This window comes from Oceanicella sp. (assembly GCF_056449545.1).
Map to the genome: position 1 here is coordinate 1 of NZ_JBWOMN010000117.1, position 57,523 is coordinate 57,523.

General features: G+C 69.1%; 48 protein-coding genes (1 of these 48 cut by a window edge). 14 read left to right on the forward strand and 34 right to left on the reverse strand.

Annotated elements, in window-relative coordinates:
- From AC1HC7_RS15110 to AC1HC7_RS15125, 4 genes are all read right to left on the reverse strand, one after another.
- Positions 1-256: LolA family protein (locus AC1HC7_RS15110; RefSeq protein WP_479499183.1), on the reverse strand; the 256-nt coding region annotated here is incomplete at its 3' end.
- Positions 257-343: 87 nt separating this feature from the next.
- On the reverse strand, positions 344-2,848 hold the full coding sequence (locus AC1HC7_RS15115; protein WP_479495782.1) for an FtsK/SpoIIIE family DNA translocase: 2,505 nt from the start codon (positions 2,846-2,848) through the stop codon (positions 344-346).
- 15 nt (positions 2,849-2,863) lie between these two features.
- Positions 2,864-4,072 carry an aminotransferase class I/II-fold pyridoxal phosphate-dependent enzyme gene (locus tag AC1HC7_RS15120; protein ID WP_479499184.1) on the reverse strand — a complete coding sequence of 403 codons (1,209 nt, stop codon included), beginning with the start codon at positions 4,070-4,072 and terminating at the stop codon, positions 2,864-2,866.
- Positions 4,073-4,167: 95 nt separating this feature from the next.
- Positions 4,168-5,505, reverse strand: a complete 1,338-nt coding sequence (locus AC1HC7_RS15125) for an amidase (protein ID WP_479495780.1) — start codon at positions 5,503-5,505, stop codon at positions 4,168-4,170.
- 93 nt (positions 5,506-5,598) lie between these two features.
- On the opposite strand from AC1HC7_RS15125, the gene AC1HC7_RS15130 reads away from it, so the two are divergent.
- On the forward strand, positions 5,599-6,837 hold the full coding sequence (locus AC1HC7_RS15130; protein WP_479495779.1) for an FAD-dependent monooxygenase: 1,239 nt from the start codon (positions 5,599-5,601) through the stop codon (positions 6,835-6,837).
- Positions 6,838-6,865: 28 nt separating this feature from the next.
- On the opposite strand, the gene AC1HC7_RS15135 is transcribed toward AC1HC7_RS15130, so the two are convergent.
- From AC1HC7_RS15135 to AC1HC7_RS15155, 5 genes are all read right to left on the reverse strand, one after another.
- Positions 6,866-8,452 (reverse strand): class I adenylate-forming enzyme family protein, encoded by a 1,587-nt coding sequence (locus AC1HC7_RS15135; RefSeq protein ID WP_479495778.1) that lies wholly within the window; start codon positions 8,450-8,452, stop codon positions 6,866-6,868.
- A gap of 82 nt (positions 8,453-8,534) precedes the next feature.
- Positions 8,535-8,690, reverse strand: coding sequence for a Trm112 family protein (locus AC1HC7_RS15140; protein WP_479495846.1), 156 nt, complete (start codon positions 8,688-8,690; stop codon positions 8,535-8,537).
- Between the two features lie 164 nt (positions 8,691-8,854).
- The gene (locus AC1HC7_RS15145) at positions 8,855-9,508 is read right to left on the reverse strand and encodes an LON peptidase substrate-binding domain-containing protein (protein WP_479495777.1); all 654 of its coding nucleotides are present in this window, start codon (positions 9,506-9,508) and stop codon (positions 8,855-8,857) included.
- 4 nt (positions 9,509-9,512) lie between these two features.
- Positions 9,513-10,436: a tetratricopeptide repeat protein gene (locus tag AC1HC7_RS15150; RefSeq protein ID WP_479495776.1), complete on the reverse strand. Its 924-nt coding sequence runs from the start codon at positions 10,434-10,436 to the stop codon at positions 9,513-9,515.
- A 168-nt stretch (positions 10,437-10,604) separates the two neighbouring features.
- Positions 10,605-11,138, reverse strand: coding sequence for a prolyl-tRNA synthetase associated domain-containing protein (locus AC1HC7_RS15155; protein WP_479495775.1), 534 nt, complete (start codon positions 11,136-11,138; stop codon positions 10,605-10,607).
- A 147-nt stretch (positions 11,139-11,285) separates the two neighbouring features.
- Here AC1HC7_RS15155 and thrC point away from each other — a divergent pair, with 147 nt between their 5' ends.
- Genes thrC through AC1HC7_RS15170 form a run of 3 tightly spaced genes read left to right on the forward strand, consistent with a single transcriptional unit; the run spans position 11,286 to position 14,551 of the window.
- A complete protein-coding gene (thrC, locus tag AC1HC7_RS15160; RefSeq protein ID WP_479495774.1) occupies positions 11,286-12,692 on the forward strand; it encodes a threonine synthase in 1,407 nt (468 codons plus the stop codon).
- Entirely contained in the window at positions 12,689-13,951 is a 1,263-nt protein-coding gene (locus tag AC1HC7_RS15165) for a M16 family metallopeptidase (RefSeq protein ID WP_479495773.1), read from the forward strand. Before thrC ends, AC1HC7_RS15165 begins: the two co-directional genes overlap by 4 nt.
- 9 nt (positions 13,952-13,960) lie before the next feature.
- Entirely contained in the window at positions 13,961-14,551 is a 591-nt protein-coding gene (locus tag AC1HC7_RS15170; protein ID WP_479499185.1) for a GNAT family N-acetyltransferase, read from the forward strand.
- 74 nt (positions 14,552-14,625) lie between these two features.
- Here AC1HC7_RS15170 and AC1HC7_RS15175 read toward each other — a convergent pair whose 3' ends face one another.
- Positions 14,626-16,185 (reverse strand): polysaccharide biosynthesis/export family protein, encoded by a 1,560-nt coding sequence (locus AC1HC7_RS15175; protein ID WP_479495771.1) that lies wholly within the window; start codon positions 16,183-16,185, stop codon positions 14,626-14,628.
- A 302-nt stretch (positions 16,186-16,487) separates the two neighbouring features.
- Between AC1HC7_RS15175 and AC1HC7_RS15180 the strand changes: the two genes are divergently transcribed.
- Both AC1HC7_RS15180 and AC1HC7_RS15185 read left to right on the forward strand, forming a co-directional pair.
- Positions 16,488-17,171 (forward strand): sugar transferase, encoded by a 684-nt coding sequence (locus AC1HC7_RS15180; RefSeq protein ID WP_479495770.1) that lies wholly within the window; start codon positions 16,488-16,490, stop codon positions 17,169-17,171.
- Between the two features lie 54 nt (positions 17,172-17,225).
- The gene (locus AC1HC7_RS15185) at positions 17,226-18,359 is read left to right on the forward strand and encodes a glycosyltransferase (protein WP_479499186.1); all 1,134 of its coding nucleotides are present in this window, start codon (positions 17,226-17,228) and stop codon (positions 18,357-18,359) included.
- Between the two features lie 15 nt (positions 18,360-18,374).
- On the opposite strand, the gene AC1HC7_RS15190 is transcribed toward AC1HC7_RS15185, so the two are convergent.
- From AC1HC7_RS15190 to AC1HC7_RS15205, 4 genes are all read right to left on the reverse strand, one after another.
- Entirely contained in the window at positions 18,375-19,199 is an 825-nt protein-coding gene (locus tag AC1HC7_RS15190) for a CpsD/CapB family tyrosine-protein kinase (RefSeq protein ID WP_479495768.1), read from the reverse strand.
- Positions 19,200-19,271: 72 nt separating this feature from the next.
- Positions 19,272-20,888, reverse strand: a complete 1,617-nt coding sequence (locus AC1HC7_RS15195) for a GumC family protein (RefSeq protein ID WP_479495767.1) — start codon at positions 20,886-20,888, stop codon at positions 19,272-19,274.
- 31 nt (positions 20,889-20,919) lie between these two features.
- Positions 20,920-21,957: an ExeA family protein gene (locus tag AC1HC7_RS15200; protein ID WP_479499187.1), complete on the reverse strand. Its 1,038-nt coding sequence runs from the start codon at positions 21,955-21,957 to the stop codon at positions 20,920-20,922.
- A 315-nt stretch (positions 21,958-22,272) separates the two neighbouring features.
- On the reverse strand, positions 22,273-24,732 hold the full coding sequence (locus tag AC1HC7_RS15205; RefSeq protein WP_479495765.1) for a tetratricopeptide repeat protein: 2,460 nt from the start codon (positions 24,730-24,732) through the stop codon (positions 22,273-22,275).
- 489 nt (positions 24,733-25,221) lie between these two features.
- Between AC1HC7_RS15205 and AC1HC7_RS15210 the strand changes: the two genes are divergently transcribed.
- Entirely contained in the window at positions 25,222-26,415 is a 1,194-nt protein-coding gene (locus AC1HC7_RS15210; RefSeq protein ID WP_479495764.1) for a glycosyltransferase family 4 protein, read from the forward strand.
- Positions 26,416-26,433: 18 nt separating this feature from the next.
- On the forward strand, positions 26,434-27,375 hold the full coding sequence (locus AC1HC7_RS15215) for a glycosyltransferase family 2 protein (RefSeq protein ID WP_479495763.1): 942 nt from the start codon (positions 26,434-26,436) through the stop codon (positions 27,373-27,375).
- 12 nt (positions 27,376-27,387) lie between these two features.
- On the opposite strand, the gene AC1HC7_RS15220 is transcribed toward AC1HC7_RS15215, so the two are convergent.
- From AC1HC7_RS15220 to AC1HC7_RS15235, 4 genes are read right to left on the reverse strand one after another with little or no spacing between them, the layout of a single operon-like run.
- A complete protein-coding gene (locus AC1HC7_RS15220; RefSeq protein ID WP_479495762.1) occupies positions 27,388-28,125 on the reverse strand; it encodes an SDR family oxidoreductase in 738 nt (245 codons plus the stop codon).
- Complete coding sequence (locus tag AC1HC7_RS15225; RefSeq protein WP_479495761.1) at positions 28,122-29,444, reverse strand: FAD-binding oxidoreductase; 1,323 nt, start codon at positions 29,442-29,444, stop codon at positions 28,122-28,124. Before AC1HC7_RS15225 ends, AC1HC7_RS15220 begins: the two co-directional genes overlap by 4 nt.
- Entirely contained in the window at positions 29,441-29,893 is a 453-nt protein-coding gene (locus AC1HC7_RS15230; protein ID WP_479495760.1) for a GtrA family protein, read from the reverse strand. Before AC1HC7_RS15230 ends, AC1HC7_RS15225 begins: the two co-directional genes overlap by 4 nt.
- Positions 29,890-31,311: a UbiA family prenyltransferase gene (locus AC1HC7_RS15235; RefSeq protein WP_479495759.1), complete on the reverse strand. Its 1,422-nt coding sequence runs from the start codon at positions 31,309-31,311 to the stop codon at positions 29,890-29,892. The genes AC1HC7_RS15230 and AC1HC7_RS15235 overlap by 4 nt, the downstream gene beginning before the upstream one ends.
- 216 nt (positions 31,312-31,527) lie before the next feature.
- On the opposite strand from AC1HC7_RS15235, the gene AC1HC7_RS15240 reads away from it, so the two are divergent.
- Positions 31,528-32,745: a glycosyltransferase family 4 protein gene (locus AC1HC7_RS15240; RefSeq protein ID WP_479495758.1), complete on the forward strand. Its 1,218-nt coding sequence runs from the start codon at positions 31,528-31,530 to the stop codon at positions 32,743-32,745.
- Between the two features lie 26 nt (positions 32,746-32,771).
- Here the strand turns inward: AC1HC7_RS15240 and AC1HC7_RS15245 are convergent, their stop codons facing one another.
- The 7 genes from AC1HC7_RS15245 to AC1HC7_RS15275 all read right to left on the reverse strand — a co-directional run bounded on the left by AC1HC7_RS15245 (position 32,772) and on the right by AC1HC7_RS15275 (position 39,167).
- Positions 32,772-33,731: a glycosyltransferase family 2 protein gene (locus AC1HC7_RS15245; protein ID WP_479495757.1), complete on the reverse strand. Its 960-nt coding sequence runs from the start codon at positions 33,729-33,731 to the stop codon at positions 32,772-32,774.
- Positions 33,728-34,600, reverse strand: coding sequence for a glucose-1-phosphate thymidylyltransferase RfbA (gene rfbA, locus AC1HC7_RS15250; RefSeq protein WP_479495756.1), 873 nt, complete (start codon positions 34,598-34,600; stop codon positions 33,728-33,730). Before rfbA ends, AC1HC7_RS15245 begins: the two co-directional genes overlap by 4 nt.
- Entirely contained in the window at positions 34,597-35,502 is a 906-nt protein-coding gene (rfbD, locus tag AC1HC7_RS15255; RefSeq protein WP_479495755.1) for a dTDP-4-dehydrorhamnose reductase, read from the reverse strand. The genes rfbA and rfbD overlap by 4 nt, the downstream gene beginning before the upstream one ends.
- Positions 35,502-36,551 (reverse strand): dTDP-glucose 4,6-dehydratase, encoded by a 1,050-nt coding sequence (rfbB, locus tag AC1HC7_RS15260; protein ID WP_479495845.1) that lies wholly within the window; start codon positions 36,549-36,551, stop codon positions 35,502-35,504. The genes rfbD and rfbB overlap by 1 nt, the downstream gene beginning before the upstream one ends.
- Positions 36,552-36,574: 23 nt before the next feature.
- Positions 36,575-37,144 carry a dTDP-4-dehydrorhamnose 3,5-epimerase gene (rfbC, locus tag AC1HC7_RS15265; protein WP_479495754.1) on the reverse strand — a complete coding sequence of 190 codons (570 nt, stop codon included), beginning with the start codon at positions 37,142-37,144 and terminating at the stop codon, positions 36,575-36,577.
- Between the two features lie 132 nt (positions 37,145-37,276).
- Entirely contained in the window at positions 37,277-38,509 is a 1,233-nt protein-coding gene (locus AC1HC7_RS15270) for a hypothetical protein (RefSeq protein ID WP_479495753.1), read from the reverse strand.
- Positions 38,510-38,519: 10 nt separating this feature from the next.
- The gene (locus tag AC1HC7_RS15275; RefSeq protein WP_479495752.1) at positions 38,520-39,167 is read right to left on the reverse strand and encodes a polysaccharide biosynthesis/export family protein; all 648 of its coding nucleotides are present in this window, start codon (positions 39,165-39,167) and stop codon (positions 38,520-38,522) included.
- A 430-nt stretch (positions 39,168-39,597) separates the two neighbouring features.
- Between AC1HC7_RS15275 and AC1HC7_RS15280 the strand changes: the two genes are divergently transcribed.
- Positions 39,598-40,284 carry a sugar transferase gene (locus tag AC1HC7_RS15280; RefSeq protein WP_479495751.1) on the forward strand — a complete coding sequence of 229 codons (687 nt, stop codon included), beginning with the start codon at positions 39,598-39,600 and terminating at the stop codon, positions 40,282-40,284.
- Between the two features lie 81 nt (positions 40,285-40,365).
- Here the strand turns inward: AC1HC7_RS15280 and AC1HC7_RS15285 are convergent, their stop codons facing one another.
- The 7 genes from AC1HC7_RS15285 to AC1HC7_RS15315 all read right to left on the reverse strand — a co-directional run bounded on the left by AC1HC7_RS15285 (position 40,366) and on the right by AC1HC7_RS15315 (position 50,031).
- Positions 40,366-41,571, reverse strand: a complete 1,206-nt coding sequence (locus tag AC1HC7_RS15285; RefSeq protein WP_479495750.1) for a Coenzyme F420 hydrogenase/dehydrogenase, beta subunit C-terminal domain — start codon at positions 41,569-41,571, stop codon at positions 40,366-40,368.
- Entirely contained in the window at positions 41,568-42,761 is a 1,194-nt protein-coding gene (locus AC1HC7_RS15290) for a polysaccharide pyruvyl transferase family protein (RefSeq protein ID WP_479495749.1), read from the reverse strand. Before AC1HC7_RS15290 ends, AC1HC7_RS15285 begins: the two co-directional genes overlap by 4 nt.
- 172 nt (positions 42,762-42,933) lie before the next feature.
- Positions 42,934-43,332, reverse strand: a complete 399-nt coding sequence (gene cueR / locus AC1HC7_RS15295) for a Cu(I)-responsive transcriptional regulator (protein ID WP_479495748.1) — start codon at positions 43,330-43,332, stop codon at positions 42,934-42,936.
- On the reverse strand, positions 43,329-45,821 hold the full coding sequence (locus AC1HC7_RS15300) for a heavy metal translocating P-type ATPase (RefSeq protein WP_479495747.1): 2,493 nt from the start codon (positions 45,819-45,821) through the stop codon (positions 43,329-43,331). Before AC1HC7_RS15300 ends, cueR begins: the two co-directional genes overlap by 4 nt.
- A 165-nt stretch (positions 45,822-45,986) precedes the next feature.
- Complete coding sequence (locus tag AC1HC7_RS15305) at positions 45,987-47,249, reverse strand: NAD(P)/FAD-dependent oxidoreductase (protein WP_479495746.1); 1,263 nt, start codon at positions 47,247-47,249, stop codon at positions 45,987-45,989.
- Positions 47,250-47,486: 237 nt separating this feature from the next.
- Complete coding sequence (locus tag AC1HC7_RS15310) at positions 47,487-48,476, reverse strand: DMT family transporter (protein WP_479499188.1); 990 nt, start codon at positions 48,474-48,476, stop codon at positions 47,487-47,489.
- Between the two features lie 166 nt (positions 48,477-48,642).
- Complete coding sequence (locus AC1HC7_RS15315; RefSeq protein WP_479495744.1) at positions 48,643-50,031, reverse strand: MATE family efflux transporter; 1,389 nt, start codon at positions 50,029-50,031, stop codon at positions 48,643-48,645.
- Positions 50,032-50,536: 505 nt separating this feature from the next.
- On the opposite strand from AC1HC7_RS15315, the gene AC1HC7_RS15320 reads away from it, so the two are divergent.
- Positions 50,537-52,327: an ATP-binding protein gene (locus tag AC1HC7_RS15320; protein ID WP_479495743.1), complete on the forward strand. Its 1,791-nt coding sequence runs from the start codon at positions 50,537-50,539 to the stop codon at positions 52,325-52,327.
- 296 nt (positions 52,328-52,623) lie between these two features.
- Positions 52,624-53,259: a GntR family transcriptional regulator gene (locus AC1HC7_RS15325; RefSeq protein ID WP_479495742.1), complete on the forward strand. Its 636-nt coding sequence runs from the start codon at positions 52,624-52,626 to the stop codon at positions 53,257-53,259.
- Between the two features lie 22 nt (positions 53,260-53,281).
- Here the strand turns inward: AC1HC7_RS15325 and AC1HC7_RS15330 are convergent, their stop codons facing one another.
- A complete protein-coding gene (locus AC1HC7_RS15330) occupies positions 53,282-54,970 on the reverse strand; it encodes an NAD(P)H-dependent oxidoreductase subunit E (RefSeq protein WP_479495741.1) in 1,689 nt (562 codons plus the stop codon).
- A gap of 224 nt (positions 54,971-55,194) precedes the next feature.
- Between AC1HC7_RS15330 and AC1HC7_RS15335 the strand changes: the two genes are divergently transcribed.
- Entirely contained in the window at positions 55,195-55,656 is a 462-nt protein-coding gene (locus AC1HC7_RS15335; RefSeq protein WP_479495740.1) for a hypothetical protein, read from the forward strand.
- 37 nt (positions 55,657-55,693) lie between these two features.
- On the opposite strand, the gene purD is transcribed toward AC1HC7_RS15335, so the two are convergent.
- Positions 55,694-56,974: a phosphoribosylamine--glycine ligase gene (purD, locus tag AC1HC7_RS15340; RefSeq protein ID WP_479495739.1), complete on the reverse strand. Its 1,281-nt coding sequence runs from the start codon at positions 56,972-56,974 to the stop codon at positions 55,694-55,696.
- A 135-nt stretch (positions 56,975-57,109) separates the two neighbouring features.
- On the opposite strand from purD, the gene AC1HC7_RS15345 reads away from it, so the two are divergent.
- On the forward strand, positions 57,110-57,523 hold the 5' portion of the coding sequence (locus tag AC1HC7_RS15345; RefSeq protein WP_479495738.1) for a DUF1203 domain-containing protein. The gene runs 63 nt beyond the window's last position; 414 of the gene's 477 nt are visible here — the first part of the coding sequence; its start codon is at positions 57,110-57,112; its stop codon lies beyond the right edge, outside the window.

The following is a 57,523-nucleotide window of genomic DNA, read 5'->3' on the forward strand; positions in this document are numbered from 1 at the left end:
CCACCCAGGTGCCGTCCGACACCACCAGCGCCGGGTTGGGCGGGGTGTATTCGAAGCGGATCTTGCCGGGGCGCGAGATGTAGAACCGCCCGTCCGAGGTCTCGCCGTTGGGGGCGATCTGCACGAAAGCCCCCTCGGCGGTGCGCATGGCGTTCAGATAGGCGCTGATGCGCGCCAGATCGCGGCCTTCCTGCGCCTGCGCCGGGGCGAACCCGGCCAGCGCCAGCAGGAGGATCGAATGAAGGATGCGTTTCATAGATGCTCACCTAGGCGTCCAAGCGGGCGAATCCATGGCCCCGAAAAGGATAATTCATGCGTCGCAGCGTCGCGCAGCCTATCCGTCCTAGACCTCGCCCACCAGCACTTCCCGCTTGCCGACCTTGTTGGCCGAACTGACCACGCCCTGGTCCTCCATCTGCTCCACCAGCCGCGCCGCCTTGTTGTAGCCGATCGCCAGCTTGCGCTGGATATAGGAGGTCGAGCATTTGCGGTCCCGCGCCACGATCGCCACCGCCTGATCGTAAAGCGCGTCGGCCCCGCCGCTGTCCCCCGCCAGCCCCAGCACCAGGTCGATGTCCGCCGCCGCCTCGTCATCCACGCCCTCGGTGACGTTGGAGACGTATTCCGGCTCGCCCAGGGTCTTGAGATGGCGCACGATCTCCTCGACCTCTTCATCCGAAACGAACGGCCCGTGCACGCGGGTGATGCGCCCGCCGCCGGCCATGTAGAGCATGTCGCCCATGCCCAGCAGCTGTTCGGCGCCCTGTTCGCCCAGAATGGTGCGGCTGTCGATCTTCGAGGTGACCTGAAAGCTGATCCGGGTTGGAAAATTCGCCTTGATGGTGCCGGTGATCACGTCCACCGAGGGCCGTTGCGTGGCCATGATCAGGTGGATCCCCGAGGCCCGCGCCATCTGCGCCAGCCGCTGGATGCAGGCCTCGATCTCCTTGCCCGCGACCATCATCAGGTCGGCCATCTCGTCGACGATGACGACGATGAAGGGCAGCTCCTCCGGTTCGTATTCCTGGGTCTCGAAGATCGGCTCGCCGGTCTCGTCGTCGAACCCGGTCTGGATGGTGCGGGTGAAGGGCTCCTGCGCGGCGATGGCGTCGCGCACGCGGCTGTTGTAGCCCTCGATGCTGCGCACGCCCATGCGCGACATCTTGCGGTAGCGCTCCTCCATCTCCGCCACCACCCATTTCAGGGCGACGACCGCCTTCTTGGGATCGGTGACCACCGGGGACAGCAGATGCGGAATGCCGTCATAGACCGACAATTCCAGCATCTTCGGGTCGATCATGATCATCCGGCACTGCTTGGGCGACAACCTGTACAGCAGCGACAGGATCATGGTGTTGATCGCCACCGACTTGCCCGACCCGGTGGTGCCGGCGATCAGCAGATGCGGCATGCGCGCCAGATTGGGGATCACCGGGTCGCCGGCGATGTTCTTGCCAAGCGCCAGCAGCAGCCCGTCCTTGGGGTCGCCGAAGGCGCGCGACGCGATGATCTCGCGCAGCAGCACCTTCTCGCGGTTGACGTTGGGCAGCTCGATGCCGATGACGTTGCGCCCGGGGATGGTGGACACCCGCGCCGCCAGCGCCGACATGGACCGCGCGATGTCATCCGCCAGCCCGATCACCCGGCTCGCCTTCAGCCCCGGCGCCGGTTCCAGCTCATACATGGTCACCACCGGACCCGGGCGAACCGAGGCGATTTCGCCGCGAATCCCGTAATCGTCCAGCACCGCCTCCAGCATCCGGGCGTTTTCCTCCAGCGCGTCGTCGCTCATCACATGGCGTATCAGGTTGCGGGGATTTTCAAGCAGGCTCAGCGCCGGGGCGTCATAGGCCTCGGCGCCGCCGAACCCATCCAGGGCCAGCGTCGGCTGCGCCTCGGCCTTGGCCTTGCGGCTGATCGGCGCAGGTTTGCGGGCATGCGCCACCGGGGGGCGCGCCGGGGGGGGCGGCGGGTCGGCGGGCGGGTCCGCCGGCGGCGCGGCGCGGCGCGCGGCGCCGGTGATGCGCGCGATCAGGCTGTCCTCGTCGAGGTTCTCGGGCGCCGCCTCGGGGTCCAGCACCGGCTCGCGCCGTCGCGCCGCGCCCACCGGCTCGGGCCGCGCCACCCGTGCGGAGCGCGGCGTGCCCACCTGCCTGCGCAGCAGCCGCCAGACCCGGCCCAAACCCCGCCCGCCGAGCCGCGCCAGCCCGACGGCCAGATCCCGCAGCCCGCGCCACAGCCAGCGCAGCAGCGCCGCCGTTTCGCCCCGGTCGAGCCCCAGCCCCAGCCCCGCCAGCCCCAGCGTCAGCGCCCCGAGCCCCAGCGACAGGCCCAGCATCGACACCTCGATGGGCGCCGGGATCAGCCCCAGCAGGAAACTGTCGGCGGCGTCGCCGCCCAGCCCGCCCAACCCGTAGGCGTAGTTCCAGCTCGCGGGCGGCGCGTGCGAGGATGCGAACATCGCCCCCACCCCCACCGCCAGCGGCGCCGCCAGCAGCAGCCGCGACCAGACCCGGAATTCGCCGCGATGCAGGATCAGCCGCAGCCCCCAGACCGCCAGCATCGCCGGAATCCCCCAGGCCGCCCAGCCCAGCATCCGCACCAGCGGTTCGGCCGCATAGGCCCCCGGGAGCCCCAGCAGATTGCGCGGCGCCGCCGAGCTTGAATTGAAGAAACTCGGGTCGTTGGCGTCAAAGCTCCCCAGCAGCAGCGTCACCGCGACGGCCAGCGCCAGCAGCGCCAACCCGGCCAGTTCGGCGCCGCGCCGCCGCAGCGCGGTGGCGATCGCCGGCGGCATCAGGCTTTCGCCGATGCCCTCGTCGTCGCGGGATCTGCTGAAGAAGGCCATGCTATGCTCCTCTCCTCACGCCATCTCGCCCAGACAGTCGCGGACCGCGCGCAGCCCCCGCGCCACATCCGTCGCCGGCGCCACCAGCGCCGCGCGCAAATAGGCCGCGCCCGGGTTGCCGCCGCCCAGCCAGTCCGGCGTGTCGCGCGACAGATACTCGCCGGGCAGCGCCTTCACCCCGGTTTCGCGCCACAGTTTTTTCACCGCCGCCTCGCCGTCGCCGACCCGCAGCCACAGGAAAAACCCGGCCTCGGGCGAATTGTATCCCGGCATGTTGCCCAGAATGTCATCGGCGAGTGCGAATTTCTCGCGATACAGCGCCCGGTTCGATTCAACATGCGTCTCGTCGCGCCAGACCGCCTCGGCCGCGTGCTGCGCCGGCAGCGGCAGCGGCGATCCGGCATAGGCGCGCAGCTGCCGCATGCGCGCGACGCTGTCCGCGCCCCCGGCGCAAAATCCCGATCGCAGCCCCGGCAGGTTCGACCGCTTGGACAGCGAATGAAACACCAGCACCCGTTCGGGATCGCCGCCCATCTCGGCGCTGGCCTGCAACGCCCCGGGCGGCGGCGCGTCGCGATAGATCTCCGCATAGCATTCATCGGCAAAAATGCGGAAATCATGCTTTTCCGCCAGCGTCGCCAGCGTCTTGAGGTAATCCAGCGAGGCCACCGCCCCCTGCGGATTGGACGGCGAGCACAGATAGACCACCGCGGTGCGATCCAGCAATTTTTCCGGAAGCGCGGCGAAATCGGGCAGGAATCCGGTCTCGGGCCGGGCGGGCACGTAGATCGGCTCCGCCCCAGCGCTCAGCGCCGCCACCGCGTAGCATTGATAGAACGGATTCGGCAGCAGCACCGCCGGGCGCTGGCCGTTCTTGCGTTCGGGGCACAGCGCGATGCAGGCGTTGAACAGTCCTTCGCGCGTGCCGTTGAGCGGAAACACATGCTTGTCGGGGTCGGCCCGGTCCGCGCCCAGCCCGTAGCGCCGCGCCAGCCAGGCGGCGATCGCCTCGCGCAGCCCCGGCGCGCCCTCGTTGGGCGGGTATTTGGCGTAACCGGCGAGCCCCTCGGCCAGCGCCGCGGCCAGGAAGTCCGGCATCGGGTGCATGGGTTCGCCGATCGACATGGGAATCGGCGCAGCCCCGGGGGCGATCGGCTCAAGAAGCCGCCGCAGGCGCGGGAAGGCGTATTCGGGCAGGTTCGAAAACCGCTCGGGCATCTGCATGGCCGTGCCTCGCTGTTCGACCCGTCTTGGCGCGGGGCGTTGCTCGGTCGAAAAGATACCGGCCCCGCGCCGTCAGGTCCAGAATGCGCGGTCCCTCAGGCCAAAGCGCGTTCGCCAGCGACGCCGATACGGCACAGTTTCGCCTCGGCGAAGGGCGCGCCCACCAGCATCAGCCCGCAGGCGGGGGCCCCGGTGGGCAGGGTCAGCCCCGACAGCCCCAGCATGTTGCCGATGCGGGTGTTGCGCAGCGCCAGCAGGTTCTCGCTCTGGTAATAGTCATCATCCGACAGCAGGCGCGACACGCTCGGCGGCAGGATCGGCGCCGTGGGCGCCAGCACCGCGTCATACCCGGCCATGCGCGCGTTGACGCTGTCGCGCAGCCGCGCCATTTCCTTGCGCGCGCGCAGGTAATCGGCGCAGCTCACGTCGCGCCCGGCGCTGAACCGGGTGCGGATCTGGTGGAACATCTTCTGGGGATGCGCCTCGATCATCTCGCCCCACTCGGCCCAGGCCTCGCCCACCAGCAGCGGCAGCGTCAGCCCCAGCGCGGCGCGGAATTCCGGCACGGTCCCGCGCTCGATCACCGCCCCGGCGGCCTCGAATCGCGCCACGGCGGCCTCGAACGCCGCCAGCGGTTCGGGCCGCGCCTGGTCCAGCATGGTCGCCTCGTCGATCAGGAACCGCCGGCCCGCCAGCGCCGCGCCCGCCAGATCCGGGGCCCTGACGCGGGCCATCACCGCCACCAGCCGCGCCGCGTCCTCGACCGACCGGCACAGCGGCCCCACCGTGTCAAACAGCGCCGCCAGCGGCACGGATCCGTCCACCGGCAGCAGCCCCGCGGTGGTCTTGAGCCCCACAAGATCGTTCCACGCCGACGGAATCCGCACCGATCCGCCGGTGTCCGACCCGATCCCCGCCGCCGCGAGCCCCAGCGCCACCGACGCCGCCGCCCCGGAGGACGACCCCCCCGGCGCCCAATCCGGATCATGCGCATTCGGCGAGGTCGCGGTCACCGGATTGACCCCCAGCCCCGAAAACGCCAGTTCCGTCATATGGGTCTTGCCAAGGCAGACCAGCCCGGCGCGGGTGGCGCGCCCCAGGACCTCGGCGTCGCGATCGGGCACGCGGCCCGCCAGCAGCGCCGTGCCCGCCTCGCTCGCCACCCCGGCGGTGTCGTAAAGGTCCTTCCAGCTGATCGGAACCCCGTCCAGCAGCCCCCGCCGCAGCCCGGCCTTCGCGCGCTTGCCGGCCTCGGCGGCCTCGGCCCGGGCGCGCTCCGGCGTCAGCCGCGCATAGATCCGGTCGCGCTCGGGATGCGCATCGGCGGCCGCGAGATGGCGCTCCGTCAGCGCCACGGGGTCGATTTCGCCCGCCTCGATCCCGCGCCCGAGATCGGAGGCGCTCATGCCCAGCCAGTCGGTTTCGCCGCTCATCTGAAAATTCTCCCGCCCGCTGCCGATTTGGTCGCACGGTAGCCCTGTCGGGCCGCATGGACAATCGCCGTCTCGCGGCGGTAATTTGGCGCCATGACCCATGATGCGGATGTCCTGATCGTCGGCGGCGGCCTGAACGGCCCGTCGCTCGCCCTCGCATTGGCGCAGGGGGGGCTGCGGGTGATCCTCTGCGACGCGCTGGCAAAGGAAACCCGCGCCGACCCGGATTTCGACGGCCGCGCCTATGCGCTGTCGCTGGCCTCGCAGCGGCTGCTGCAGGCGCTGGACGTCTGGCCGCTGGTCGGCGAACATGCGCAGGTCGTCAGCGACGTGATCGTCACCGACGCCCGCCTTGACGACCCCCCCAGCCCGCTGTTCCTGCATTTCGACCATCGCGAGATGGACGAAGGCCCCGCCAGCGCGCTGCTCGAAGACCGCCGCCTTCGCCCCGCCTTGCTGCGCCTGCTCGAGGACAACCCGCTGATTGACCACCGCGCCCCGGCCACGGTCACCGACACCCGCATGGACCCGGCGGGCGCCGAGGCCGATCTCGACGCCGGCGAGACCCTGCGCGCCCGCCTGATCGTCGCCTGCGACGGGCGCGACAGCCCGGTGGCGGCGCGCGCCGGGATCAGGCGCAGCGGCTGGGATTACCGCCAGACCGGGCTGGTCTGCGCCGTTGCCCACGAAAAACCCCATCACGGGGTGGCCTATCAGCAATTCCTGCCCTCGGGCCCCTTCGCCATCCTGCCGTTGCCGGGCAATCGGTCGTCATTGGTCTGGAGCGAAACCACGCCCGAGGCCATGCGCATCATGGCCCTGCCCGACGACGCCTATCTCGGCGAGATCCGCCGCCGCTTCGGCGATTTTCTCGGACTTGTGACGCTGGCGGGCAAGCGGTTCGCCTATCCGCTGAAACTGACCCTGGCGCATGACTACGCCCGCCCCCGCCTGGCGCTGGCCGGCGACGCGGCCCATGGCGTGCATCCGATCGCCGGGCAGGGGCTCAATCTGGGCCTCAAGGACGTGGCGGCGCTGGCCGAGGTGCTGGTCGAGGCGCAGCGGCGCGGCGAGGATATCGGCGCGATCGACGTGCTGGAACGCTACCAGCGCTGGCGGCGCTTTGACGGCGTCGCCTCGGCGCTTGGCTATGACGCGGTCAACAAGCTGTTTTCCAACGACAACCCGCTGCTGCGCGGGGCGCGCGACGCGGGGATGGCGCTGGTGGGGCGCCTCGCCCCGGCGCGCCGCTTCTTCATGCGCCAGGCGGCTGGCGCGGCGGGGACGCTCGGGGGCGCGACGCCCAGATTGCTGCAGGGGCGCCGGTTGTGAGGCCGCCAATGGCGGATCGGGATCCGCCCTACGCAGAGTCGCCGGGCCCGGCGCGCGAAGGCCAATAGGGGGCGCGCAGGTCGCGCTTCAGGATCTTGCCGATCTCGCTGCGCGGAAAACTTTCGCGCAGTTCCACGGCGCTCAGCCGCTGGGTCTTGCCAAGGCGGTCATTGGCCCAGTCGCGGATCGACTCGGCGTCGGCGCGCGCGCCGGGCTTCAGCACCACCAGCCCCAGCGGCGTCTCGCCCCAGGCCTCCGACGGCACGGCGAGCACCGCCGCCTCGGCCACCGCCTCATGGCGCGCCAGCACCTGTTCCAGATCGGTGGCGTAGATGTTGAAGCCGCCCGACAGGATCATGTCCTTGCGCCGGTCCAGCAATTCCAGAAACCCGTCCGCATCCAGCCGCCCCATGTCGCCGGTGCGGATCCATTCCCGTCCCTGCGCGTCGCGCCACAGGGTTTGCGCGGTCTTGTCCGGGGCGTTGTGATAGCAGGCCATCATGCTCGGGGATCGCCCGACGATCTCGCCGATCTCGCCGTCCGGCAGCGGCGCGCCGGCCTCGTCGATGAAACGGATCAGGTTGCCCGCCGCCACCTGCCCGACGGTGTGCAGCTTGTCGGGACAAGCCCCGCAATCCAGCACCGTGGACACTCCGCCCTCGGTCATGCCGTAGATCTCGATCATCTTGCCCGGCCAACGGTCCAGCGCCGCGCGCTTGATGCGCGGCGACAGCGGCGCGCTGGTCGACAGCTTGGCGCGGAACGCCGACAGGTCGTAGGAGTCGAATTCCGGCGCGTCCAGCAGCCGCTGATACTGCACCGGCACCAGCATGGCGTGGGTGACGCGGTGGGTTTCGGCCAGGCGCAGGAAATCCGCCACGGCGAATCGGCGCATCACCACCAGCGTCCCGCCATGGATCAGGATCGGCAGCGAGGCCACCAGCGTGGTGTTGGAATACATCGGCGTCGCCATGATCCCCACGGCGTCGGCGTCGAACCCGAAGGCGCGCACCCGTTCAAGCTGGCGCAGGCGAAAGCGGTGTTCGTGCAGGATGCCCTTGGGCGTGCCGGTGGTGCCCGACGAAAAGATCATGTCGAACCCGTCGGTCAGGTCCGAATCGATCGCCGGCGGCGCGCCCGGCGCCGCGCCCAGCCAGGCGTCGAGCCCGTCGATGCGCAGGGGCGGCGCGATCCCCGCGCGCGCCGCCGCGGCGCGCGCCTCCGCCAGCGCCCGGTCGCTGGCGAAGATCAGCTTCGCGTCGCTGTTGGCCAGCATCCGCGCCAGCGTTTCGGGCCGCGTCCCCGAGGGCAGCGGCGCGATGCAGGCCCCTGCGGCGATCGCCGCCATGTAGACGATCAGGTGATCGGCGGAGTTTTCCCCGAGGCTCGCCACCACGTCGCCGCGCCCGACCCCCAGCGCCGCCAGCCGCGCGGCGACGTGATCCATGCGCGCCGCTGTCTGCGCCCATGTCAGGCGCGCCGCGCCGTCGATCAGCGCGATCGCCGCGCCCCGGTCCCGGGCATGGCCGCGAATCGAGGGGATGAATCGCGCCAGCGCGCTGTCGTCATAGTCCTGGGGCCGCAGCCGGGGCTGCGCCGTTGTCTTGCTGTTCACCGGTGGTCTCGCTTGTGAAATGCCGTTTCGCGGCGCAGCTTAAAGCCGGGGCGGCGTCGCGCGCAAGCGCCGGTCGCGCGGCTCAGGGATCGAGCCGCCGGGCCTCGGACACCAGCAGGATCGGAATGCCCTCGCGAATCGGAAACGCCAGCCGCGCAGGGCGCGAGATCAGCTCCTGCGCCTCGCGGTCGTAATCCAGCCGCCCCTGAGTCACCGGGCAGACCAGCGATTCCAGCATCCGCCGCTCCGGCGTCACCCGGCGATTGGCGCGCGGCGCCGGCCCGGCGGGGGCTTCCGGCGCGGTCACGCCGGGGTCCGCGGCGCCGGATTTCAGGCCGGATTTCAGGCCGGGATTCACGCCGTCGGGGCCGGCATTGTTCTCGGGGTTCGCGTCCTCCGGCGTCACTGCAACGCCCCCTCGTCGCCGCCCGAGGCGATGGCGAACTGCATCAGCGCCGTCAGGGTCTCGCGCCGCGTGGTCAGGCTCGGCGCCTCCAGCAGCGCCTGCTTCTCCTCCGATTCGAACGGGCACAGCATGGACAGCGAATTGATCAGCATCTCGGGTTCGGCGTTCTTCAGCGCGTCCCAGTCGGTGCGCAGCTGGGTGACGTGGAAATACTGCTTCAGCGTGTCCAGGAACACCGCCCGGTCCAGCCCCGGGTCGTCTTCCTCGCGCCCCAGATCGCGGCTGAAATCCGACCAGCCGGGGCGCACGCGCCGATACGGCGTGAATCCCTCGATCTCGTCGAGCACCCGGAAGCGCGACACCCCGGCCAGGGTGATCAGATAGCGCCCGTCCTCGGCCTCGGAAAACGCGATCAGCCGTCCGGCGCAGCCGATCCGGTGCAGGCGCGGCTGCGCCGCCTTCGCGTCGCCGAAAGGCTGGATCATGCCGATCAGCCGGTGTTCGGTCTTCAGCACGTCGTCGACCAGCGCCAGATAGCGCGGCTCGAACACGTTCAGCGGCAGCCGCCCGCGCGGCAGCAGCAGCGCGCCGGGCAAGGGAAACACCGCGAGCGCCTCGGGCAGTTCCGCCTCGGAGAACCGGCGCGCCATCGGATCAGGCGAAGATCATCGAGGTCAGCCGCCGCCGCCCCTTGCCGGTCAGCGGGTCCTTGGGCCCCAGGCTCTCGAACAGCTTGATCAGCTGCGCCTTCGCCGCGCCGTCATTCCATTCGCGATCGCGGCGGAACAATTCCAGCAATTCGTCGATCGCCGCCTCGTTGTCCCCGGCGCCGATCAGCGCGTTGGCCAGTTCAAGGCGCGCCGCGTGATCGTCGGGGTCGGCCTCCAGCCTGGCGCGCAATTCCCCGGTCTCGCCGGCGTCGGCGCTGGCCTCGATCAGCTCGATCTGCGCGCGCACCGCGGCCAGCGCCGGGTCGTCGCGCCTGTCCCCGGGGGCCGCGTCCAGCGCCGCCTTCGCGTTGTCGAGCTCCTCTGCGGCCACATAGGCGCGCGCCAGCCCGGCGATGGCGGGGACATGATCGGGGCTTTCCTCGAGGATCGCCTTGAACACCTGCGCCGCGTCCGCGAACTGCCCGGCGTCGAGCATCTCGTCGGCCGCCGCCACCGCGTCCTCCAGCCCGCCGTCGCCGGCGGGGCTCTGGGCGATCACCCGGTCGATGAATTCCTTCAGCTCCGCCGGGCCCACCGCGCCCATGAACCCGTCGACCGGCTGGCCGTTGACAAAGGCGAACACCGCCGGAATCGACTGCACCCGCATCTGCGAGGCGATCATCTGGTTTTCGTCCACATTCACCTTGGCCATGCGCAGCTTGCCGCCGGCGGCGTTCACCGCCGCCTCCAGCGCCGGGCCCAGCGTCTTGCACGGGCCGCACCACGGGGCCCAGAAATCGACGATCACCGGCGTCTCTTTCGAGGCGTCGACCACTTCGGCCATGAAATCCGCTTCCGTGACGTCCTTGACCAGATCGCCCGGAGCGCCGTTGGGGCCGGTCGCGGCCCCGCCGCCGAGTTCAAGCATGGGGTGTCCTTTGTCCTGTCATTCGTTCAGCCGCGGCCGGCGGCGCGACCCGGCAGGGGGCGCCGCGCGGCTGCGCGTTCAGGTTCTGATGTAGTCCCGCAAGCCTGAAGCGGCAATGACCTTGATGCGGCGCATGGGCGCGATTCGCCCGCCAATCCGCCCCCGGGGTCAGGTTTTCGCCGCCTGCGCCTCCAGTGCGTCGAAATCCGCCATCACCGGCGCGTGCCCGGTGGCCCGAAAGAACCGCGCCAGATCGGCGCTGGCGATCGTCAGCGTCGCCTCGTTGTGCAGCGGATGGAAATTCAGCAGCTCCAGCTCCATCATCTGCGCGTCCAGCACCAGTCGCACCTCATGGTCGGGATCGTTGATCAGCGCGAAGGGCGTCACCGCGCCGGGCCGGACCCCGAGCCGCGCCCACAGGTCATCGGCATTGGCGAAGCTCAGCCGCTTCGTCCCGATCATCCGCGACAGGGCGTTGACGCTGATGGCTCGGTCCTCAAGACAGACCGCCAGGCAGAACCCGCCCTTGCGCGCCTTCAGGAACAGGTTCTTGGTGTGCCCGCCGGGCATCTCGCCGCGCAGCGCCCGGCTTTCCTCCACCGTGTGCAGCGGCGGATGCGCGTGGCGGCGCACGTTGATGCCCAGCCGCGCCAGCATGGCGTTCAGCGCGGCTTCATCCGCCGGGGTCTCGCAATCGCTCATCGTCAGGCTCCGTTGCGTTTGCGCCAGATTTCCGCCGCATGGCGCCAAAGGTCAAGCGCGGACGCGAAAGGCGCGTTGTGAGCGCCTTTCGAATGCGCTAGGCCAGACCCAAAGTCCCGATCCAAGCTTCGACCCAGGATTTCGGCCATGAAATACATCAGCACGCGCGGCGTCGCCCCGGCCCTTGATTTCGAATCCGCGATGCTCACCGGGCTGGCGCGCGACGGCGGGCTCTACATCCCCGCGACCTGGCCGAAGATGGACCCGGACGACATCGCCGCCCTCGCCGGGCTCAGCTACGAACAAACCGCCTTTCGCGTCATGCGCCCCTTCATCGGCGACGCCTTCGACGACGCCGAATTCCGCGGCGTCATCGACCGCGCCTATGCCGGGTTTCGCCACGCCGCCCGCTGCCCGCTGACCCAATACGCGCCCAATGACTGGCTGCTGGAACTCCACCACGGGCCGACGCTGGCCTTCAAGGACGTGGCCATGCAGCTGATCGGCCAGATGTTCGAAACCGCGCTGAAGCGGCGCGGCGACCGCGTGACCATCGTCGGGGCCACCTCGGGGGACACCGGATCGGCGGCGATCGAGGCTTTCAAGGGGCTCGATTCCGTCGATGTCTTCATCCTTTTCCCCCATGGCCGGGTGTCGGAGGTGCAGCGCCGCCAGATGACCACCCCGGATTTCGCCAATGTCCACGCCATCGCCGTCGAGGGCGATTTCGACGATTGCCAGGCGCTGCTGAAATCCATGTTCAACGACCATGGTTTCCGCGACCGGGTCCGGCTCGCCGGGGTGAACTCGATCAACTGGGCGCGGGTCATGGCCCAGATCGTCTACTATTTCACCGCCGCCGCGGCGCTGGGCGCGCCGCATCGAAAAATCAGCTTTTCCGTGCCCACCGGCAATTTCGGCGACATCTTCGCCGGCTACGCCGCCAAGCGCATGGGCCTGCCCGTCGACCGGCTGCTGATCGCCACCAACCGCAACGACATCCTGCACCGAACCCTTCAAACCGGCAGGCATGAAAAGCTCGGGGTGGCGCCGACCATCTCGCCGTCCATGGACATCCAGGTCAGCTCGAATTTCGAACGCCTGCTGTTCGATCTCCATGATCGCGAGGGCGCATCCGTCACGGCCCTGATGGACGAGCTGCGCGACGCCGGCGGCTTCGCGCTGTCGCAAGGCGCGCTGCAACGCCTGCGCGACGAATTCGATTCGGCCCGCTGCGACGAATCCGAAACCGCCGCGACCATCGCCGCCATGCGCGAAAGCGCCGGGCTGGTGATCGATCCCCACACCGCCGCCGGGGTGAAGGCGGCGCAGGACCGGCGCGGCGATCCGGCGACGCCCATGGTGGTGCTGTCCACCGCGCATCCGGCGAAATTCCCCGACGCGGTCGAAGCCGCCTGCGGCGCGGCCCCGCCGCTGCCCCCGCACATGGCCGACCTGTTCAAGCGCCCCGAAAAATTCCAGGTGCTGCCCAACAACCTTTCGATAATTCAAAAAATCATCGAAAACAAAGTGTTACAGGAGTCTCACGCGTGAGCATCCAATTCCACACCCTTGCCAATGGCCTGCGCGTCATCACCGAACACATGCCCGGGCTCGAATCCGTGGCGCTGGGGCTGTGGATCAGCGCCGGCGGGCGCCACGAAACCGAACCGCAAAACGGCATCGCCCATTTCCTCGAACACATGGCCTTCAAGGGCACCGCCAGCCGCACGGCGCGCCAGATCGCCGAACAGATCGAAGATGTGGGCGGCTATCTCAACGCCTATACCGGGCGCGAAACCACCGCCTATTACGCCCGGGTGCTGAAAAGCGACGCGCCGCTGGCGCTGGCGCTGATCGGCGACATCCTGCTGAACCCGCTGTTCGCCGAGGATGAAATCACCGTCGAGCGCGGCGTCATCCTGCAGGAAATCGGCCAGGCGCTCGACACCCCCGACGACGTGATCTTCGACTGGCTTCAGGAAGCCGCCTATCCCGGCCAGCCCATGGGGCGCACCATCCTCGGCCCGGCGGAGCGCGTGAAAAGCTTCGGCCAGCGGGACCTGCGCGGTTTCGTCGCCGATCACTACGCCCCCAACCGCATGATCCTCGCCGCCGCCGGGGCCGTTGATCACGACGCGCTGGTGCGCCAGGCCGAGGCCCTGTTCGGCCATCTTCCGCGCGGCGCCGACCCCGCCGCCGCCCCGGCCCGGTTCCTCGGCGGCGAACACCGGGCCGACAAGTCGCTGGAACAGGCGCATCTGGCGCTGGCCCTGCCCGCCCCCGCCTATGGCGAACCCGACCTCTATGCCGGGCAGGTGTTCTCCACCCTGTTCGGCGGCGGCATGTCCTCGCGGCTGTTTCAGGAGGCCCGCGAAAAGCGCGGCCTCTGCTACACCATCTTCGCCCAGGCCTCGGCCTATTCGGACAGCGGCATCTTCACCATCTACGCCGGCACCGGGGCCGACGAACTCGCCGGGCTCACGGAACTGATCGCCGACGAACTGAAGCGCGCCGCCGGCGATATCGGCGATGCCGAGACCGCCCGCGCCCGCGCCCAGCTCAAGGCCGGGATGCTCATGGGTCTCGAAAGCCCCTTCGGGCGCTGCGAACGCCTTGCCCGGGCGCTGGCGATCTGGGGCAAGCCGCCGGTGCTGAGCGAGGTGGTGGACAAAATCGACGCCGTCGACGTCGCCGCCGCCCGCGCCTTCGCCGAAAAGCTCGCCGCGTCGGATGCGCTGGCGCTGGCGCTTTACGGCCCGGTGTCAGGCGCGCCGGAAACCGGGGCGCTGAAAGCCCGCATGGCGGCCTGAGCCGGCGCGATGCGGTTTCCCTGGGCACGCCGGATCCGCCGGATCGACACCGAACGCCTGCTGCTGCGCCCGCCCCTGCGCGTCGATCACGTGGCCTGGGCCAACCTGCGCCGCGAAAGCGCCGATTTCCTGAAACCGTGGGAACCGGTCTGGGCGCGCGAACACCTGAGCCGCCCGGCGTTTCGCAACCGCGTCGCCTGGGCGCGCCGCGTCGTCGCCGAGGGCCGCGGCGCGCCGTATTTCATCTTCCTGCGCGGCGAAGACCGGCTGGTCGGGGCCATCACGCTCGACAATCTGCGCCGCGGCCCGGCGCAGGCGGCCAGCGTCGGCTACTGGCTCGGCGAACGCTACGGCGGACAGGGCCTGATGACCGAGGCGCTGGGCGCGCTGCGCGACAATGCCTTCGAATGCATGGATCTCAGCCGCCTCGAAGCCGCCTGCCTGCCCGAAAACGCCCGCTCCCGCGCGCTGCTGGAACGCTGCGGCTTCAAATACGAAGGCGTGGCCCAGAGCTACCTGCAGATCAACGGCCGCTGGCGCACCCATGTGCTTTACGCGGCGCTGCGCGCGGACCGGCGGGGCCGCATCGACAGCGGCTGACGCCGCCTGCAAATCCGAAAAAAAGGCCCGCGCCGGGACGTCCCGGCGCGGGCCTTTTTTCGGATCGACCGCAATCAGCGCACGGCGATGGACGCCGCCTGCGTGAAGATGTTCGGCGTGATCTGGGTGATGACCCGCGCCCATGTCGTGATCGGCTGCTCCGAGACCCAGACGATGTCGCCCGGGCGCATCTCGAACTGCGAAGCGGTGACCAGGTTGACCGCGTTCTTGGCTTGCAGGTGAAAGGCGGTGACGCCGCCGTATTCCTCGGGCCTCGTGGCGCTGCGCAGCACGTAGATCTCGTCGTAATCCGCGGTCTGGATATTCAGCCCTTCCTCGTCGAACAGCAGGTCCGCCAGATAGGCGCGGTTCTCGAAGGGCAGCGCCAGGCGCAGCGGGCGGCGGCTTTCGCCGGCGAGATAGGCGTAGTCGCGCTTCACCGCGCCAAGCTCGACGCGGTCCATGAAGGCCTGCCGCTCGACGCTCTGATTGGCGCGCAGATCGGCGTTGCGGGTGGCCGCGTATTCGGCCACGTCGATGCGCATCTGGTTGATCTGCTGGCGCAGCTGCGCCTTTTGCACCTCGAACTGCGCGATGGTCAGCGCGAACCGGGCCTCGTCGATATCCGCCTGGCGCTGGCGGAAGGTGAATTCACGCTCGCGCAGATCGGCGTCGCGCAGGCGCAGCTGCTCCTCGAAATAGCTGCGCGCCTGATCGAGCTGGTATTCGGTGTCCACATAGACGCTGTCGCCGTCGCGCAGCAACACGTCGGTCAGTCCGTTGTCGTCAAACAGCTTGCGCAGCGGCAGCTGATAGACCTCGCCGTTGCGAAAGATCCGGATGGTGGCGTAATCCGTGTCCAGGTCGGCGACGCCGCCGGCAAATTGCAGCGCCTCGGACAGATACAGCGGCTTCAGCGTGATCGGGGCCACGGAGGGATTGCGCACCAGCCCGCCGATGGTGACGCGCTGGGATTTGAAATCCGAGATTTCGAGGCTGAAGGACGGGTCGAGCCGCTTGGAGACCAGCGCCTGGAAGATCTCCGCCTCGGCCTCCTCCAGCGTCAGCCCGCCGATGCGCACGCGGCCCACGTCGGGGATGGCGATGGCGCCGTCATCCTGCACGATGTAGCCCTGCCGCTTGGACTGGGCGCTGATCAGGCCGGGCACGTCGTTGAGCGTCGCCCCGGCGGTGTTGGCCGACAGCAGCACCACATCGGCGGTGCCGATGCGATAGGGCTGCGGCGCGGCGGTGGGGGGCAGGCGGGTGACGGTGCTGCGCGGGGGATCGGCGGGCTCGGTGGCCGCGCGGGGCAGCGCGCGCCCGCCGCCCGCTTCGCCGGCGCCGATTTCGCCGACCTTCGGGCTCGGCAGGTTGGGCATCCGCGCCCCGCCCGCGCCGATGCGCGGCAATGTCGAGGCCGCCCGCGGGCGGAACGCCCCCGGCAGCCGCGCGGGAATGTAGGGCGACATGTTCGCCTCCGCCGCCGTGGCGAAGGTCAGCGGCACCACGTTCACGTCGAAATCCGTGGCTGCGCCATATGCGGAATTCTGCGCGGTGTATACGGCCGGCGAGGTGTAGACCGCACCGCAGCCCGCAACGCCCAGCACCGCCAGCAGGACGGCCATTTTCATTTCACTAAGCCCCTTACCCGTATTTCCGCCGATCTTTTGCGTCAGCGAGTTGGGCAAGCGATAGCACCAGATCGCCAGCTCGTTAAGAATAAATGCCCCGACCGGCGCGCGCCGGCCCGCGCCTGTTGCCGCAGACCCGCAGTCCCGCGACCGCGCGTTAACGCTGCAATCCGGGAATCGCCTTGAATTTTGGTCAAATTTCTAGATAGTTGTCCCGGCTGTCGGGGTGCGGGGCTTTCTCTCAGCGAAGTCAAAGGGAAACGGTGATTGTTGGCGGTGTGTCGACGATGGCGGGTGAGCACATGAATCAGGCGCATGCAAGGAGCGACTTCGACCCGATCCCATCCATCCAGGGCGCGATCGGATCACGCGACGGCTTCTACGCCAGACACGCCAAGCGCTGGATCGACGTCGCCATGGCGATCGCGCTGCTGCCCATGCTGGCTTTCCTCATTCTCGGCCTGGCGCTGCTGGTCGCGCTCACCGGCGGCAAGCCGTTCTTCGGCCATGTGCGCATCGGGCGCGACGGGCGCGCCTTCAAGTGCTGGAAGATCCGCACCATGGCGCCGGACGCCGAGGCGCGGCTGCAGGCGCTGCTCGACGCCAATGCCGAAGCCGCCGAGCAATGGCAGCTGTATCAGAAGCTCGATCGCGATCCCCGGATCACCAGGATCGGGCATTTCCTGCGCCGCACCAGCCTCGACGAATTGCCCCAGATCTGGAACGTGCTGATCGGGGACATGAGTTTCGTCGGCCCGCGCCCGGTCACCGCGCCGGAACTGGAACGCTACGGCGCCGACCGCGCCGCCTATTGCGCCCTGCGCCCCGGCATCACCGGGCCGTGGCAGGTGAGCGGGCGCAGCGAACTGAATTTCGAGCAGCGCGTGCAGATCGACGTCAGCTACGGGCGCCGGATGAACCTGCCGCTTGATCTGATGCTGATCGCGCGCACCACGCTGGTGGTCTTCAACCCGACGGGGCAATAGCGCCGCGCGCCGCAATCGGGCGCGGACAGGCGGGCGGATTGCGGGGCGGGATCCATGAAAGTCGCGATCATTCACTACTGGCTCGTCGGCATGCGCGGCGGCGAGCGCGTGCTCGAACAGCTTTGCGCCATGTTTCCCGGGGCCGACATCTACACCCATGTCTGCATCCCCGAAAACATCAGCCCGGCCCTGCGTCGCCATCGCATCGTCGAGACATCGCTTGCCCGCCTGCCCGGCGCCCGCAGGCATTACCAGAAATATCTCGGCTTCATGCCCCGCGCGCTCGAAGACCTGGACCTGAGCGGCTACGACCTGATCCTGTCCAGCGAATCCGGGCCGGCCAAGGGGGTGATCGCCCCGCCCGACGCCACGCATGTCTGCTATTGCCACTCGCCCATGCGCTACATCTGGGACCAGTATCACGGCTATCGCGACAGTCTCGGGTGGCTGGGGCGGCAGGTGTTCGCGCGGGTGGCGGCGCGGATGCGGATCTGGGACAGCGTCAGCGCCAACCGCGTCGATCTGTTCGTGGCCAATTCGCAATTCGTCAGGCGCCGGATATGGCGCTGCTACCGGCGCGAAGCCCTGGTGGTGCATCCGCCGGTGGATCTGGGCGCCTACGCGCCCGCCACCGATGCCGGGCCCGGCGCCTATTACCTGATGCTGGGCGAACTGGCGCCCTACAAGCGCGCCGACATCGCCGTCGAGGCCTTCGCCGGGCTGGATCGACCGCTGCTGATCGTCGGACAGGGTTCGGAGTCTGCGCGCTTGCGCCGCGCGGCGCCCGCCAATGTCACCTTTCACGGGCGCGGGGCGGATGGCGAGATGGCGGAACTGTATCGCAACTGCCGCGCGCTGGTGTTTCCGGGGGTCGAGGATTTCGGCATCGTGCCGCTGGAGGCCATGGCCTGCGGGCGCCCGGTGATCGCGCTCGGGCGCGGCGGCGCCTGCGACACCGTGAAGGACGGCGAAACCGGCGTGCTGTTCGCCGAGCAGACCGCCGCGGCGCTGGCCGAGGCGGTGCGCCGTTTTGAATCCGATTTCGAGCCGGGCGCCGATCCGGCGTTGATCGCCGCCCATGCCGGGCGCTTCAGCGCCGCGGCGTTTCGCGCCGGCATGATCGCCGCGATCCGCAAGGCCGGGCCGCATCTCGACCTGTCCGGCGCCGAGGCCGCGACGCCGGCTTGACCTGACGCGCGCGGGTCAGGAGGCGTAGTCGTATTCGTAGTAGGATTCGCTCTTGAGGTCGTATTTGTTGAGGACCACCCCGGCGACATGGGTCAGTTCGGAAAGCTGCCGCTCGCATTCGTCGATCTCGCGGATGGTGCTGATCCCGGAGGCCGCGATCAGCAGCGCGCAATCCACATGCGCCATGAAGGAAATGGCGTCGTCGCTGGCCAGCATCGGCGGCAGGTCGTAGATCACGACGTCCGGCTCCAGCACGCGATGCATCTCGCGGAGCGCCTCCTTGGCCGTGCGGCTCTGGATCAGTTCCGCCGAGTGGCGAAATGACTGGTAGGTGGTGCCGAGCGCCAGCGTCGAATCAAAGCAGGTGAAGTATTTCTCGGGCGTCAGCCGACCGGACAGAAAATCGCCCATGGACGTCTTGCTGGACGAGCCGATCACCTTGCGGATCTGCGGGCGTTTCATGTCCACGTCGGCAAGCACCGTCCGGCTGGATTTCTGGCGCGCGAAGCTGAAGCCCAGATTGGTGGAGATCAGCGTCTTGCCGCAGGCCATGGTCGGTGAAGTGATGGCCACCGATTTCCAGTTGTTGCGCTCCAGCAGCTTGAGGATCTTGGTGCGCAGGATGTCGAAAGGCACATGCGCAGAATCCTCTTTCGAATAGGTGACGATTCGATTCTTTTCCAGAAACGCTGGGTCGATGTCGATATTTTCCATCGCCGCCCAACCCGGGGGCGTGGCCTGCTTGGCGGGGTCCGGAGCGACGGGGCCGCGGGGCCGGGGCGCCGCCTCGCCGGTCCGGGACTGCTTGGCCTTGCTGATCGCCGCCTTGATGCGTTCCACGTTTCACCTCTTCATTGGCTCGCAGCGGCGTCCTGTCCGGACCCTGCGATTGTTCGTCGGGCGGTCGTCGCCTCAGAAATTCAGACGGACCCTGATCCTGTCGATCAGCGTGTCGATCCGGGCCGCGTCCATCGCCTTTTCGGCAAGCAGGCCGAGCGGCAGGTAGTAGCGGTCGACCAGGAACAGGCCGATCGCGACGCTGCCGGCGAACAAGGTCAGCAGCACATAGCCGCGCCGCCGGCGCGATCGCGATTCGCCGACGGTGTAGACATAGGGGATCACCGCCAGCGGCTGGATGTCGAGATGCTTGATCAGCTCCGAGGGTCGACGGATCGCCTTGTTCATGAATTCGAGCAGCAGCATCACCGCGAATCCGGCGCCCAGCCCGCCGCCGACGCCCATCAGCATGATCAGCGCCCGGTTCGGCTTGAACGGCCGGTCCGGGGCGGTCGCCTGCTCGATCACCGAGAAGCGTTCCGCCTGCTGCTTCAGTTCCAGCTGTTCGCCGGTTGCGGCGTTGGCCAGCTTGACGCGGGCGGATTGGTATTGCTGCTGCATGTTGGCGTAGTCGCGGGTGAGGCTGGTCAGCGCCATCTCCACATTCGGCGTCTCGACGATGGAGCGCTCCAGCTCGCGCCCTTCGCGTTCCAGCTCCTTCAGTTCGTCGCGGGTCTGGTTCAGCTTGCTGTCGATGAGTTCGATTTCCTGGTCGATGCGGCCGGCGGCGGCGGTTTGCGGCTCGCCGGCGTCATCGACTTCGGCGCCCTGACGCGCGGCCGCTTCCTCGGCGATCGCCGTCTCCAGCGCCTTGATGCGGGAATTCAGCGCGATGATCTGCGGGTGGTTTTCCGACAGGATGGCGCGGCGCTGGGTCTTGTCGCGCTTGAGCTGCGCCAGATCCCGTTCGTTCTGGCTGAGATCCCGGGGATTGCGCTGTTCGAACGCTGCGGGGTTCTTCTGCGCCTTGACCAGAATCCGACGCTGTTCCAGCAGACCGGCGACCTCGCGCTCCAGCAGCGACTGACGCTGCTGCGCCAGGTTGAGCCGGTTGCGCCGGTAGTCGAGGCTTTCAGGCAGCGTGTCGCGATTGGCGCGCTTGAATTCGACGATCCCGCGCTCGATCGCCGCCAGTTCGCTGGATAGGCGTTCGGATTCCTGCTTGAAGAATTCGTAGGTTTCCGAGGCGCGCGCGGTGCGCAGGCGCACGTTCTGTTCGAGGATCAGCGTCACCAGTTCATTGGCGATCGAGGTGGCGATCTTCGCCGAAGCCGCGGTCACGGTGATGGTGAACACGGTGGCGTTGCTGCCCTTGCGGCGGCTGCCGAAGCTGACCACCTCGAACTTGATGCTATCGCGCATGGCCTGGTAGATGTCGGACGGCGTCATGTCCTTGCGTTTGGTGAAGGCCTTGTTGTTGCGGGCCACCTCCAGCAGGGTCTGGCGGGTCATCACGCGCTGTTCGATGGTGCGGATGCGCTCCACCGCCGTGGCGGTGATGGTCGAGCGCGCCAGTTCGCCGGGGATCTGCTGGGATTCCACCAGGATCGTCGCCGAGGAGCGATAGCTTGGCGGCAGCAGCATCGCCGTCGCCGCGAAGCCGGCGAAGACCAGCAGCGCCGCCGTCAGAAACGCGGGAAGCCGTCGCCAGAAAATCGCCAGCAGATAGCGGATGTCCAGATCTTGTTGCATGATTGACTTGCGACCTCAGATGTCCGGGAGCCTAGCCCTGGCGTTCCCAGATGCCGTGAAACACGTTTTCCTCCTCCGGCGACAGGCCGGCGGGGTTGTCCTGCGCGAGGCGCAGCCGTGGCGGGGCCTCCGCCGCGCCGGTCCTGACGGGCGGCGCGGCGCAATCGGTCTTGAGCGGCTGCGCGGGTTTGACCGGCTGGGCGGGCTTGGGCGGCTGCGCGGGGGCGTCGGGATCCGCGAACACGCCGTAGCCGCTGCGATCCTTCAGCACCGCGCGCACGACGGCCTCATCGACCTCCTCGGTCTCGTCGGCGAAGGCGTAGACCAGCGCGTAGTCGCAGAGCTGGTTGACCAGACGCGGCGTGCCGTGCGACGCGGCGTGGATCATCTTGCAGGCGTCGGTGGTGAACAGCTTGCGCTGGGCGCCGGCGACGGTCAGGCGGTGATCCACATAGGCCTCGGTCTCCTCCGCCGTGAGCGCGCGCAGGTGGAATTCCGAGGCGACGCGCTGGGCGAACTGCACCAGCTCCGGGCGGGAGATCAGGTCGCGCAGCTCCGGCTGGCCCACCAGGATCAGCTGCAGCAGCGCGTCCTTGTCGGCGTTGATGTTGGAAAACATGCGCAGTTCCTCGAGCGCCTCGATCGAGAGATTCTGCGCTTCGTCGAAGATCAGCGCGGTGCGCCGGCCGGCGGCGTATTCGGCGATGAGGAAATCCTGGAACTGCTGGAACAGCTGCACGTAAGACTTTGACGACCCCGCCTCCTGCCCAAGCGCCATCAGCACCCAGTGCAGCAATTCGCCCCGGTCGCCCTGCGCGTTGGAGACCAGGCCGACGCTGTAGTCCTGGGGGATGTCGTCGAGCAGCTTGCGCACCAGCGTGGTCTTGCCCGACCCGATCTCGCCGGTGATCACGGTGATCGGCGCGTGGGTGGCGATGCCGTATTCCAGCATGGTGTAGGCGCGCGAATGCGGTTTCGCCCAATACAGGAATTCAGGATCCGGCAGCAGCGAGAACGGCCGCTCCTTCAGCCCGAAGAACGTGTTGTACATTTTCGCCAGGTCACGCATGTCGCGCCGCCGCCCCCAAATCGAAATGCGAATGGCCGATGCCGCGGTCGATCCGCAAGGATCGCCGCGCCCGCAGGATCGCGTCGCGCCCGCCGCCCGCGCCGCCCGTCGGTCGCCCCTTCGGACGCAGGCAGATCAATGCGTTGCCGTTCATCTTCGCCGTTCCCATCCGGGCTTCGCCCCCAAACTCGCGACCGCCCGGCGGGCGATCCCTTTGCCTTTCAAGTCGACATCCTTGGAGACAACGGTGAACATCGCGTCTCCAAATCGTCGATTTTCACACACAGTCGCCCATCGCCGCCCAACCCGGGCGGGTCATTCCCCCGCCGATTTGGCCTCGGCCTTGCGCGCGGCTTCCTCCGCGTCAAGCTTGGCGAGCGCCGCCTCGACCTCCTCGCGCTTGGCGAAGCCGCCGACCTCCGACAGTTCCAGCGAGCGCTGCAGATGCGCGCGCGCCTGTCTGGTCTGGCCGAGCTCCGCATAGACGATCCCGGCGTGATACTGAACCAGCATGTTGGTGTTCAGCGCGTCCGCCGCCGCCTTCAGCGGGATCACCGCGCGTTCGTCTTCGCCGCGCAGATGCAGGATCCAGCCATAGGTGTCCTGCAGATACGGCTGGTCGCTGTCGCGGAACCGCTTGGCGATGTTGTAGGCGCGTTTCAGCATCTTGGAATCGCCGGCGCCGTAATCGCTCAGCAGGCTCGCCAGGTTGTTGGCGATGACCACCGAGCCGGGCTGTTCGGCGTAGAGCTTCTCGTATTCGGCGATGGCCTCGTCATAGCGCCGCTCCTGCTCAAGCCGCATGGCCAGCGACAGGCGCAGCTCCATGTTGTCGTCCGCCGACAGCTCCAGCCCCTTGCGAATGGCCGCGTCGGCCTCCTCCATGCGCCCGGCGCCGCTGTAGAGCCGCGCCAGGTTGGAATAGGCGGCGGCGTTGGCGGGGTCCATCTCCAGCACCGACTGGAAGGCGGCCTCGGCCGCGTCGTCGCTGCCCTGAGAGGCCAGCACCGAGCCCAGCAGGATGATCGCCGTGGCGTTGGTGGGCTCTTTCTCGATCAGATCCTCGAGATAGGCCTTGGCCTCCTTCACCTCGCCGGCGGCGAGATAGGCGCGCACCAGCGAGATCATGGTTTCGGAATTCTGGTTGTCGCCGCGCGCGGCGGCGTCCGACAGCACCTTGATGGAATCGTCGAACCGGCTCTGCCCCACATAGGCCGCGGCGCGGATCCGGGCCGCGACCTCGTCCTCGGGGTTGATCTTCTGCAATTGCTCGGCGATCTGCAGGGCCGAGACGTATTGCTTCTTCTCCAGCCGGATGCCCGACAGGCCGATCAGCAGCTGCCGGTTGTTGGGATTGCGGCTGATCGCCTCCATGAGCAGGTTCTCGGCAATGTCGGTCTTGCCCGAGCCCATCAGAGACTGGGCGTAGCGCAGGGTGATCGCCGGATCATAGCGCGAGGCGCGGGTCGCCTGCGCCAGCCGCTCCGCCGCGAGTTCCTTGGAGCCGTTGCGCTCATGCGCCTGCGCCAGCTTCATCAGGATCGCCGTGTTGTTGGGCGCCGCGTCCAGGGCCGTGCGCAGGGTGCGGATCGCCTCCTCGGGCTTGTCCTCGTCGATCAGCTTGCCGCCGCGCAGGGTCAGCGCCGCCACGTTCTTGGGGTCGTTCTCGAGCACCCGATCCACCAGCGCGTAGGCCGATTCGGCGCGGTCGTCGCGCAGCTGCAGCCGCGAGAGCTCGATGCGCGCCTTGTCGGCGTCCGGGCTGTCGCCGTCGCGCGCGATCATCGCCTTGAGCCGCTTCTCGGCCTTGTCCTTGGCGCCCTGATTGTAGTCGAGCGAGGCCAGCGCCAGTTCATATTCAACCCGGTTGCCCGGACCGTTGACCAGCGCCATCAGTTCGGCGCGCGCCGCTTCGGGGCCGTGGACGCGGCCCAGATAACGGGCCACCTGAATGGGGCCCTTGTAGTCGTCGGGATTGAGCGCCGCGAGCGCGCGCAGCTCCCGCTCCGCGCCCTCCTTGTCGCCGTTGGCGTCGTACCATTTGGCGAGGATCTGGCGGAATTTCCCGGTCGTCGGGTAGAATTCGACCATGCGCTTGAGCTGCGCGCCCACGCCGTCGAGATCGCCGAGATTTTCCAGAAGACCCAGCTTGATGACGTTCAGGCTGAGATTCTCGGGCGCGAAGCCGAGGCCCGTGTCGACCTGCGCCAGCGCCTTTTCGCGTTCGCCCGAATCCAGATTCCGCGCCGCGAGCACCAGCCGGGCGGTGACGTTTTCGGGTTCCCGCTCCAGAACGCCGCGGGCCAGCTCCAGCGCCAGCTCCACATTGCCGAGCTTGTATTCCACCGTGGCGTTGAGCGCGATCACCCGGGTGTTCTCGGGTTCGATCTTCAGCGCCGCCTTGATGTGCTTGTCGGCCTCGCGCAGCGTCTGCTCCTTGCCGGCGATCAGGAAGATCTCGGTCAGGGCAAGGCGCGACAGCAGGTGGTCGGGATCGATCTCGATGATGCTCTGATACTGGCGCACGGCCCCGCGCAGGTCCTTCTCGTCCTGAAGGATGCGGGCGTATTCGTAGCGCGCTGGCACATTGTTTTCCTGCAGGCGCAAGGTGTTGCGGAATTCGAGCTTGGCCTTGCCGGGCTCGCCCTCGGCAAGCAGCTCCATGCCGCGATCGTAGAACGCCTGGGCCCGGTCCTCGGCCGATTCGCAGGCGGCAAGCGCAAGCAGGCTCGCCGCCATGACGGCGGCGGTCCAGAACCTGGAGCGAGTTTTCATCTGGCTGTTTCTCACTATGTCTCGCGGCCCCTACGCTGCCACTGCCAAAATCCGCCGCACAGAGCCATGCCCCCTGCATCGCGACCGCGAGAATTCGGGGCGGCGCCGAGCGAACCGGCCATCCGACCGGCGGAAGCGCCTCGGTGAACGCTTATACGTATGAATTAGACAATATAGAGGAGAATTCGTGAACGCGCCACGATTTGAGAATTTTCTCATGCGCATGACGCCCGGCCTTGCGACGCCGTGGCAACGGATTCGGTCAGCCCGCGACGGGCGCGCAACAAACTCACGCCCGTCGATGACTGGAAATACGCGAAAGTCAGTCGATTTTAATTATTTCCTTTGATACCACTCCGGTGCGGCGCGTCGGGATCGGGGCCGCGATGCGCCTGCGCGGATTCGCCGCGGCATGCGCCATGTTGGGGGCGTTTTTGTGTTGAGGTTGGCGAGATGACCGCGGGCGCCGCGTTGCAGATGGATGAATCGATGGCTCAGGGCATTGGGCGAAGCGTGCTCATCATCGTCGAGAACCTGCCGGTTCCCTTCGATCGACGGGTCTGGCAGGAGGCCACCGCGCTCAAGAACGCCGGCTATGGGGTCTCGGTGATCTGCCCCACCGGCAAGGGGCATGATTCCCGCCACGAGGTCATCGACGGCATCAACGTCTATCGCCACCACCTGCCGCTGGAGGCCAACGGCGCCAAGGATTACCTGATCGAATACGCCTCGGCGCTGTTCGCGGAATTCCGCCTGTCGATCAAGGTGGCGCGCCGGCACGGGTTTGACGTGATCCATGCCTGCAACCCGCCCGACCTGATCTTTCTGGTGGCGATGTTCCACAAGATCTTCCGCGGCAAGAAATTCGTCTTCGATCATCACGATCTCAGCCCGGAACTGTATGAAAGCAAGTTCGGCAAGCGCGGGTTCCTGCATTCCATGCTGCAGCGGTTCGAACGCTGGACCTTCGGGCTCGCCGACGCCTCCATCGCCACAAACGAAACCTTCAAGCGCATCGCCGTGGATCGCGGCGGCATGGACCCGGACAAGGTCTGGGTGGTGAAAAGCTACCCGCTGATCGAACGGTTTCGCCATGTGACGCCCAAGCCCGAACTGGTGCAGGAAAACCGCTTTCTGGTGGGCTATGTGGGGATCATGGCCAAGCAGGACGGCGTCGATTACCTGATTCGCGCCATGGCCCATATCATCCATGATCTGGGGCGCGCCGATGTCGGCTGCCTGATCGTCGGCGACGGGCCGGAGCTTGCCAATCTGAAGGCGCTGGCGCGGGAACTCAATGTCGATGACCGGGTGAATTTCGCCGGCTACATCACCGGCGACGACCTGCTGGCGCATCTGAGCGCGCTGGACGTGGGGGTGATTCCGGACCCGGAAAGCGGCTTCAACGACAAGCTGTCGATGAACAAGGTGTTCGAATACATGATGCTCGGCCTGCCATTCGTGCAGTTCAACCTGAAGCAGGCGAAAAGCGAATCGCGCGACGCGGCGCTGGTGGTCGAGGATTGCACGCCCGAGGCCATGGCGCGCGGCATTGTCGAACTGCTCGACGACAAGGACCGGCGCAAGCGCATGGGCGACTACGGCCGCGCGACCGCCGAAAAGGAATTCCTGTGGTCCAACGAGACCCGAAACCTGCTCGAAGCCTATGCCACGCTGGCCTGACGCGAGAGGGGCGGCGCGATGACGCTTTCCGGCGATGATTCGGATCCCGAAACCGGCGTCCCTGCGATCGGGGTGGTGATCCCGCATCTCAATCAGGAGGATTTTCTTCGCCGCTGCCTCGCCTCGCTGCGCGCGCAGACCGGCGCGGTTCCGGATTTCGAAATCATCGTGGTGGACAACGGATCGCGGCGCATGCCCGCCGAGGTCTGCGCCGAATTCGACGCGCGGCTGATCGCCGAGCCCACCCCTGGCCCCGGCCCGGCGCGCAACAAGGGCGCGGCGCTGACGCGGGCGCCGCTGCTGGCCTTCATCGACGCCGACTGCACCGCCGATCCGGGCTGGCTCGCCGCCGTCGCCCGACGGTTCGGCGATCCCGAGGCGCAGATTCTGGGCGGCGACGTGCGCATCGCCCGGGTCGATCCCGACAACCTCACGGCGCTGGAGGCCTATGAGAGCGTCTTTGCCTTCCGCATGAAGGAATACATTGAAAAGCAGGGGTTTACCGGCACCGGGAATCTCGCCATGCGGCGCGAGACCCTGACGGCGGTCGGCCCGTTCGGCGGGCTGCACATCGCCGAGGACAAGGATTGGGGCGAACGCTCCGGCAAGCTTGGCTACCGCATCATCTACGCGGCGGAAATGGTGGTGTTCCACCCGGCGCGCACCTCCATGGCCGAACTCTACAAGAAATGGGACCGCCATATCGGCCATCTGTTCGAACCCTACGCCGCAAGCCTGTGGGGCCGCCTGCGCTGGGCGGCGCTGGCGCTGGCGGTGGCGCTGTCGCCGCTGGGCGAGATCCCGCGCATCCTGCGCTCGGACCGAATCAAGGGGATTCGCGAACGCTGGCTGGCGTTTCGCGCGCTGGTGACCATACGGCTCTACCGCGCCCGCAAGATGCTGCCGCTGAGCTTCGGCGCCGATCCGCGCAAGCTGAGCGGCGTCTGGAACCGGGAATGACCCCGGGCCGGCTCAGAATTTCATCTTGCGGAACACGCCTTCGGGCAGGGCGCGGATGATCCCCATGACGATGCGCCATTTCCAGTCATAGACCACGTGGCGGCGGCGCTTCAGCGCCCCGAACACCAGATCCGCCAGCGCTTCGGGGGTCGAGGTCAGCGCCGGGGGCAGGTCCATGCCCTCGGTCATGCGGGTGGCGACGAAGCCGGGCTTCACCGTCATCACGTGCACCCGGTCATCGGCATGGGTCTGGCGCAGGCCCGAAAGCGCCGCGGTGAACCCGGCCTTGGCGGCGCCGTACCAGTAGTTGCGCGCCCGCCCGCGATCCCCGGCCACCGAACTCACGCCGATGATCGCGGTGTCCTCGTCAAGCGCGGCGAGGCGGCGCGCGGCCTCTTCAAGCGCCAGCGTGGGGCCGGTGAAATTGGTCTCCACCACCTGGCGCGCCTGCGCCGGATCGCGCGCGGTCCGGGCCTGATCGCCCAGCAGCCCCACCACAGAAATCACCACCCCGGGCATCCGCGGCAGGCTTTCGTAGAACGCGCCCATCCCGGCGGCGTCGCGCACGTCAAACGCGTGGGCGGTGGCCTCGACGCCATGGCGCAGCGCGATGTCGGCGCAGTTTTCGGCCAGCGTTCCGGGTTTTCGCGCGGCAAGCTGCACCGGCCGCCCCGCGCGCGCGAAACGGTGCGCCAGCGCCAGCCCGATATCCGAGCCGCCGCCGAGGATCAGCACGGGTCGCGGGGTCATAGGTCAAGCCTTTCCGATTGCGCCGAGCGAAACGCCTGCGCCGCGCCGCGTCGCGCGCGCATCCTGCGGAACGCCGCGACGCGCGGGTCCGACGCCTCCAGCTCCGCTCGGCTCAGCAGCGCGTCCTTGGCCAGGTAGAACCGCCCGCCATGGTCGATGGCGATGGCGTGCAGTCGTCCGACCAGCGCCAGCGCCCGGCGCGAGGCCGGGAAATCCAGCGCCAGCGTATAGCCTTCGCGGGGGAAGGAGAACGCGCTTTCCTGCCGTCCGAACAGCTTCAGCACCGCCAGGAACGCGCCCTGGCCTTCGTCGGAGACTTCGCCGAGCAGGGCGCGCAGTCCGGCGCGCGATCTGTCCGGCGGCAATGCGCACTGGAACTGCACGAAGCCGCGTCGCCCGTAGATCCGGTTCCAGCCCTCGACGGCGTCGAGCGGATAGAAGAAGCTTTCCCAGCCCACCAGGGTCTCGGCCCCGGCGCCGCGCGCGCCAAGCCGGTAATAGGCGGCGTTGAAGGCGCGCAGCGTCAGCCGGTTCAGCGCCCAGGACGGCGCGTCCATCGGCACGGCGATGCGCCGCCGCGGCGCCGGCATCCGCGGCCGGGCGCCGATCTCGTCCGCTGCGGCATGCTCGCCCTGATGCAGCAGCGCCCGCCCCAGCGCCGCGCCGCGCGCCAGGCAGTCGATCCAGGCCACCGAATAGGTCGCGTCGCGCGCCGCCTCGAACCCGGCCATCACCGCGTCGAGATCCGGCGCCGCGACGCTGCGCCGGCGGATCCAGCCGGTGGGGGCCGGGATCATGCGAAAACAGGCGCGCAGGATCGCGCCGGTCAGCCCCATGCCGCCGATGGCGGCGGCGAACTGATCGGCGTTCTCTTCGCGCGAACAGCGCAGCGCGCCCTCGGCGGTCATCAGGTCCAGCCAGCGCACATGCGCCCCGAAAGACCCCGCCACATGGTGATTCTTGCCATGCACATCCGCTGCGATCATGCCGCCGATGGTGACGAATCGGGTGCCCGGCGTCACCGGGGCGAACCAGCCGCGCGGCAGGAAGGCGGCGACCACGTCGCCCAGCGTCACCCCGGCCTCGACGGTCAGATCGCCGGTCGCGGGGTCGAAATCCAGCATCCGGTTGAACCGGGTCATCAACGCCGTGCACGTCGGGTTCAGCGCACTGTCGCCATAGGCCCGCCCGGCGCCGCGCGGGATCAGCGGGCCCTGCGCCATCAGCGCCGCCAGCTCGGTCTCCGAACGGGGCGCCGACACCCGGCAGTCGAGCACCGGGCGCCGCCCCCAGCCCGACAACGGCCGCGCGCCGGTCATTCCCGGCTCCGGCTTTCGAGCGGCCCCCCGCCCGGGGCGGCCGCCTCGGCGCGATCGAAAACAAACCGCCGGTCCAGCCGGTACTTGACCGCATAGCCGATGCAAAGCCCCAGCGCCGCGCCGATCTCGCGCATGAGATCAGTGCCCCATATGGCGTAAAACGCGATCTCGGTCCCCCAGAAGATCATCGTCGTGCCCGCGCCCATCAGGGTGTAGCCGCTGAAGCGCACCGCATGGGCGCGCGCGCCGCTGGACCGATCCGCGAAGATCCAGCGCTTGTCGAGCAGGTATTTGACCACCAGCCCGGCGCCGGTGCCGCAGGCCAGCGCGAAGATCAGCCCGATGGGCGGGTCGATGACGCCCAGCACCAGCCGCTGCACCGCCAGATTGCAGGCGGCGGCGGCGGCCGCGAAGCTTGCGTAGCGCAGGATCAGCTCGGCGGCGCTCACAGGTAGTTCCCCGCGGCGCCGATCAGCAGCACCAGCCCGGCGCAGGTCAGGCTGACCGGATCGCGCATGGCGAAGACCAGCGGGTCGTCATCCATGCGCCCGCGATGCGCCAGCATCACCTGCCGGCTGATCCAGTAGGCCAGAATCGGGCAGGCCGCCCACAGCACCAGCGGCGAGGTGTAGAGCGCCGCCACCGTCTCGGTCGAACTGTAAAGCGCCAGCACCAGCACCGACACGTAGCCCGAGGCGATGGCCATCATGGCGACGATGGGCAGGTCCTCGACCTCGTAGGCGCGCCCGGCGGCCCGGTCCTTGCCGGTGCGCAGCCCGTCCACCAGCTCCGTCTGGCGCTTCATCGCCGCCAGCGACAGGAACAGAAACCCGAAAAACGCCAGCGTCCATGGCGATATGGCCAGGTCGTTGGCGATGGCGCCGGCGATCACCCGCATGATGTAAAGCCCCGCCAGGGTGCAGATGTCGATCACCAGGCGCCGCTTCAGAAACAGCGAATAGGCCAGGGTCGACACGAAATAGATCCCCAGCACCACGAGGAACAGCGGCGCCAGCGTCGCCGCCGCCAGCCCGATCCCGCCCAGCAGCAGCAGCGGGGCCATGATCATCGCATGGCGGATCGGCAGCGCGCCGCTGGCCAGCGGTCGGCCGCGCTTGCGCGGGTGGTCGCGATCCGCCGACAGGTCCAGAAGATCGTTGATGATATAGACGCTGGACGAGGTCAGGCTGAAGCTGACAAAGGCCAGCGAGGCGGCGGTCATGGCCGGGGGCGAGGTGACATGGGCCGCCACCGTCGGCACGAAGACCAGTCCGTTCTTCATCCATTGATGGGGCCGCAGGGTTTTCAGATACGGCGCCCAGCGCTGCGGCGCCGGCTTGGGCGGCGAGACATGCGCGGCGTCGCCGGCCGCCGCCTCGGCGCGGGCGCGCAGCCCGGGCCCGGCGCCGACGGTGATCGCCTTTCGCGCACGCCGCCAGACCTCCACATCCGCCTCGGCGTCGCCCACATAGTCAAACCCGCGCTCGCCGTAGCGCTCCGCCAGAAACGCCGCCTTGGCCTCGCCTTTCAGGTTGCGCCCGGGGCGCGATCCGTGGGCCTCGTCGAACAGGCCCAGATGGTCGGCGACGGCGCGGGTCAGCCGCTCGTCGGTGGCCGATACCAGCGCCACGCGCGCGCCCCGCGCGCGGGCGGCCTTGATCAGCGCGATGACCTCCTCGTTGTAGGGCAGGTCGGCGATCGCCACGTCGGAAAAATCGGCCAGCCCGGCTTTCAGCGACGCCCGCCCGTCGCGCAGCCGAAGCAGGGTCAGCAGCGCGCGGATCGGCTGTTTCGCCAGCCCGTCGAACAGCGTCTCGTAGAGCATGTCCGTGCGGATCAGACAGCGATCAAGATCAACGACGAGCAATTTTCAACTCCCAAACGCAACGACGCGGCGGACACCGAGATGAACAATACCCGAAGGCCGCCGCCATGCACAGTGGCGCCGGCGATCGGGCGATGTTTACGCGGTTTTCACGCCCCGCCCCGGATGATTGACTTTCGCGCGCGGGGAAGGCTTTTTCGGGGCGGATCACCGCGCAGCCGCGCATCGTTCCGGGGTTGCGCAATCGGGGAGATTCACGTGCCGGATCCGCGTCTGAAGCTGCTGCTGGTCGGCGCCAATGTGGATGGCGGCGACGTGGGCGGGGTGTTCTCGGCCTTCAAATGGGCCGAGGCCCTGTCGCGCAAGGCCGATGTGACATTGCTTTCCTTCCATCGCCAGGGCCGCGAGCCGCTGGCCGATCAGCTGCCCGAGGCCGAGGTCGTGACCTGGCTGGAGCCGCCCTTCCTGGTGAAGCGCGAACGCTTCAACGCCATGGTGAAGCCCGGCTGGCCGCTGTTCTGCCGCCATGTGCGCCGCTGGATCGCCGCGGCGAGGCGGGACGGGCGGCGCTTTGACGTCGCCCATCAGATCGCGCCGCAAGCCATGCGCTACGCCACCCCGCTGCGCGGTCAGGGCATTCCCTACGTGATCGGGCCGCTTGATGGCGGGCTGTCGACGCCGCCGGGGTTCCGCGAGGAGGCCGGGCGCGATGGCGGGTTTTCGGCGCTGCGCGGGCTTGACGATCTTCGCCTTGCGCATGATCCGTGGCTGCGCCGGGGCTATGCGGAGGCGGCGCTGGTGCTGGGCGTCGCGCCCTATGTGCGCACGGCGCTGGCCTCGATCCCGCTGCGCCGCTTCGAGCTGGCGCTGGAACGCGCCAATGACGGGCTGGCGGCGAAGGTGGCGCGCCAGACGGCGCCGGGGCGGCTCAGCCTGCTGCATGTGGGCCGCTCGGTGCGCACCAAGGCGCTGCGCGACGTGATCCGGGCGCTGGCGCGGCTTGGCGATCTGCCCGGCGTGACCCTGACCAGCGCCGGCGACGGGCCCGAGCTCGCCGCTTGCCGCGCCGAGGCCGAGGCGCTGGGCGTCGCCGATCGGGTGACGTTTCTGGGCGCCGTGCCGCGCGACGAGGTCGAGCGGCTCTACGAAGCCGCCGACGTGTTCTGCTTTCCGTCGTTTCGCGAACCCATGGGCGGGGTGCTGTTCGAGGCCATGCGCTGGGGCCTGCCGGTGATCGCCGCCGGTCGCGGCGGCCCGGACGCGATCATCGACGAGACCTGCGGGATCAAGGTGACGGCCGAACAGCCCGAGCCCTTCGCGCGCGACATCGCGCAGGCGATCCGCGCGTTGGCGGAGGACCCCGATCTGCGCGCCCGCCTGGGCCAGGGCGCGCGCGACCGGCTGGCGGGTTTCGGCGACTGGCCGACCAAGGCCGACCGCATGATCGCGCTGTATCGCGAAATCCTGCCGGCCTGACGCCGGGTTGCGGCATCGCCCCCGGATCAGGGTTTGGCCGCGGGCCAGGCGGCGCCGGCCATGCGGGTCACCATGCGAAAATGCCGCGCGCGCTCCTGCGCGTGGGCCGAGGACGAGGCCAGCGCCCGCAGTGACCAGAACGCCGCGCGGCTGGCGTTGAAGCCGGTGAGTATGCACCAGCACGCCGCCGCCGGGATCAGCCCGCCATGCTTGCGATGCAGGCGGATGGTGGCCTCGGTCAGCATCACGTCGCGCTTGTGGTTGAGCTTCTTCACCGAGCCGCCGCCGTGATGGGTGATCTCGCCCACCGGCGCGAAGACCAGTTGCCAGCCGGCGTCGCGGAACCGGCGGCACCAGTCGGTTTCCTCGCCGTAAAAGAAGAACGCCTCGTCCAGCGGGCCGATTTCGGCCATGGCCTCGGCGCGCGCCAGCAGGTAGCAGCCGGAGATCGATTCGACCTCGCGCTCGCTGTCGCGCCGCCAGTGGCGCATGTGATAGCGCCCGAAAAACCGCGGCCGGTTCAGTTTCGCCAGCCCCGTGGTCTGGAGAATCAGGTTCAGCAGGCTGGGGAATTGCGAGCAGGTGAGCTGCACGCCGCCATCGGTGTTGAGCACCCGGCAGCCCATGGCCCCGGCGGCGGGATGCGCGTCCATCCACGCGACCGATCGCGCCAGCACGTCGCCATGGATCAGCGTGTCGGAGTTCAGCAGCAGCACGTGGCGGCCCCCGGCGATGGCGAAGCCCTGGTTGTTGGCCGCCGCGAAGCCGCGATTGTCGGCGTTGCGAATCAGCGCCGCGTCGGGGAATTCCGCCGCGACCATGTCATCGGATCCGTCGGACGAGGCGTTGTCCACAAGGATCACCTCGGCGTCCAGATCGCCCAGATTGGCGAAGACCGAGGCAAGGCAGTCGCGGGTCATCGCCAGCGTGTTCCAGCTGATGACGACAATGGATATGTCGGGGCGCGGGTCGGGCGCCTCGCTCACCGTCCCTGCTCCACCAGCTCCGCCAGATAGCGGCCATAGCCGGATTTCAGCAGCGGCGCGGCCAGCGCCAGCGCCGCCGCGTCGTCTATCCAGCCGTTGCGCCAGGCGATTTCCTCGGGGCAGGCGATCTTCAAGCCCTGCCGGTCCTCGATGGTCTGCACATAGGCGCCCGCCTGCAGCAGGCTTTCATGGGTGCCGGTGTCGAGCCAGGCGTAGCCGCGCCCCATCATCTCGACATACAGGTCGCCGCGCGCCAGATAGGCCTTGTTGACGTCGGTGATCTCCAGTTCGCCCCGCGGCGACGGGGCGACGTTCGCGGCGATGTCGATCACGTCGTTGTCGTAGAAATACAGCCCGGTCACCGCGTAGCTGGATTTCGGGTTCGCGGGCTTTTCCTCGATGTCCTCGGCCCGGCCATCGGCGTTGAAGCTGACCACGCCGTAGCGTTCCGGGTCGCGCACGTGATAGCCGAACACCGTGGCGCCGGTCTTGCGCGCCTTGGCGGCGTCGAGCAGATCCACCAGCCCATGGCCGTAGAAGATGTTGTCGCCGAGCACCAGCGCCACCGGGTCGGCGCCGATGAAATCGCGCCCGATGAGGAACGCCTGCGCCAGCCCGTCGGGGCTGGGCTGCACCGCGTAGGTCAGGCGGATCCCCCAGTCGCCGCCGTCGCCGAGCAGGCGGTGAAACTGATCGGCGTCATGGGGCGTGGTGATGATCAGCACGTCGCGAATTCCGGCCAGCATCAGCACGGACAGCGGATAGTAGATCATCGGCTTGTCATAGACCGGCAGCAATTGCTTGGAAACGCCGCGCGTCACCGGATGCAGCCGCGTGCCCGACCCCCCGGCGAGGATGATGCCCTTCATGTCCCGCTCCCGTCGCGATTGCCGGCCAGTTGGCGCACCACCCGCGCCAGCGCCTTGCGCCACGGGACCATGGATACGCCGAAGGTGTTTTCAAACCCCGAACAGTCGAGCGACGAATTCAGCGGCCGCTCCGCCGGGGTGGGGTAATCGGCGGTGGCGATGGGCGCGATCTCCGGGCGCGCCGGGGTCAGGCGGCCCTCGGCCAGCGCGAAGATCTCGCCGGCGAATTCGGCCCAGTTGGTTTCGCCGGCGCCGGCGTAGTGGTGCAGGCCCCAGACCGGGGCGCCCGCCGGCGCGCGCAGCTGCGGGGCGATGGCGAGGATCGCCTCGCCCAGATCCAGCGCCGAGGTCGGCTTGCCGCGCTGATCGGCGACGATGGTCAGGCGGTCGCGATCGGCCAGCCCGATCATGGTCTTCACGAAATTGCGCCCGAAAGGCGAATACACCCAGCTGGTGCGCAGGACGGCGCTGCGCGGATTGGCGTCGAGCACCGCCGATTCCCCGGCCAGCTTGGTGGCGCCGTAGACCCCGAGCGGCCCGGTGGGGTCGTCGGGCAGCCATTCGCCGGTTCTGGCGCCGTCGAACACGTAGTCGGTGGAGACATGCACCATCCCGGCGCCGACCCGCGCCGCGCCGCGCGCCAGCGCGCCGGGGCCCTCGGCGTTGATCAGATGCGCCAGATCCGGTTCGGTCTCGGCCTTGTCGACCCCGGTGTAGGCGGCGGCGTTGACCAGCAGATCCGGGCGGGCCGCGACCACCGCGGCCTCGGCGGCGGCGGGATCGGCGAGGTCAAGCGCCTCGCGCCCCAGGAACGTCAGGACATGATCGCCGCCCGAGGTCGTTTGCGATTGCGCCAGCGACCGGGCGAGCTGCCCGGTGCGACCGATCACCAGGATGCGCATCAGGCGGCGCCCAGTCGCGCGCCGTCATAGCGGCGCGCACGCACGCCGCGCCACCAGTCCTCGTGGGCCATGAACCAGTCGAGCGTGCCCGCGAGCCCGGATTCGAAGGTTTCGCGCGGCGACCAGCCCAGTTCGGCGGTCGCCTTGGCGGCGTCGATGGCGTAGCGCAGGTCGTGGCCGGGGCGGTCGGTGACGAATTCCACCAGCCTGTCATGGGGCGCCGCCTCGGGAAAGCGCCGGTCCATCCAGCCGCACAGCGCCTGCACCACCTGCATGTTGGTGCGCTCGGCGTTGCCGCCGATATTGTAGGTCTCGCCCAGCCGCCCCTTCGTCAGCACCAGCCACAGCGCGCGGGCGTGGTCTTCGACATGCAGCCAGTCGCGCACGTTCTCGCCCTTGCCGTAGACCGGCAGGGGGCGGCCCTCGCGCGCGGCGATGGCCATCACCGGGATCAGCTTCTCGGGAAACTGCCAGGGGCCGTAATTGTTCGAGCAGTTGGAGGTGACGACCGGCAGTCCGTAGGTCTCGCCCCAGGCGCGCACCAGATGGTCCGAGGCGGCCTTGCTGGCGGAATAGGGGCTGTTGGGGGCGTAGGGCGTGGTCTCGCTGAAGCCGGGATCGCTGGGCGCGAGGGAGCCGAACACCTCATCGGTGGAGACGTGATGAAAGCGGAACTCCGACTTGCGCGCCCCGGGCAGCGCGGTCCAGTAGTCGCGCGCCGCCTCCAGCAGCGTGAAGGCGCCGACGATGTTGGTCTCGATGAAGGCGGCGGGCCCGTCGATGGAACGGTCCACATGGCTTTCGGCCGCCAGATGCATCACCGCGTCGGGTTGATGCGCGGCGAAGGCGGCGCGCATGGCGTCGGCGTCGGCGATGTCGGCCTTGACCAGCGTGTAATCGGGGCTGTCGGCGCAGTCCTCCAGCGCCTCGGGCGTCGCGGCGTAGGTCAGCTTGTCGACATTGACGATGGCGGCGCCATGATCGCGCATGGCGTGGCGGATCACCGCCGAGCCGATGAAGCCGGCGCCGCCGGTGACCATAAGTTTCATGCTCATCTCATGCGCTCCGGGTTCTACGCGTAGTCGAACGGCGATCGGAACATCGCCAGCACCGGCGCCGCCGCATCCTTGGCCGACAGGATCGGCGCGCTCACGCCGGCCTCGGCCAGCGGCCAGTCGACGGCGATGTCCGGGTCGTCCCAGGCCACGGCGCCGTCGCAGGCCGCCTCGTAATAGGCGTCCACCTTGTAGTGCACTTCGGTATCGGGCCTGAGGGTGAGGAAACCGTGAAGGAAGCCGCGCGGCACGACCAATTGCGCGCCGGTCTCGGGGTCGAGCCGCACGCCGCGCCAGGCGCCGTAGGTGGGCGAGCCCTTGCGCACGTCCACCGCCACGTCGAAGATCGCCCCGGCGGTGCAGCGCACCAGCTTGGTCTGCGCGGCGGGCGGGGCCTGGAAATGCAGCCCGCGCAGGGTGCCCGCGTCGCGCGACAGCGAATGGTTGTCCTGCACGAAATCATAGCCGTATCCGGCCTCCATCATGCGGCGCGCGTTCCAGACCTCGGAGAACCAGCCGCGGTCGTCGCCGTAGCGGGGCGGGGTCAGCAGCGCGAGGCCGGGAAGGTCGAGCGGTTCGATCAGCATGTCTTCGTCACCATTGCGCGGCGGCGCCGCATTGTTCCGGGACCCGATGATTCGCCAGGCGCCCCGCCGGCGCCGGGGATTCGATGGCGCGCGTCCCCGGCGCCCCGATCCCCGCATGACGATGGCGCAGGATCAGGGCAGAAGCGTGAAGCCCTTGGTCAGGGTCATGAACACGTTGTGGGTCATGGCCTTGTTGCCGTCGGTGTCGCGCCAGCGGAACGCATAGCCGACATTGGCGTTGACGGTTTCCGAGATCTGGTAGCGGTAGGTGACGCTGGTGTTGAGGAACAGCCGGTCGTCGATGCTTTCCGTCGAGCCCTCCGCCCCGAACAGCGCGGTCCTGAAGGACAGGCGGGCGCCGAGATTGAGGCTCGAATAGGAATTGATCTGATGCGCCATGCCCAGACGAATCGCCGCCACGTTGACCGCCGCGCCGCGCGAGCTCGGCGCCACGCCGTTGCTGATCCCGCCCGAATACGACGTGTTGACGCTGCTGTCATAGTCGAACGAGAAGTTGAGATTGGCCGAGATGCGTTCGTCGCTCGACCGCTTGTCGGTCACCGTGTCGGTTTCCCTGGTGATCGAGAATGACGGGCCGAGCTGGCCGTTGATCGTCAGTCGCGGCGAGACCTGCTTGTTGAACCCGCCAGACAGGCTGAGCGTGTAGGTCTCGCGATCGGCGTCGTTCTCCGCCTGGAAATAGCCCAGGCTGGCGCTGGCGTTGGCGCTGGTGCGCTCGGATATGCTGCGCGAATAGTTGCTGCCGAGGCTGACCGAGGTGTTGGGGGTCAGGTTCGCGGAACTGTCGATGAAATCCTTGCGCCTCGCGCTCAGGTTGACCCCGAACGAACTGCGTTCGTTGATGGTCTGGGTGAAGCCCACCGAGCCGCCGAAGCGCAGTTCGATCGAATCGTCCGAAAACGTCAGGTCGTCGGGGTCTTCGATCGGTTCGCCGCTGTCGTCCAGCACCACGCCGCGGCTGGCCAGGAACGACACCGGGGTGACCGCGGCGTTGAAGCGCAGGTTCAGCGCCGCGTCGGTGAAGCCATAGGTGTATTTGCCGTTCACGTCCGGAAACAGCCCGCTCAGGTCGTCGTTGCTCTTGCCGGTCGCGGCGCTGAAATTGACCCCGGTGCCCAGAAAGAAGGACGAGCGCGGGGTTTCATTGGCGTAGGAAAGATTCAGCCGCGTGACCGAACCCACGGTTTCCTCGACATTGCTGGACCTGAGCTTGGGGTTGCTTGACGCGTAGAATCGCTGCGAGACCTTGCCGGTGACGCTTTCATCGGCAAGGCCCGCCGGCGCGCCGGCGAACGCGCCCAGCGCGATCGCCGTCGCCGCGGTCGTCATGCGGAGCAGGGTCATGTCGCTGGCCTCAGTTGAACAGCCCGCGCTCGGGCACCACGACCACGTCGCCGTCCTGCAGCATGATGTTGGCCTGCGCCGGATCGCCGTCCTCGATCAGATCGTAGTTGAAGATCATGATCTCCTCGGGGCCGACCGCGCCGCCGGGCTCCTCGGGGTCGGCGCTGCGGCGGATCTGGATGTCGTTGAGATCGGCGAACCGCCCGGGGCCGCCGACCAGCGCCAGCGCCTTGAGGATGCTGATGGGTTCTTCCAGCACCAGCGGGCCCGGCTTCCCGACCTGGCCGAGGAAATAGATGGTGACGAGATCCGCCGCCTCGACCGCGGCGTCCTTGGCCGAGGCGATGAAGCGCAGCGCCACGGTCACCGTCGGGGTGATCTCGAAGCCGCGGGCGAATCGCTGCTGAAGCACCTGCTCCAGCCGTTCGGGCGACAGGCCCTCGGCGCGGACCGACCCGGCGATGGGCAGGGTGATGCGGCCGTCGGGTCGAACCAGCACGGTCCTGTTCATGTTCGGATCTTCAAGCACGGTGACGCTCAGCTGATCTCCGGCCTGAATCCGGTAGTAGCCGGTCTGCGCCTGCGCCGCACCGACGAGCTGCAGATGCGCGGCAACCGCAAGCAGCAGGCATGACGCAAAAAAAGCAAGTTTTCTCAAGGCTCCACTCCCCTACATTTCAGTGGCACATTAACGCGGATTCTTGCCCGAATCCGCCAGCGCTTTCCACTTCTATCATCGACAATGCTGCATGTTTCATAATTTCGTCCTAATTGCGTGGCCTTCTTGTCTCAGGTGTTAGGGGTTTGGTGAGGTTTTCGTGGGCGTGGAGCGGCGGGCGCCGATTCCCTTTGCGTTGAGGCCGTTAAGCCAGATTCGAGTTGAGTTTTATATGTTTTTGTGTGATGTTTTCACCGTGTGAGGACGAAGGGATCGCAACGGGCCGTGGGGGCCCTGCAAAATCGGCATTTGGTCTGCTGAAGGTTCCGCGCCGCGACGGCTCGTCTTTGGGGTGAATGCTCGGCCGATTTGTTTTTCCGGCCATCCAGAGCAAGACCGGTGTGTTTCGCCGGTAAACGGGAGTAAGAAATTGTATAACAACGTCACTGACAAGAACGTGCGCATGACCGCCGATTTCATGGCGATCGATGCGAACTCCTCCGATGCGCAGGGCGTCTATTCGACCTTTGGCAAGCGCGCGCTGGACGTGTTTCTCATTCTTCTGGCCTCGCCGGTGGTTTTGCCGCTGGTGGCGCTGATGGCGTTCATGGCCCGGCGCGACGGCGGCCCGGCCTTCTTCGGTCATGAACGGGTCGGCCGCGGCGGCCAGGTCTTCAAGTGCTGGAAGATTCGCACCATGGTCGAGGGCGCGGACGAGAAGCTCGCCGCCCATCTGGCCGCCGATCCCGCCGCCGCCGCCGAATGGGCCCGCGACCAGAAACTGCGCAACGACCCGCGCATCACCCGCTTCGGCGCCCTGCTGCGCCGCACCTCGCTCGACGAACTGCCCCAGCTGTGGAACATCTTTGTCGGCGAGATGAGCATCGTCGGCCCCCGCCCCTTCACTCCCGAGCAGAAGGATCTCTATGTCGGCGCCGCCTATTACGCGCTGCGTCCGGGGCTCACCGGGTTCTGGCAGGTGGGCGACCGCAACGACAGCTCCTTCGCCGCCCGCGCCATCCACGACGCCCGCTATGCGCGCGAAGTCGGCTTCGGGACCGATGTGGCGACCATCGCCAAGACCGTGGGCGTGGTGCTGCGCCAGACCGGCTGCTGACCTCGTCCCGACAAAGCCGCCAGTGACGCAAAAGCCGCCCATCAGGGCGGCTTTTTCGGTGTTTGCGGGGCAGCGAGCGGGTCAGCGGCGGAACAGCCGCCGCAATGTGCCGACAAAACTGCGAAAATTTTCCGAAACCCGCGCCTGGCGCGCGGCCTTGGTCAGGTTGAAGCCGGTGAAATCCGGGCGCGGCCGTCCCGCGACGGTCATCGCCGCCAGCCGCGACAGCAACTGGCGCTTGCGGTTGAGCTGCCCCGGCTGCATGGCCCCGATGCGCGCCGCGTCGAAGGGCTCGGCCCGCAGCCGCCCGGCGGCGATGGCGGCCTGTGCGATGGCCTCGCCGCGCGCGGTGCGGCTGACGATCAGGCTGGCGCCGTCCTGTTCCTCGAACAGCGGATAGCCCGCCGCGTCGCATTCCCAGCTGTCGGCGCAGACCAGATCGGCGAAGCCGCCGACGCCGTCGGGGCAGATCTTGCAGCGAAACTGCACATGCTTGCTGAGAATGTCGCCCCAGCTGTCCGCGTAGGACATTTTTTCAACGCGCCCATCGCGCGCGGTGGCCGCGGCGTGGCCGGGCCAGCCGTCGCCGCGAAACCGGAACGCCGCAAGGTCATCTTCGGCGACGCCAAGCTTTTTCACCACCCGCCGCACCCCGGTCAGCGAAGGAACCCCGGCGCAGAAGAAGGACAGCATGGCGACGACCTTTTCATCGACGCGCGGATCAACCCGCCCGAGCGCGCGCAGGGCCGCCACGTCGCAGGGTTTGCCGACGAAGGCTATTCGACCGTCGCGCGCCAGTTCCGCGTCGATCGCCGCCAGCGGCGCCGAGGGCGCGTAGCGCGATCCGGCGGCGGCGAACACGTCATCCGCCGAAACGCTGGTCACCACGCGGTTGGCGTAGGGCATGGCCGCGTCGGCGGCGATCTGCACCACGCGATCCGCCGCGCCGGTGTCCAGCAGATGCGCCAGCACCGCCGAAAGCGCCCCGCCGGACGAAGCGTTGCGCCGCAGCGCCGAATCCGTCGCATGGCCCGAACGCACCGCGACCAGCGGCCCCCACAGCACGTGATCCTCGCGACCTTCGGCGCGCTGCTCCATGCCAAGACCCGGGCACAGCCCGGCGAGGCGCGCGTCCAGCCCCGGATCAAGCGGCGCGCGCGCGACCGGGCGCAGCCAACCCTTGGCGTCGTAATCCATGGCGATGGCGCCGTTCGAAAGCGATTCGCACAATCCGCAGCCGGCGCAGAGATCGCCTTTGTCCACGCGCGCGAGGAACGGCGAGGTCACGCGCGCCCTCCGGCCACCCCGACCAGCAGTTCGCCCAGCATGGTCTCGTAGCGATCCAGCCGAGCCTCGGCGCGCGCCAGCGATTCGGCGATCTTGTCCTTCAGCGCCGCGCGGCTGGCGAACGCGGCGTCGATGCGGGCGATGATCTCGTCATTGGTCAGGGTCTTGCAGTCGGCAAGTTCGTCATAGCCCAGCGTCCCGAACAGCCCGCCGAACTTGCGCGAATAGGCCAGCGGCAGCACCGGCACGCCGCTGGAAAACGCCGCGATGCAGGCGTGCATCCGCGATCCGGTGAAGAAATCCAGCCCCGCGATGTAGCTTTTCGCCTCTGACGGGTGGTTGAACCGCGGCGCCACCACCGCGCCGGGGAATTCGCCGGCCAGCGCCTGCGCGGCGCGATAATCATCCTCGAACGCCATGGAATCCGAGATCACATGAGCGACCAGATGCAGTTCGCAATTGTCGCGCGCCAGAAAATTTTCGATCAGCGCCCGGGCCAGCGCCGGGTAATCGCCCTTCAGCCCCAGCTGGTTGTCGCCGGAATAGCCGCCGTTCAACAGCAGGCCGGACAGGTTCAGCCCGACCCGCACCTTGCCGTCCGCGCGCGGCGCCGGGGCGTCGTAGGGCAGGCGGAAGGCGACGTCGGTGGCCTCCAGCACCTCGCCCCCGAAGCCGATGTCCTTGACGAAGGCCGTGGACAGCGAATCGCGGGTGCAGACCCGATGCGCGCGATTGATGACGAACAGCGCCGCGCGGCGCGCCCATCCCGCCTCGAACGGGCCCAGTGTCTGGGGGCTCAGCACCAGCGGGCGGCGCGCGGCCAGCACCGCCAGCTTGGCGGCGAGGTTCTTGGCGAAGCGCTTGGCGCCGTAGATGTCGGCGAAGCTGTCCCCGGCCCCGATATCGAGCACCAGATCGCAGGACCGCGCCACCGCGAACATGCCGTTCGGCTTCACCAGATCGCGGCTGCGCAGTTCCGCCATGTCCAGGTCCGGGCGGGTGATGTAATGCGCGCGGCGATCCTTCCAGCCGATCGCCTTGTAGCGCACCGGAACCCCGACCGCGCCCGCCACCTTGTCCAGAATCGCCAGATGCGCCGCCGTCAGCGCCCCGATTCCCAGATTGTCGGAATTGCACGAATGCCAGAGCAATCCGATGGTTACGGGCTTCGCGGGAGAGCCAATCGACATGTCAAGGCGGCCTTCAATGAATACGCGGCGAAACCGCCGCCACGCCGCCCCGACGGGCCGGTTGAGGGCCTGTCATCGGGGCGGCGCGCGCGGGCGTCCGGTTTCATGCGGCGATTCTAGCGCGCATTCAAGAAACAAATCCTTGCCGGGGCGGCGAAAATCCGCCCCTGCGTCATTTCAGGTCGTCCTCGCCCGCCAGTTCCGCGAGGATCGGGCAATCGGGGCGGTGGTCGCCATGGCAATGATCGATGAGATCGGCCAGCGTCGCGCGCAGCGATCCCAATTCGGCGATCTTGCGGTCGATCTCGGCCAGATGCGCCGAGGCGATCTTCTTCACATCCGCCGAGGCGCGCCCGGTGTCGCCATACAGGTCCAGCAGCGCGCGGCATTCCTCGATGCTGAAGCCGAGCCCGCGGGCGCGGGCCAGAAACGCCAGCCGGTGGCTGTCGCCCTGGCTGAAATCCCGGTATCCGTTGTCGCGGCGCGCCGGGTTGACCAGGCCGATCTCCTCGTAATAGCGGATGGTCTTGGGGGGCAGGCCGCTCTGCCCGGCAACGTCGGAAATGTTCATGCCGCTTCCTTTGATTCGAGCGCGGGGGAAAGCGCGGCGCGCGGCGCGGCGTCGTCACCCGCCGCCGCGTCGATGTCGCGCATGATGTCCGGGGTCCAGCGTTTCAGCAGCAGCGCGTTGGCCACCACCGACACCGAGGACAGCGCCATCGCCGCGCCGGCCACCGCCGGGTTGAGCAGCCCCGCCGCGGCGATCGGCAGGCAGACCACGTTGTAGGCGAAGGCCCAGAACAGGTTCTGGCGGATTTTCCGCGCCGTGGCGCCGGCGATGTCCAGCGCCGCCGGGATCAGAAGCAGGCGCGAGCGCATCAGCGTCACCCCCGCCGCCTCGCGCGCCGCGTCGGCGCCGCCGCCCATGGCGATGCCCACATCCGCCGCCGCCAGCGCCGGCGCGTCGTTGACGCCGTCGCCGACCATGCCGACCACGCGACCCTCGGCCACCAGCCCGGCCACGAATTCGGCCTTCTGGTCCGGCTTCACCTCGGCGGCCACGTCCTTGATGCCCACGGTGGCGGCGATGCGCGCCGCCGTGGCGCGGTTGTCGCCGGTGAGCAGCATGGTGCGCACCCCCCGCGCATTCAGCCGCCGGATCGCCTCGGGCGCGTCGTCGCGCGGCGCGTCGGCCAGCGCCGCCGCGGCGCGCACCGCGCCGTCGATGGAGATCCAGACCACGGTGCGGCCCTCTCGCTCCAGCGCCTCGGCCCGGGCGATCAGGGTCGCGGAGGGCGTGCCGGCGACGAAATCGCGCGTGCCCACCTGCACCCGGGCCCCGCCCACGATCGCCGAGATGCCGGCGCCGATCTCGGCCCGGAAATCCTCGGGGTCCCGCGTGGCGAGGCCCCGCGACTCGGCCGCCGCCGCCATGGCCCGGCCCAGCGGATGCTCGGAGCCGCGCTGCGCCGAGGCCGCGAGCGTCAGCGCCCGGGTCTCGTCGACGCCATCGCAGACCAGCGCCGCCAGTTCCGGCTTGCCGCGGGTCAGGGTGCCGGTCTTGTCGAACACGATGGTGTCGAGCGCGGCCGCGCGCTCCAGCGATTCGATGTCGCGGATCAGGATGCCGCTTCTGGCCGCGGCGCCGGTGCCCGCGACCAGCGTCACCGGCGTCGCCAGCCCCAACGCGCAGGGGCAGGCGATGACCAGCACCGAGATCGCGGCGCGGAACGCCATTTCGGCGCCGCCGCCCGCCGCCAGCCAGCCCGCGAAGGTCAGGGCGGCGATCACCAGCACCACCGGCACGAACACCGCGCTGATCCGGTCCACCTTGCGCTGCACCGGGGCCTTGCCGGTCTGGGCGTGGGCCACCAGTTCGCCGATCTTGGCCAGCGTGGTGTCGGCGCCGATTCGTTCGGCGCGGATGCGGATCAGCCCGGGGCCGTTCAGCGCCCCCGCCGTCACCCCGTCGCCCTTCACCCGGTGCACGGGCATGGATTCGCCGGTCAGCAGGCTTTCGTCCAGCTCGGTCTCGCCGCGCATGATGGTCCCGTCAACGGGCAGGCGTTCGCCGGGGCGCACCACGACCATGTCGCCCAGCGCCACCTCGGCGATGGGGCGCTCGATCTCCTCTCCGGCCACCAGCACCCGGGCGGTTTCGGGGCGCAGCGCCATCAACTCGCGCAGCGCGGCGGCGGCGGATCGCTTGGCGCGCCCCTCAAGCAGCTTGCCCAGCAGCACCAGCGCGATGATCACGGCCGAGGCCTCGAAATACAGTTGCCCGCCGGCCGCCGCGCCGCTGGCGGCGACGATCCAGAGGCTGTAGAAATACGCCGCCGAGGACCCCATCGCCACCAGCACGTCCATGTTGCCGGCGCGCGCCCGGATGGCGTGCCAGGCGCCGCGATAGAACCGCCGCCCGGCCCAGAACTGCACCGGGGTGGCAAGCGCAATCTCGGCCCAGACCGGCAGATGCATGCCCAGCCCCAGCGCCACGGAGACCATCTGCGCCACCAGCGGCGCCGCCAGAACCATCGCCAGGATCACGTCGATCAGGTCGCGTCTGGCGGCGGCCTTCGCTTCCTCCTCCTGCGGGTCGGGGCCGCCGGAGTCGCGGATCGCCGCCGCGTAGCCCGCCTCGGTCGCGGCCTGTGCGATGCGCGCCGCGTCGACCATCGCCGGCAGGTAGCGCACGCTGGCGCTGTCGATGGCCAGGTTGACATTGGCCTCCAGCACCCCGGGCAGCGCCGCCATGGCCTTTTCGGCGCGCCCGGCGCAGTTGGCGCAGGACATGCCGGCGATCGACAGATCCACCTGCGCCTCGCGCACTCCGAATCCGGTCTCGCGCACCGCGTTCACCAGCGCCTCGGGGGCGGCGTCGCCCTCCACCTCGGCGCGCTCCAGCGCCAGGTTGATCGAGGCGGCGCGCACCCCCGGCGTCGCCGCGAGCGCCTTTTCCACCCGCCCCGCGCAGCCCGCGCAGGTCATGCCGGTGACGTCAAAGGCGATGGCGCGCGGCGACGTCGCGTCCGTGGGGGTCGGGGTTCGGGCATGCGACATCGCGACTCTCCGTCTTTGCACAGCGTTCGGGGCCGCGAATCACGCGCGCGCCGAGATCGTCGCCTGAGTAACTGGTGCTTCCAGTAACTGGAGGGTCAAGCGCCGCAACGTCAAGCCGCGGCGATTTGTCGTTGAATTTCCGGGTCGCGGACGGGCGGCGCGGGGTCAGCCTCGCGCCGCGACAAGATGCGCCGCCGCCGCGCCGAGGCTGAAGAACAGCTCGCGCACCCTGCGCAGCGGCGCCGGCGCCAGCGGCGAGGCGGCCAGCGGCAGCGCCGATCCGTCGCCCAGCGCGTGGCGCGCCAGCAGCCCGCCGATCACCGTGCCAGGCCCGATGCCGCGCCCGTTGAATCCGGCGAAGGTGACGATCCCCGGCGCGATCTCGTGACAGGCGGGCAGGTGGTCGCCGGTCATCGCCACCCGCCCGGTCCAGGCGCGTTCGATGCTGACCGGTCCCAGCTGCGGAAACATCGCCGCCGTCGCGCGCAGGGCCCAGGCGCGGTGGATCGCACCGGTTGCGCCTCCGGCGTCGCCGATCGATCCCAGGATCAACCGCCCGGCCCGGTCGCGCCGCCATATGGACAGGATGGACTCGGCGCTCCACGCGCCCTCGCCGCCGGGCAGGATGCCCCGCGCGGCCTCGCCCAGCGGCGCCGTGGCCATGTGAAATATCCCGAGCGGGATCTGCGCGGCGGCGATCTCGGGCCAGCAGCCCTCGCCATAGGCGTTGAGGCCGAGGATCGCCCGATCCGCCGTCACCGCGCCCTGCGGGGTGGACAGCGTCCAGCCCTTGCCCGCCCGCACGCAGCGGCCCACCGGGCTTTGCGCGTGGATCCGGGCGCCGGCGGCGAGCGCCGCGCGCGCCAGGCCGCGGGCGTAGCCCATGGGCTGGATGGTCCCGGCCGCGGGGTCGAACAGGGCGCCGATCACGTCCTCGCCGCCCAGCCGGGCGCGGGCCTCGGCGCCGTCCAGCACCAGCGTCTGCGCGCCGTCGGCGTTGACCTGCGCGCAGCGGGTCTCGATCTTGCGCAGCCCGGCGTCGTCGCGCGCGCACCAGAGCGTGCCGTTTCGCGTGGCCTCGCAATCGATGCCATGGCGCGCGATCAGATCGAACACATGCGCCGGGGCGGTTTTCAGCGCCGCGATCAGCGGTTCCGCCGCGTCGCCGAGCCGGGCGCGGATGTCGTCAGGGTTCAGCCACAGCCCGGCATTGACCAGCCCGGAATTGCGCCCCGAGCCGCCAAAGCCGATCTCGCGCGCCTCCAGCAACGTCACCGCGGCGCCTGCGCGCGCCAGCGTCAGCGCCGCGCTCAGGCCGGTGTAGCCGCCGCCCACCACCGCCACGTCGCAGCGATGCGCGCCCCGCAGCGGCGGCGTCGCCGGCGGCGGCGGCGCGGTGGCGGTCCAGAGGCTGGCATTGTGCTCCATGATCTTTCCCGACGCCGCGGCGCTTTCTATTGACGCGCCGGTGCGGGCGTCCCTGACCTGCGGCGCAGCAAGCCGCGCAAACCCTGCTCCCGTCAAGCGCAACCGGGCCGGTCATGGCCCGCAGCCTTTCGACCTGTCGCGACCAGACGGTCGAAGCCCTGCTCTGCCGGACGAGGAGACCCGCGGCTTCTGCGCCGTCATGGAGACTCCCGGGAACGAACGCATCCGCGCGGGGCGCTAGCGGATCGCCGCCATCGGGCGCCTGGCGGCGACCGGCCTGCGCGCGCGGCGTTCGCGATGCATCACGAACAGCCCGCCAAAGACGATCAGCGCGATGCCGAAAGACGCCGGCGCGTCGGGCAGGTCGCCCCACACCAGAAACCCCCACAGCACCGCGAAGGGCAGCGCCAGGTATTCGAACGGCGCCACCGCCGTCGCCGGGGCGATGCGGTAGGCCTGCGAGATCGCATAGGCGCCCAGCGCCACCAGACAGCCCGAGGCGGCGAAGAACCCGAGATCGACCAGGCTGGGCCGCACCCAGGCGCGCACCAGGAATTCCACATTGGCGCCGCCGCCCCCCGACAGGCGGCCATCGCCGATGCTCAGCCCGACGACGGCGCTGGCCGCCAGCAGCGTCAACTGCACGTAGAACGACATCGCCCCCGCGCCCTCGGTCACGCCCAGCGGCCGGGTCAGCAGCTGCGTCAGCGCGTAGGCCAGCGCCGCCAGCGCCGGCAGCAGCGCGATCCAGTCGAAATCCCCGCCCGCGGGCCGCACGATCAGCATCACCCCGGCAAATCCGACGCCCACCGCCAGCCAGCGCGGCCAGCCGACCCTTTCGCCGAGCATGGGCACGGACAGCACGGTGATGATCAGCGGCGCGATGAAGAAGATCGCCATGGTTTCGGCCAGGGCCATGCTCGCCAGCGCCGCGAAATAGGCGGTGTTGGCGACCACGATCAACAGCCCGCGCAGCAGATGCATCAGCGGGCGGCGGGTTTTCAGGTGCAGGCCGCCGGTTTCAAGCCGGATGAACAGCAGCGTCAGGACCAGCCCGAAGCCCGTGCGATACAGCACCACCTCATGCAGCGGATAGTCGCCGCTCAGCCATTTGATCACCACGTCCTGGATGGAAAACGCGATCACCCCGAGAACCGCCCAGAGGATGCCGCGCCCGGCGCCGTCAACCGCGGCGACGGCAGGGCCGGCAGGGCCGGCGGCGGTCAAGCGGGGGGTCCGGGGCGTGGCGATGCGGGCAATTCGGGCTCCCTTGTCTCGGCGATGTCAACGATGTCGGCGGCAGCGTCGAGAATGCCGCGGCGCGCGCGGCGGGTCGCTCCCGAAACCGACATGCGGTCGCAAACGCCGGGTTCCGGCGCGGGCGGCCAGCGGCTCAGCCCGGCGGCGGGGCCCGAACCGAGGCCCGGGCGAAGCGCCAGGTCAGCGCCAGCGCCGCGAAGGCCAGCCCCGTGGCCAGCCCGATCCACACCCCGAGCCCGTCGAGCCCCCCGGGAAAGCCCAGCAAATAGCCCACCGGCAGCCCCACCGCCCAGTAGCCCACCACCGCGATCACCATGGGCGCATCGGTGTCGTTCATGCCGCGCAGCGCCGCGGCGGCGGCGACCTGCATGCCGTCGACCAGCTGGAACAGCGCGGCGATGCCCAGATAGCTCGCCGCCAGCGCGATCGCTCCGGCATTGGCGGGGTCGGCGGGGTCGAGGAACATGTGGATCAGCGGGTAGGGGGTCAGCCAGAACGCCATGGCGGTCAGGCACATGGCCCCGGTGGCCATGGCGATCGACACCCAGCCGGCGCGCGCCGCCGCCGCCCGGTCGCGCCGCCCATGGGCGAGCCCGACGCGGATGGTGGTGGCGTGGCTCAACCCCAGCGGGACCATGAAGGCCACCGCCGCCAGCTGCGAGGCGATGGCATGGGCGGCCAGCGCCTCGGCGCCCAGCCAGCCGATCAGCGCCGCCGCGCCCGCGAACAGCGCCGATTCCGAAGCCATGGCCGCGCCGATCGGCGCGCCCAGCCGCAGGATCCGCCAGAAACGCGGCCAGTCGGGTTTCCAGAACCGCACCAGAATCGCAAAGCGCTTGTATTTGCGATGGGTGACGATGTAGCCCAGCAGCAGCAGGAACATCGCCAGATGCACGAATGTCGTGCTGATCCCGGCGCCGCGCAGCTCCAGCCTCGGCAGGCCGAAATTGCCGAACATCAGCGCGTAGTTGCCCAGCGCGTTGACGAAGATGCCGATCACCGAGATCGCCAGCACCACCCGCGTCTTCCCCTGCGCCGACACGAAGCCGCGCAGCGCCACCGCCATGAAGGCGGGGATGAAGAACCAGGCGGCGAAATCCAGGTAGCGCGCCGCCAGCCGCGACAGTCCGGGATCCTGCCCGAACAGCGCGAACAGCGGCGTCGAATTGGTGAGCGCAATCACCATGATCGCGGACAGGGCCAGCCCCACCCACAGCCCCTGCCGCGTCGATCGGCGCACCGAACGATACGCCCGCGCCCCGATCGCCTGCGCGATCAGCGGCGCCGATGCGGTGGTGACGCCGACCCCGAACATCAGCAACGGGTGCAGCATGGCCGAGGCCAGCGTGCCCGCCGCCAGATAGTCGGCCCCGAGCCAGCCCATCATCACCACGTCGGTGGCGTTGATCGCGATGGTGGCGAGCTGCGCCATCACCAGCGGCCAGGCCAGCCGCGCCGTGGCGATCGCCTCGGCGCCCCAGCCGTGAAAGGCGCCGCGCGAGTCGGTCTCGCCGTGGGGCATTGCGGGGCTCCTTTGCGGGGCGGCGGCCAGGCGGGCGGGGCGGCGTCCGGCGCAGGGACGACGGGTTCGGCGGGGCTCGGAACGATGGCGCAGGGGGCCGGACCGCGGACGCAACGCGGCGCGGGCCGCCCGGACAGCGGTAATGCCGGGCGCGGCGTCGCGCAATCGCCCCCCGCAACGGAGGCCGCAATCGTGACGCCATGCGGCCACGGCGCCACGGCGCGTTTCGTTTTGACGCAATTTTAAGGCGACGCAGCCCCGGCTCATATGTGAAGCTGCTTGGGAAAACAGTAAACCGGCGCCGGAAAATCGCGCAGCCGTGACCAAAGCGTTAGTGGATTCAGCGTAACAGAAAACCGGCGCGTTCGCATGGACGCGGGACGAATCACGGGCCAAGCCCCTGAATGGACAAGATATCGAAGGCAAGACCAGACCCCGGCCGACGGCAAGCCGGCCACCGCAGACCCGGCGCGATCCCGGGCCCCGATCCTGAACGGCGTGGCGCATGACCAGCATTGACGAAACCAAGGCGAATCTGCGGATCCTCCAGGAATTGCACGAGGGCGCGCCCGGCCGTTTCTTCGCCACCCTGATCGTGGCGCTGGTGGTCTACAAGACCGCCGGCGCGCAGATGCTGCTGGCCTGGAGCATCGCCATCGCGCTCAACGAGGGCATCGAGCTGATCGTCTACCAGCGCGCCTGCGTCAATCGCGAACCGCCCGCGCGCTGGCAGCACATGATGGAGGCGAACTTCATCTGGGGCGGGCTGTCCTTCGGGGCGGCGAGCCTTTTCATCTGGATCTACGGCAGCATCTTCGACCTGATCTTCGCCTTCCTGATCCTCATCGGCAGCTTGCTGCACACCATCGTCTATTTCGCCCATTCGCGCCGGCTGATGACCATGATGGGGGCCCCGGCGGCCGCCTACATGGCGCTGATGCCGGCGGTGATCCTGTATCGGGAACGGGCGCAGATCGATCTGCTGGACGCGGCGCCGATGATCCTCGGCGTGGCCATGTTCCTGTTCTACTTCATCATCGCGGCGCTGGAAAACAGTCGCGCCACGCGCCAGCTGCACGCGGCGCTGCGCGCCTCGCGCCGGGCGCGCACCGAGGCGGAAAGCGCCAACGCCACCAAGTCGATCTTCCTCGCCAACACCAGCCACGAAATCCGCACCCCGCTGAACGGGGTGATGGGCATGGCCCAGGCGCTGGCGCGCAGCGAACTCACCGCCGAACAGCGCCAGCAGGTGGACGCGATCCTCAGCTCGGGCGCGGTGCTGACCGGCGTGCTCAACGACGTGCTCGACCTGTCCAAGATCGAGGCCGGGCGCATGGAAATCGCCCGCGTGCCCACCGATCTGCGCCGGCTGCTGGACACCCAGCGCCCCATGTGGGCGGCGCAGGCCGAGGAAAAAGGCCTGGAATTCTCCATGCAGGTGGCGCCGGACGTGCCCACGCGCATGATGCTCGATCCGATCCGCCTGCGCCAGTGCATCGGCAACCTGGTCTCCAACGCGCTGAAATTCACCGAGAACGGCGAAGTCGTGGTCTCGGTGTCGGCGCGCGAGGGGCCGGACGGCGAAAACATCCTGGTGTTCGAGGTCTCGGACACCGGCATCGGCATCAACACCGATCAGCTCGACGCCATCTTCACGCCCTTCACCCAGGCTGATTCCTCGATCAACCGCCGCTACGGCGGCACCGGGCTGGGCCTGTCGGTGACCCGTCAGATCGCGCGGCTGTCGGGCGGCGACGTGAAGGCGCGCCGCCGCGCCACCGGCGGCGCCTGCTTCACCCTGACCATGGAGGCCGAGGCCCTGGCCCCGAGCCCCGCGGACACCGCCCATGGCGGCGCCATCAACGACCGCGAACTGAAGGACATCGACAGCCGCCTGCGGGTGCTGGTCGTGGATGACACCGCCACCAACCGGATGCTGATCCGCATGCTGCTCAAGGGGTTCACCGCGCGGGTGGTCGACGCCGAAAACGGCCTCGTGGCGCTGCAGAAGCTGGAGGAGGAGCCCTTCGATCTGGTGCTGCTCGACATCCACATGCCGGTGATGAACGGGCGCGAGACCCTGCGCTGCATCCGCGCCTCGGACCGGCCCTGGGCCAATGTGCGCATCATCGCGCTCACCGCCGACGCCATGGAGGGCGACCGCGACCGCTATCTGGCCATGGGCATGGACGGCTACGCCACCAAGCCCATCGATCAGCGCGCGCTGGCCACCGAAATCTACAACGCCACGCAGAATCTCGACCTGTCGCCGGCCTCGCGCCTGCAGGCGGTCTGACCCGGCGCCCGGCGCGGCATGATCAACCCCGCGCGCCTGATCCCGCGGCCGTTCCGGAAATCGAACCGCGCGCCCTTCGCGGCGCTCAACGCCGATCCGGCGATCATGCGCTGGTTTCCCGCGCCGCGGGACCGGGCGGAAAGGGACGCGCATGCGGACCGGCTGACCGCGCGGCCGGCGCTCCATAGGCTGTCATGGGCGGCGTGACCGGCCGCCCGGAATTGAGCGCCCCGTTGCGGCGCCCGTTGCGCCCCTGCGCGGATCGGGGGACACTGCCGCATACTGGGAGACGCATGATGAGCCGAGACACGGGCGCCGACGCCTACACCCTGATCCTTGACGCCATAGACCGCGGCGACTACCCGCCCGGCGGCCGGCTTGTGGAAACCGAGCTGGCGGAGCGCTTCAACGTTTCGCGCACCCCGATCCGCGAGGCGCTGGGCCGGCTCGACAGCCAGGGCGTCGTCACCCATGACGGGCGGCGCGGGCTGGTGGTGGCCTCGCTGGACCACGACCAGCTTGGCGAGCTCTACGAGGTGCGCGCGGTGGTCGAGGGCCTGGCGGCGCGGCTGGCGGCGCGCCACGCGGCGCCCGAGGAAATGCAGGTCCTGCGCGCGCTGGTCGAGGAAAGCCGCGCCTGCGCCGATGACGTGACGGCGCTGCGCGACAACAATCGCCGCTTCCACCGGCAACTGCACCGGGCCTCGCACAATCGCTACCTGAATTCGATGCTCGAAGGCATGCGGCGCTCCATGGCGCTGCTCACCGGCGCCTCGCTGGCCGATCCGGCGCGGGGCGCGGCGACGGTGGCCGAACATGACGCCATCGCGCGCGCGGTGGAGGCGCGCGACGAGGCAGGCGCCGAAGCCGCGGCCTGCCGGCATATCTCCAACGCCTATTCGACGCGGCTCAAGCTGGAGGCGGCGCGTTGACCTTCGGCCATTGGTCGCCGAGTCAGACATCCTCCGGAAAATGCTTCATGGTCAGGCGGATGGCGTTCGGCGCCGCCTGACCCAGCCCGCAGATCGAGGCGTCGGCCATGGCCTCGCACAGGTCTTCCAGCAAGCCGCGATCCCAGCGATCCGCCTGCATCAGCTTCACCGCCTTTTCGCAACCCACCCGGCACGGGCTGCACTGGCCGCAGCTTTCATCCTCGAAGAAGCGCAGCATGTTGAGCGCCGCGTCCCGCACCCGGTCCTGATCCGACAGCACCACCACCGCCGCCGAGCCGATGAAGCTGCCATGAGGCTGCAGCGTGTCGAAATCCAGCGGGATGTCGTTCATCGAGGCCGGCAGCAGCCCCGAGGACGGCCCGCCCGGCTGATAGGCGGCGAACGCGTGACCGTCCAGCATGCCGCCCGCCGCCTCGATCACGTCGGCGATGGTCGATCCCGCCGCCAGCAGATGCACGCCCGGCCGCTTCACCCGCCCCGACACCGAATAGCTGCGCAGGCCGCGGCGGCCGTTCGTTTCCGTCGCGTTCAGAACCGCGGGCCCTTCGCGACAGATGCGCGCCACCCAGTGCAGGGTTTCCACGTTGTGCACCAGCGTCGGGCGGCCCCACAGCCCCACCTGCGCCACATAGGGCGGGCGGTGGCGCGGCAGGCCGCGCTTGCCCTCGATGCTTTCCAGCATGGCGCTTTCCTCGCCGCAGATATAGGCGCCGGCGCCGCGCCGCAGGTCGATGAAACCCGGCGCGGCGAGGCCCGCCGCCTCAAGCGCCGCGATTTCCCGGCGCAGGATTTCCAGCACCGCGGGGTATTCGTCGCGCATGTAGATGAAGCAGGTTTCCGCCTCGACCGCCCAGGCGGCGATCAGCATGCCTTCGAGGAAAAGATGCGGCGTGCGCTCAAGCCAGAAGCGGTCCTTGAAGGTGCCCGGCTCGCCCTCGTCGCCATTGACCGCAAGATAGCGCGGCCCGTCTTCGGACCGCACGAAGGACCATTTTCGCCCCGACGGAAAACCGGCGCCGCCGAGCCCGCGCAGGCCGGACTCCAGCAGCGCATCCTGCACCTGTTCGGGGGTGCGGGCGCCGCCGCGCAGCGCCGCGAGCTGGTCATAGCCGCCCGCCGCGCGATAGGCGTCGAGCGCCTCGTAATCCGGCAGATGGGCGTGAAAATCCCGCGCCGCGATGGCGGCGGCGACCTTTTCCGGCGTCGCGCGGTCGATGTGGTTGTGGCCGATCTCCAGCACCGGCGCGGTGTCGCAGCGGCCCATGCACGGGGCGCGCAGCACCCGCGCCTCAGCCGGGTCCAGCCCGGATTCGAGCGCCGATTTCAGCGCCTGCGCGCCGGCCATCTCGCAGCTCAGGCTGTCGCAGACCCGGATGGTGAGCGCCGGGGGCGGGGCCTCGTCCTCCTTCACCAGGTCGAAATGCGCGTAGAAGCTGGCGACCTCGTAGATTTCCGCCTGGGCAAGGCTCATCTCCTCGGCCAGCGCGCGCAGATGCGCCGCCGACAGATGCCCGAAGCGGTCCTGGATCAGATGCAGATGCTCGATCAGCAGATCCCGGCGGCGCGGGCGGTCGCCGAGCAGCGCGCGCACCTCCGCCAGCGCCGCATCGTCGAACTGGCGCCCCTTGGGCGTGCGACGCCCCTTGCCGCGCCCCGATTTCCATACGCCCTTGCGTTCGTCCAGCGCCATGATCCGTCTCCGTCGCCCTGTTTCCCGGCCCATTGCGCGCAGACTAGACCCGAACCGGCGATGACAATAGCCGAATTCCGACGCCCAGTTGCATGGGCTGGACATGATTGCGGCCAAAGCGACGCGAAACCGGACTCCGCTTGACGCGCGCGCGCCGGGCGGGCCTGATCAGGCTAGGCCGCCGCGGCGCTTGGCGGTTTGCGCACCAGGTTGGAGGACCGGATTTGTCGACCCAGCTCAGCAGGTTCCTTGGCGCGGCGATCATCGGCTTCGCGCTTGTCGCAGGGTTGGGCGCGGGGGTTGGGGCGCAGGCCGCCAGCCGGACGCCGCCGGATCTGCGCGTGCTGCTGAGCGAGGGCGAGGACATCGAGCTGCGCGAATGGCGCGCGCTGACCCGGGGCCGCACTGTCTGGTATTATGACGAATCCGGCCTGTTCGGGCGCGAACGCTATTTCGCCGATGTCGATGTCGTTACCTTCCAGCTGCCCGGCGGCCAATGCCTTGAAGCGCGCTGGGAACGCAAGGGACAGCTCTACTGCTTTGATTTTGGCGAAGGGGCGCCGCATTGTTTCCGCCACATGCGCCTCGACGGCGAAATCTGGGTGGTGGGCGTCAACGGCGCGGTGCAGCGGGTCGGGGCCATCGACGACAGCCCGCTTGCCTGCGGTCCGGCGCAGACGAGCTGAGCCCCGGCGGTCTCGGCGGGCCCGGTGCGATCGCGGCTCAGTCGAGCGCCCGCCAACCGATGTCGCCGCGATGGACCCCGCCCGGCCAGTCGATCTTCGCGATCGCCGCGTAGGCCCGCGCCCGGGCCTGGGCCAGCGAGGCGCCGCGCGCGGTGACGTTCAGCACCCGTCCGCCATTGGACAGCACCTTGTCGCCATCGGCCCGGGTTCCGGCGTGGAACACCTCCACATCCGGGTCGGCGGCGGCCGCGGCCAGCCCGCCGATCGCCTCGCCCCTGGCATGGGCGCCCGGGTAGCCCTTCGCCGCCAGCACCACGGAAATGGCGGCGTCGTCGCGCCAGTCGAGCGCGATATCCGACAGCCCGCCGGTCGCGCAGGCGATCAGCGCCGGCAGCAGGTCGCTTTGCAGCCGCATCAGCATCGCCTGGCATTCCGGGTCGCCGAACCGCACGTTGTATTCCACCAGCCGCAGCTGTTTCGCGCGCGGCGCGTCGCGGTCGATCATCAGCCCGGCGAACAGCACCCCGGCGAAGGGCGCGCCGCGCCTGGCCATCTCGGCGATGGTGGGGCGGATGATCTCGTCCAGCGCGCGGCGCTGCATGTCGGCGTCCATGGCCGGGGTCGGGGAAAAGGCCCCCATGCCGCCGGTGTTGGGGCCCTTGTCGCCGTCGAAGGCGCGCTTGTGGTCCTGCGCGGCGGCCAGCGGCAGCACCGTCTCGCCATCGGCGAGGACGAAGAAGCTGGCCTCCTCGCCCTGCATGAATTCCTCGATCACCACCGCCGCGCCCGCCGCGCCATAGGCGCCGGCGAACATGTCGTCGACGGCGTCGAGCGCCTGCGCCTCGGTTTCGGCCACCACCACGCCCTTGCCCGCGGCCAGCCCGTCGGCCTTGACCACCACCGGCGCGCCGGTCTTGCGGATATGGGCGCGCGCGGGGGCGGCGGCGTCAAAGCGCGCCCAGCCGGCGGTCGGCGCGCCGCAGGCGTCGCAGATGCGTTTGGCGAAGGTTTTCGACGCTTCCAGCGCGGCGGCGGCGCGCGACGGGCCGAACACCTGGAAACCCGCGTCGCGCAGCGCGTCCGAGACCCCGGCGGCCAGCGGCGCTTCCGGCCCGACGATGACGAAATCCACCGCTTCGGCCTTGCAGAACGCGGTGACGGCGGCGGGGTCAACGATGTCGAGCGCCCGGCATTCGGCCAGCGCCGCGATGCCGGCGTTGCCCGGCGCGCAGATCAGCCGATCGCAGAGCGGGCTTTTGGCGATCGCCCAGGCCAGCGCGTGCTCGCGCCCGCCGCCGCCGAGAATGAGGATGTCCATCTGCGCCTCCGGTTTGCCTTCCGGGCCGCTTGTAATGCGCGCCCCGGAGGCCGTCCAGCCATGCGCCGCAAGATCCGGGTGGCGGATCGCCGCCTGCGGCGTCAGGGTCTGCGCGACGCAACGACGGAGACCCCCATGACCGCACTGAACTGGATCGCCATGCCCACCGCCGAGGTCGAGGCCCTGCGCGCCGGCGCCCCCGACGCCTATGGCCATGCGGCGGAGCGCGCGGTGTCCGACGGCGCCGGCAAACCCTGCCGCCATTGTCTGGCCGATGTGCCCGCGGGCGCCGGGATGCTCATCCTCGCCCACCGGCCGTTTGCCCAAACCGGGCCCTATGCCGAGACCGGCCCGATTTTCCTGTGCGCCGAGGCCTGCGCGCGCCACGCGGGCGCGACCCCGCCCGCGCGCTTCGCCAACGCCGGCGCGGTGCTGGTGAAGGGGTATCTCGGCACTGACCGGATCCACTACGGCACGGGACGCATCGTGCCGGGCCCCGACATGGCCGAGGCCTGCGCGCGGATCCTCGACGATCCGCTGACGGCCTAT

Coding starts and splice junctions, on each gene's coding strand:
- AC1HC7_RS15115 (WP_479495782.1), bottom strand. CDS start 2,848: ATGGCCTTCTTCAGCAGATCCCGCGACGACGAGGGCATCGGCGAAAGC.
- AC1HC7_RS15120 (WP_479499184.1), bottom strand. CDS start 4,072: ATGCAGATGCCCGAGCGGTTTTCGAACCTGCCCGAATACGCCTTCCCG.
- AC1HC7_RS15125 (WP_479495780.1), bottom strand. CDS start 5,505: ATGAGCGGCGAAACCGACTGGCTGGGCATGAGCGCCTCCGATCTCGGG.
- AC1HC7_RS15130 (WP_479495779.1), top strand. CDS start 5,599: ATGACCCATGATGCGGATGTCCTGATCGTCGGCGGCGGCCTGAACGGC.
- AC1HC7_RS15140 (WP_479495846.1), bottom strand. CDS start 8,690: ATGCTGGAATCGCTGGTCTGCCCGGTGACTCAGGGGCGGCTGGATTAC.
- AC1HC7_RS15145 (WP_479495777.1), bottom strand. CDS start 9,508: ATGGCGCGCCGGTTCTCCGAGGCGGAACTGCCCGAGGCGCTCGCGGTG.
- AC1HC7_RS15150 (WP_479495776.1), bottom strand. CDS start 10,436: ATGCTTGAACTCGGCGGCGGGGCCGCGACCGGCCCCAACGGCGCTCCG.
- AC1HC7_RS15155 (WP_479495775.1), bottom strand. CDS start 11,138: ATGAGCGATTGCGAGACCCCGGCGGATGAAGCCGCGCTGAACGCCATG.
- thrC (WP_479495774.1), top strand. CDS start 11,286: ATGAAATACATCAGCACGCGCGGCGTCGCCCCGGCCCTTGATTTCGAA.
- AC1HC7_RS15170 (WP_479499185.1), top strand. CDS start 13,961: ATGCGGTTTCCCTGGGCACGCCGGATCCGCCGGATCGACACCGAACGC.
- AC1HC7_RS15175 (WP_479495771.1), bottom strand. CDS start 16,185: ATGAAAATGGCCGTCCTGCTGGCGGTGCTGGGCGTTGCGGGCTGCGGT.
- AC1HC7_RS15180 (WP_479495770.1), top strand. CDS start 16,488: ATGAATCAGGCGCATGCAAGGAGCGACTTCGACCCGATCCCATCCATC.
- AC1HC7_RS15185 (WP_479499186.1), top strand. CDS start 17,226: ATGAAAGTCGCGATCATTCACTACTGGCTCGTCGGCATGCGCGGCGGC.
- AC1HC7_RS15195 (WP_479495767.1), bottom strand. CDS start 20,888: ATGCAACAAGATCTGGACATCCGCTATCTGCTGGCGATTTTCTGGCGA.
- AC1HC7_RS15200 (WP_479499187.1), bottom strand. CDS start 21,957: ATGCGTGACCTGGCGAAAATGTACAACACGTTCTTCGGGCTGAAGGAG.
- AC1HC7_RS15205 (WP_479495765.1), bottom strand. CDS start 24,732: ATGAAAACTCGCTCCAGGTTCTGGACCGCCGCCGTCATGGCGGCGAGC.
- AC1HC7_RS15210 (WP_479495764.1), top strand. CDS start 25,222: ATGGCTCAGGGCATTGGGCGAAGCGTGCTCATCATCGTCGAGAACCTG.
- AC1HC7_RS15215 (WP_479495763.1), top strand. CDS start 26,434: ATGACGCTTTCCGGCGATGATTCGGATCCCGAAACCGGCGTCCCTGCG.
- AC1HC7_RS15220 (WP_479495762.1), bottom strand. CDS start 28,125: ATGACCCCGCGACCCGTGCTGATCCTCGGCGGCGGCTCGGATATCGGG.
- AC1HC7_RS15225 (WP_479495761.1), bottom strand. CDS start 29,444: ATGACCGGCGCGCGGCCGTTGTCGGGCTGGGGGCGGCGCCCGGTGCTC.
- rfbA (WP_479495756.1), bottom strand. CDS start 34,600: ATGAAGGGCATCATCCTCGCCGGGGGGTCGGGCACGCGGCTGCATCCG.
- rfbD (WP_479495755.1), bottom strand. CDS start 35,502: ATGCGCATCCTGGTGATCGGTCGCACCGGGCAGCTCGCCCGGTCGCTG.
- rfbB (WP_479495845.1), bottom strand. CDS start 36,551: ATGAAACTTATGGTCACCGGCGGCGCCGGCTTCATCGGCTCGGCGGTG.
- rfbC (WP_479495754.1), bottom strand. CDS start 37,144: ATGCTGATCGAACCGCTCGACCTTCCCGGCCTCGCGCTGCTGACCCCG.
- AC1HC7_RS15270 (WP_479495753.1), bottom strand. CDS start 38,509: ATGACCCTGCTCCGCATGACGACCGCGGCGACGGCGATCGCGCTGGGC.
- AC1HC7_RS15290 (WP_479495749.1), bottom strand. CDS start 42,761: ATGTCGATTGGCTCTCCCGCGAAGCCCGTAACCATCGGATTGCTCTGG.
- cueR (WP_479495748.1), bottom strand. CDS start 43,332: ATGAACATTTCCGACGTTGCCGGGCAGAGCGGCCTGCCCCCCAAGACC.
- AC1HC7_RS15300 (WP_479495747.1), bottom strand. CDS start 45,821: ATGTCGCATGCCCGAACCCCGACCCCCACGGACGCGACGTCGCCGCGC.
- AC1HC7_RS15305 (WP_479495746.1), bottom strand. CDS start 47,249: ATGGAGCACAATGCCAGCCTCTGGACCGCCACCGCGCCGCCGCCGCCG.
- AC1HC7_RS15315 (WP_479495744.1), bottom strand. CDS start 50,031: ATGCCCCACGGCGAGACCGACTCGCGCGGCGCCTTTCACGGCTGGGGC.
- AC1HC7_RS15320 (WP_479495743.1), top strand. CDS start 50,537: ATGACCAGCATTGACGAAACCAAGGCGAATCTGCGGATCCTCCAGGAA.
- AC1HC7_RS15325 (WP_479495742.1), top strand. CDS start 52,624: ATGAGCCGAGACACGGGCGCCGACGCCTACACCCTGATCCTTGACGCC.
- AC1HC7_RS15330 (WP_479495741.1), bottom strand. CDS start 54,970: ATGGCGCTGGACGAACGCAAGGGCGTATGGAAATCGGGGCGCGGCAAG.
- purD (WP_479495739.1), bottom strand. CDS start 56,974: ATGGACATCCTCATTCTCGGCGGCGGCGGGCGCGAGCACGCGCTGGCC.